Consider the following 54626-nt stretch of genomic DNA (forward strand, 5'->3'; position numbering starts at 1 on the left):
GAATTATGACCAGGTCAAACAGACTGAAGTCGGTTTCCCGGGGGGCGGAATCGAGCTGGACGCGGTCGCCAAGAAGAAACTCGACGTGATTCTCGCGTTCATGAAAGCCGACCCCACCGTCAACCATATCGAGTTGAACGGTCATTCGGACAACAGCGGCAACCGACTCACCAACCGCGACGTCTCGCGCCGTCGCGGCCTGGCGGTCATGGACTACTTCAAGGCCAACGGTATCCCGGAATCGCAGATCACCCTGCGTTTCCACGGCGAAAGCTACCCATTGGCGCCCAACACCAATGCGGCCAACCGGGCACGCAACCGCCGCGTGAATATTCAGCTAGAGCGCGTGGCTGCCCCCGAGAAACCGGCCCCCACGGCCACCGGCACAAGCAACCCCGCGCACACCTCCTAAGGTGCGACCATCGGTCGCCCGTTCGACATAATCTGTCGCTTTATCTTCATTTGCTGTCGCGCCCCTGTAAATTCGCGGTTTTGGTCGGTAGAATCGACGCCTTTCCGTACAACCCCGTGGAGTGATGGCATGGCCGACGTAAACAAGGTCGTTCTCGCGTATTCCGGCGGCCTGGACACTTCGGTGATCCTCAAGTGGCTGCAGGATACTTATAACTGTGAAGTGGTGACCTTCACCGCTGACCTGGGTCAGGGCGAAGAGGTCGAACCTGCACGTGCCAAGGCGCAAGCCATGGGCGTGAAAGAGATCTACATTGACGACCTGCGCGAAGAGTTCGTCCGCGATTTCGTTTTCCCGATGTTTCGCGCCAACACCGTCTACGAAGGCGAGTACCTGCTGGGTACCTCCATCGCACGTCCGCTGATCGCCAAACGCCTGATCGAAATCGCCAACGAAACCGGCGCCGACGCCATTTCCCATGGCGCTACCGGCAAGGGCAACGACCAGGTGCGTTTCGAACTGGGTGCCTACGCGCTCAAGCCTGGCGTGAAGGTGATTGCCCCTTGGCGTGAATGGGACCTGCTGTCCCGTGAAAAGCTGATGGATTACGCTGAGAAGCACGCAATCCCGATCGAGCGCCACGGCAAGAAGAAGTCCCCGTACTCGATGGACGCCAACCTGCTGCACATCTCCTATGAAGGCGGCGTGCTGGAAGACACCTGGACCGAGCACGAAGAAGACATGTGGAAGTGGACCGTCTCCCCGGAGAACGCTCCCGACAAGCCGCAATACCTGGAACTGACCTACCGCAACGGCGACATCGTCGCGCTGGACGGCGTCGAGATGACTCCGGCCACCGTACTGGCGACCTTGAACCGTATCGGTGGCGAACACGGTATCGGCCGTCTCGACATCGTCGAGAACCGTTACGTGGGCATGAAGTCCCGCGGCTGCTACGAAACCCCAGGCGGCACCATCATGCTGCGCGCCCACCGCGCCATCGAGTCCATCACCCTGGACCGTGAAGTGGCTCACCTCAAAGACGAGCTGATGCCCAAGTACGCCAGCCTGATCTACACCGGCTACTGGTGGAGCCCTGAGCGTCTGATGCTGCAACAGATGATCGACGCTTCCCAGGTTCACGTGAACGGCGTTGTGCGCCTGAAGCTGTACAAGGGCAACGTGATCGTTACCGGTCGCAAGTCCGATGAATCGCTGTTCGACGCCAACATCGCCACCTTTGAAGAGGACGGCGGCGCTTACAACCAGGCGGACGCGGCAGGCTTTATCAAGTTGAACGCATTGCGCATGCGCATTGCGGCCAACAAAGGTCGCTCGCTGTTCTAAGTCTCAACGTGTTGTAAAGAATGGCCCCTTGCTAAAGGGGCCATTTTTTTTGCCTGTGATTCTGTGAAGACTTTTATGTTTATAACGATTTAAACAGCCGTAGATGTTTTTCCTCAAAACCTTTATCAAAAATGGGGTTTGAATGAATTGTTGTTCAAATGTTGTAGGGGGAATGAATTTTTTACATCTATGTAGGAACTGGTCTTACAGATAATTCACTCATACAAGTGCGGAGAAGAGACAAAACACTGAATGGTCTGTAGGAATTAAGGATGTAAGTGAATATGTTAAATGGAACTAAAGCAGACGCCTCATTCTGGCCGTTTCCCCCTGCGGCGGGCGAGAGACAAGGGGCATTTCCTGAGAGTCATGTGCGGCACGTTTACCCAGCCCCCTATAAGCCACGGATATTTCACTCAAAGTATGTAGGCCCCCGGAAAGTTCTGAAAGGATCCATAAAACCTGATCCCTCCGAGAGGGCGTTTTTTTGTAGGGCAATTCCTTTATCGCTGTGGGGTGGGTCTCTGCTTGCTGTTGCTTGGGGGGTAACGCTATGCCAACTAGGAAACGACTAGGCTATTGTGCTTGCTCTAAATAATTCGAACAGCGAAATTGGACTTTCTCATGAATAAAGTGCTGATCGTGGATGATCATCCCGTCATTCGTCTTGCTGTGCGTATGCTAATGGAACGTCATGGTTATGAGGTCGTTGCCGAGACCGATAACGGTGTCGATGCGTTGCAACTTGCGCGGGAGCATATGCCGGACATAGTGATACTGGACATCGGTATTCCAAAACTTGACGGCCTGGAAGTTATTTGCCGGTTGTCTTCCACCAAGCAGGCTGTGCCATTCAAGGTGCTGGTCCTCACATCTCAGGCCCCTGGTCACTTTTCCATGCGTTGCATGCAGGCGGGAGCGGCAGGCTACGTTTGCAAGCAACAGGACCTGACCGAGTTGCTGAGTGCTATCAAGGCGGTCCTGTCGGGCTACAGCTATTTTCCGAACCAGGCGCTCAACTCGGTACGCTCCACCATGGGCAATGCCAGCGAGGCCGATATGGTCGAGCGCCTCTCCGGGCGAGAAATGATGGTATTGCAGCAGTTGGCGCGGGGCAGGACCAACAAGGAGATTGCCGACGGCATGTTTCTCAGCAACAAGACCGTCAGTACCTACAAGACGCGTTTGCTGCTTAAGCTCAATGCGCGTTCGCTGGTGGACCTGATCGAGCTGGCCCAGCGTAACGGCCTGGTATAGAGGAGGGCATAGCACAGCGTATTGCCCGGGGCACCGGCAGAAAAAAGCCTCCGCGAAGGAGGCTTCCGGTTGTCGATCGCTCGATCAGAGGTCGAAGTCGTAATCGGCCAGCTGTTTTTGCAAGCGTCGTTCTTCCAGAAGATTATCGATAGTGCGGCGTTTGCTTAAATTGGTCTTGGCCACCTCTGCCACAGGCGCCTCTGCCCCATCGTCGTCCGACTCAACGAGGTCGTCTTCCACTTCCAGTTGCTCTTTGCCAGTGCTCATAAGGTTCACTCCGGGCTAAGACTGCCGTTGGCGCTCCTTATAACGATAATCCATGATCCGGTAAAAAAGATTTTTTCAATCGATTGATCGAGAAAATCAATGATCTGTCAATCGTCGGACGTCTTGTCCTTGTATTCGCACAGGTCTTCGATGCGACAGCTGCCGCAGCGCGGCTTGCGGGCCTGACAAACGTAGCGGCCATGAAGGATCAGCCAGTGATGGGAATCCAGCAGATAGGGCTTGGGCACAAACTTCATCAGCTGCTTTTCCACCTCCACCACGTTCTTGCCACGGGCGATGCCGGTTCGATTGCTGACCCGGAAGATATGGGTGTCCACCGCCATGGTCAGTTGCCGGAACGCGGTGTTGAGCACCACGTTGGCGGTTTTTCGCCCGACGCCTGGCAGGGCTTCCAAAGCTTCGCGGGTTTGCGGCACTTCACTGCCGTGCAGTTCCACCAGCAGGCGGCAAGTCTCGATGACGTTCTTGGCCTTGCTGTTGTACAGGCCAATGGTCTTGATGTATTCCGACAGCCCATCCACACCCAATGCATGGATTGCTTCGGGAGTATTCGCCACAGGGTACAGCTTGGCTGTGGCCTTGTTCACGCCGACGTCCGTGGATTGCGCCGACAGGATCACCGCAATCAGCAACTCGAACGGCGTGGTGTAGGCCAGTTCGGTCTTGGGTTCTGGATTGTCTTCGTGGAGCCTGCGGAAAATTTCCAGGCGTTTTGCGGCGTTCATGGGGTGGGGTTTCCCTGGCAGTCGATCGGCGGGATTGTAGCAATACAGGTTTTGCGGGTCAGGTGTTGCCGTGGGCATCCACTTGGCGCTGCGCCTCGTCTAAGTTGTGTTGCGCCTCGGCCAGTTGTTGCGGGCTGGCGTTTAAGTCATGGGCTTTCTTCAATTCCACGCGGCGCATTGCCAGCTGGATTTTCGCGCGCTTCAGGTCGGCAGTATTCGAAGTCGTACCTACTGCCTTCGGTGCGGTGCCCAGTTCCAGCGCGGTCAGCGCTTGCTCTGCCGCTTCGAACTGCTGCTGCAGGACGATCAACTGCGACTGTTGATCAAAGGTTGGTGGGTGGCCGAAGGCCTTCAAGGATTTATGCAGTTGTGCGCGACTCATGGCGACCGTGATTTTGGCTTTCTTGATCGCTGCGTCCTGTGCTGTACCGACTGGCACAGGTAAATCCGGTACTGAGCGTTTGGCCCGAGCCAGGCGTTCAGCGAGCTTCTGCGCTTCTTCCCGTTGCAGTCGTGCGTTGCGTTGTTCATAACGGCGTCTTGCCCGGTCGCGCTTGAGAGCTCGTCCTTGCCGTTGCTGATCGTTGGTGGCCAGGCCACCCACAATCGGTAATACGGTGGCGGTCGGACGCATTTCAATGCAGTCAACGGGGCAGGGCGCGACGCAGAGGTCGCAACCGGTGCACTCATCGACGATGACCGTGTGCATCAGCTTGGCTGCGCCGACAATGGCATCCACCGGGCAGGCCTGGATGCACTTGGTGCAACCAATGCACTCGGCCTCGCGGATATAGGCGATCTGGGGCGGAGCTTCCCCTCGGCTGATATCCAGTTCCAGCACCGGCACGCGCAACAATTGCGCAAGACCCGCAATGGTTTCCTGTCCCCCGGGCGGGCACTTGTTGATCGCTTCGCCTTGAGCAATACCCTCAGCATAAGGTTTGCAGCCTGGATGCCCGCATTTGCCGCATTGGGTCTGCGGCAGCAGCGCGTCGATACGTTGAATGAGGTTCATGGGATGATCATGGACATGCCGGTTAAGCAAACTGGGCTGGGGTGGTTGCGCTTTCTTGTGGTGAGCGGGCTTGCCCCGCGCTGGGGCACGAAGCGGCCCCATCATTGCCACCACGGTTTTTACAGATAGAACCGGGTGCCTGGTTTTAGGGCCGCTTCGCAGCCCCGCGCGGGGCAAGCCCGCTCACCACAAACACAAACTTTGCAGGCTACTTGATCCGTTGGCCCGGCTTCGCACCACTGTCAGGACTGAGCAGGTAGATCTCTTCCCCACCCGGGCCGGCCGCCATCACCATGCCCTCGGACATGCCGAACTTCATTTTCCGAGGCTTGAGGTTGGCGATCATCATGGTCAGGCGACCATCCAGCTTGGATGGGTCCGGATAAGCGCTCTTGATGCCGGAGAACACGTTGCGTTGCTCGCCACCGAGGTCCAGGGTTAGGCGCAGTAGCTTGTCGGCACCCTCCACGGCTTCGGCCTTGACGATCAGCGCGACACGCAGGTCTACGGCAGCGAAAGCATCAAAGTCGATTTCCGCAGAAATCGGATCTTTGGCCAACTCACCATTGCCCGCGGGCGCAGCCGAACCGGTATCGGTCTGGCTGGCGACCAAGTCTTCTTTCGAAGCGTCGGTCATCGCCTGGACTTTGACCGGGTCGATACGGGTCATCAGCGGCTTGAACTCGTTCAACTGATGGTTGCTGAGCAGCGTGGTGTGATCGTTCCAGGTCAGCGGCGCCACGTTGAGGAACGCCTCGGCGTCGGCGGCCAACAACGGCAGCACCGGCTTGAGGAATATCACCAGTTGGCGGAACAGATTGACACCCGTGGCGCAGATCGCCTGTACTTCCGCCTGCTTGCCTTCCTGTTTGTTCAGCGACCACGGTGCCTTGTCGGCGATCCAGGCGTTGGCACGGTCGGCCAGGCCCATGATCTCGCGCATGGCACGGGCAAAGTCGCGGGCTTCATAGGCATCGGCGATGCTTGGCGCAGCGGCCAGGAAGGCGTCGGTCAGTTCCGGAGCGGCGTTCTCGGCCACCAGCAGGCCAGCGTTGCCCTTGTGGATAAACCCGGCACAACGGCTGGCAATGTTGACAACCTTGCCGACCAAGTCCGAGTTGACCTTCTGTACGAAGTCTTCCAGGTTCAGGTCCAGGTCATCGACGCCACGGCCCAGTTTGGAGGCGTAGTAGTAGCGCAGGTATTCCGGCGACAGGTGGTCCAGGTAGGTGCGCGCCTTGATAAAGGTGCCACGGGACTTGGACATCTTCTGGCCGTTGACCGTCAGGTAGCCGTGCACCGCGATGGCGGTCGGCTTGCGATAGCCCGAACCTTCAAGCATTGCCGGCCAGAACAGCGCGTGGAAGTTGACGATGTCCTTGCCGATGAAGTGGTACAGCTCAGCAGTGGAATCCTTGTTCCAGAACGCGTCGAAGTCCAGCCCCGGCGTGCGGTCGCACAGGTTCTTGAAGCTGGCCATGTAGCCGATCGGCGCGTCCAGCCACACGTAGAAGTACTTGCCCGGCTCGCCCGGGATTTCGAAGCCGAAGTACGGCGCATCGCGGGAGATGTCCCACTGCTGCAGGCCGCTGTCGAGCCATTCGGAGAGTTTGTTGGCCACGGCGTCCTGCAAGGTGCCGCTTCGGGTCCAGGTTTGCAGCATCTGCTGGAAATCCGGGAGCTTGAAGAAGAAATGCTGGGAGTCCTTGAGCACCGGGGTGGCGCCAGAGATTGCCGACTTAGGGTTCTTCAGCTCGGTGGGCGCGTAGGTCGCACCGCATTTCTCGCAGTTGTCGCCGTATTGGTCTTCAGTGCCGCATTTCGGGCAGGTGCCCTTGATGAAGCGGTCGGCCAGGAACATTTTCTTTTCCGGGTCGAAATACTGGGTCACCGAACGCTGGTCGATATGCCCGGCTTCCTTCAAGCGCAGGTAGATCTGGCTCGACAGCTCGCGGTTTTCTTCGGAGTGGGTCGAGTGGAAGTTGTCGAAATCCACCAGGAACTCGGCAAAGTCGGCGCTGTGTTCAGCCTGCACGTTGGCGATCAGTTGTTCCGGGGTGATCCCTTCCTTTTCGGCGCGCAACATGATGGCCGAACCGTGGGCGTCGTCCGCGCAGACATAAATGCATTGGTTGCCACGATGCTTCTGAAAGCGCACCCACATATCGGTCTGGATGTACTCAAGCATATGGCCAAGATGGATGGAACCATTGGCATAGGGCAGGGCGCTGGTGACGAGGATCTTGCGTGGCTCGGACATGGGGCTCGGCTACTTGATGAAACGGAGGTCGGCCACTATAAAGCGCCGGGAAATATATTTCACCCCGTGGCGCTGTTTCAGAATCTTCCGAACCTGCGAAAGCATGCCGTAACGCCGCTGGAACGGTTAGGATAGCCGCCTGTTTCAGTCAGTCTTTTTCGGGAGTAGCCCATGAGCGCCGTCAATCGCGCAGCGGTGGAAGCCGTGCTTCGCCAGTACACCGACCCTTATTTGAACCAGGACCCGGTCAGTGCCGGCTGTGTGCGTGCCATCGACGTCCAGGGCGACCAAGTGTCGGTCCAGTTGGAACTGGGTTATGCCGCCGGTCTGTTCAAGAGCGGTTGGGCGCAGATGCTGCAGATGGCCATCGAGGGCTTGGACGGCGTGCGTTCGGCCAAGGTCGACATCCAGTGTGTGATCGCCGCGCACAAGGCCCAGGCCCAAATCCCTGGGCTGGCCAACGTCAAGAACGTGGTGGCTGTGGCCTCCGGCAAGGGCGGCGTGGGCAAATCCACCACGGCGGCCAACCTGGCCCTGGCCCTGGCCCGCGAAGGCGCACGCGTGGGCATCCTTGATGCGGATATCTACGGCCCGAGCCAAGGCGTGATGTTTGGCATCGCCGAGGGTACACGGCCTAAGGTCAAGGATCAGAAGTGGTTCGTGCCGATCGAGTCCCTGGGCGTGGAAGTGATGTCGATGGCCTTCCTTACCGATGACAACACGCCGATGGTCTGGCGCGGGCCGATGGTCTCCGGCGCCTTGCTGCAACTGGTCACCCAGACCGCCTGGGGCGACCTGGACTACCTGGTGATCGACATGCCTCCAGGCACCGGTGATATCCAGCTGACCCTGGCGCAGAAAGTCCCGGTGGCTGGCTCGGTGATCGTCACCACGCCCCAGGACCTGGCATTGCTCGACGCGAGAAAAGGCGTGGAAATGTTCCGCAAGGTCAATATCCCGGTGCTGGGCGTGGTGGAGAACATGGCCGTGCACATCTGTTCCAACTGCGGCCACGCCGAGCATCTGTTCGGTGAAGGCGGTGGCGAGAAGCTGGCCACCCAGTACGGGGTGGAACTGCTGGCTTCGTTGCCACTGTCGATGGTGATTCGTGAACAGGCGGACGGTGGCAAGCCGACTGTTGCGGCGGACCCTGATGGCCAGATAGCCATGGTGTATCAGGAGCTGGCCCGCCATGTGGGCGCGCGTATCGTGCTGCAGGAAGCCGCTGCGCCGGCGATGCCGACCATCACCGTCAGCGACGACTGAGGGCATTGAAGGGAAAAAGCCTCGACGGTGTCGGGGCTTTTTCATGGCTGGACGGTGGTCAAGGCGGGTTTATTTCTCATTTACGCAATTGGTCGTGTAAGCATTTGCTTACTTTTTCGTAAGCGTTTGGTTTTTTTGCCTGCCAAGTACGTCCCAGATCGTCGATAGTTTTTTCTATCCTGTTGAAAAATAACAATTAATTATTCTCTGCTGAGCATGAAAGCCTGTCCGTCGCAGCAATGGATCCCGTTGAACTTCCTTTGGAACTCTCTAACATCAGCCCTGTGTCCACGGATTGACACAGCCATCAAGGAACGATGGTTTAGGGAACGTCGCAGGATGCGATTCATCAGGATGATGAAAAGGAATACAGGGACTAGGGAAAAAATGTGGGCGGGTCATACCGCCCCTTTTTTTTGCCTGTAGGAAAGTGAAACCTGCTTTCCAGAAACGCAAAAAGGCCCGCAAGGGGCCTTTTGGGAGGCGACGCTATCAGCGCTCGAGGTCTGCAATCTTACCTTTTTTGCCATCCCACTCCGCTGCATCCGGCATCGGGTCTTTGCGTTCAGTGATATTCGGCCAGATTTCCGCCAACTCGACGTTCAACTGAATGAATTCCTGCATCTCTGCCGGGACTTCGTCCTCGGAGAAAATAGCGACGGCCGGGCATTCAGGTTCACACAGGGCGCAATCAATGCACTCGTCCGGGTGGATGACCAGGAAGTTCGGGCCTTCGTAGAAGCAGTCCACCGGACATACTTCCACGCAGTCGGTGTACTTGCACTTGATGCAGTTGTCGGTAACGACGAAGGTCATTTCTAATTCTCTCCTCAGGCGGCGGCGGCGAAACCCTTTGTGGCAGGGCTCGCGAGGTTCGGGAGCGATAGTCTGCAGGCCAGGCTAATAGCCTGCAGCATCCCAAACCGCGCGAGAGTCTACCAGCTTGCTGGCCTTAGCGTTATATCCGAGTCTTCAGTGCATATAACATTTCGAGCGCTTTTCGCGGCGTCAAGTCATCCAGGTCAAGCTTTGCCAACTCATCCAGCACCGGGTGGGGCAGGCTAGCGAACATGTCGCTCTGATGTGGCGCAGCCGGTTTGCTGGAGGCTTTGGCAGGGCTGGCTACCACGGTTTCATGGGGCAGCGCCGTGGTTTCCAGGCGGCTGAGGTGTTCGCGGGCGCGGGTGATTACGTCATTCGGCACGCCCGCCAGTTGGGCCACGGCCAGGCCGTAACTCTGGCTGGCTGGCCCCGGCAGCACGTGGTGCAGGAACACGATGCGCTCGTTGTGCTCAGTAGCGTTCAGGTGCACGTTGGCCACCAGTGGTTCGCTTTCCGGCAGCACGGTCAGCTCGAAATAGTGCGTGGCAAACAGCGTGTAGGCACGCAGATGCGCCAGGCGTTCGGCTGCCGCCCAGGCCAGGGACAGGCCGTCGAAGGTGCTGGTGCCGCGGCCCACTTCGTCCATCAGCACCAGGCTGCGTTCGGTGGCGTTATGCAGGATGTTGGCGGTTTCGCTCATCTCCACCATAAAGGTCGAACGGCCACCGGCCAGGTCGTCGCTGGAGCCGATCCGGGTGAAAATGCGGTCCACCAGGGAAAGCTCGCAACTGGCCGCCGGCACAAAGCTGCCGATATGCGCCAACAGCACGATCAATGCCGTCTGGCGCATGTAGGTGGATTTACCGCCCATGTTCGGACCGGTGATCACCAGCATGCGGGTATCGTCGTCCAGCGACAGGTCGTTGGCGACGAACGGCGTGGTCAGCACCTGCTCTACGACCGGGTGGCGACCTTGCACGATGCGCATGCATGGCTCGCTGACAAAGCGCGGGCAGTTCAGATCAAGGTTCAGCGCGCGCTCGGCCAGGTTGCTCAGCACATCCAGCTCGGCCAGGGCGGCGGCGGTATCCTGCAGCGGTGCCAACTGGCTGATCAGGTCTTCCAGCAGGTTCTCATAGAGCATCTTTTCCCGCGCCAGGGCACGGCTCTTGGCCGACAGTGCCTTGTCTTCGAACTCTTTCAGCTCTGGGGTGATAAACCGCTCGGCGCCTTTCAGTGTCTGGCGACGTTGATAGTCGATCGGCGCCGACTCGGCCTGCTTGCTCGGCAGTTCGATGAAATAGCCGTGCACGCGGTTGTAGCCGACTTTCAGGTTGGCCAGGCCGGTACGGGCTTTTTCGCGGGCTTCCAGGTCAATCAGGAATTGGCCGGCGTTTTCGCTCAGGGCTTGCAGCTCGTCCAGCTCGCTGTCGTAACCGGTCTTCAGAACGCCGCCGTCACGGATGATTGCTGGCGGGTTGTCGATGATGGCTTTTTCCAGCAACGCCGCCAGTTCCGGGTAAGTACCGGCGGTGACCGCGAGCTGTTGCAGGTGCGGCGTGTCCAGTTCGGTCATCGCCGCTTGCAATTGTGGCAAGGCACCGAGGGCATCACGCAGGCGCGCCAAGTCACGCGGACGCGCGTTACGCAGGCCGATCCGTGCCAGGATGCGCTCGATATCGCCGATTTCCTTCAGCTGTGGCTGCAGCTTTTCAAAGCGATAGCCGTCCAGCAGGCACGTAATAGAAGTCTGACGCGCCTGCAGCACACTCAAGTCGCGTAGCGGACGATTCAACCAACGCGTCAGCAAGCGGCTGCCCATGGCGGTCTGGCAACGGTCGACCACTGATTGCAGAGTGTTGTCACGCCCGCCGGCCAGGTTGGTGTCCAGCTCCAGGTTGCGACGGCTCGCACCATCGAGTACCACGGTGTCGTCCAGACGCTCATGACGCAGGCTGCGCAAATGCGGCAGGGCGGTGCGCTGGGTTTCCTTGGCATAGCCCAGCAAGCAACCGGCGGCGCCGATGGCCAGGGTCAGGTTTTCGCAACCGAAGCCTTTAAGGTCTTGTACTGAGAACTGCTGGCACAGACTTTTCAGCGCCGAGTCACGCTCGAAATCCCACGGCGCACGGCGCTTGGCCCCACGGCGTTTTTCCGCCGGCAGATCCTTCGGCCAATCGTCCGGGATCAACAGCTCAACCGGGTTGATGCGCTCCAGCTCTGCCAGCAAGTTCTCCCAGCCCTTGATCTCCAGCACGCTGAAGTTGCCGCTGGTGATATCCAGCACCGACAGGCCAAACAGACGCTCATCACCCAACACCGCCGCAATCAGGTTATCGCGACGCTCATCCAGCAGCGCCTCATCACTCACCGTCCCCGGCGTAATAATGCGCACCACCTGACGTTCCACCGGCCCCTTGCTGGTGGCCGGGTCGCCGATCTGCTCACAGATCACCACCGACTCGCCCAGCTTCACCAGCTTGACCAAGTAACCTTCCAACGAATGGTAAGGAATCCCACACATCGGAATCGACTGCCCCGCCGACTGCCCACGCGCCGTCAGGGTGATATCCAGCAGCTTGGCGGCCTTCTTCGCGTCTTCGTAGAAGATCTCGTAGAAGTCGCCCATGCGGTAGAACATCAACTGATCAGGGTGCTGGTTCTTGAGGCGCCAGTACTGCTGCATCATTGGGGTGTGGGAGGACAGGTCTGAAGTGGTTTTACTCATTGGGTAGTAGGCAAATTCGTTGAAAGGAGTGGAGCAAAGGTGGGGCATTCCGCCCTGCGATTTTGCGATGGGCGCAAGGTTAACACGCGAGGTCTGCGGTTCGCAGTCCACATCACCACACTTAAAAGGGCCCAAGAAATGCATCGTTTATGCATAAATAATGCAAATTAGCATTTGCCAACCCCGAAATCTCCCGTCACTATCTGCGTTATGCAAAAACGCAACGTTTCTATCGTCTTACGCGAACTGCTGGACCGCGACCGGATCTCCCCCACGGAGCTTCACCGGCGTACCGGCGTGCCTCAATCCACGCTGTCCCGGATCCTCAGCGGCAAGATCGTTGATCCGTCGGACAAGCACATTTCCCGCATCGCCGAGTACTTCCGCGTGAGCACCGACCAACTGCGCGGGCGCGTGGCGGTGGGCGTTTCGCGGGAGGACGGGCGCGACCCGATGCATTCGGAACTCAAGGATATAAGCCTGTGGGACGATGACACCCCCGTTAATGATGACGAGGTGTCGATCCCCTTTCTGCGTGAGGTTGAATTGGCTGCTGGATCAGGAAGATTCGTCATCGAGGAAAGCGAGAAAGCCAGCCTGCGGTTCGGTAAGCGCAGCCTGCGGCATAACGGTGTGCAGTTCGACCAGGCCAAGTGCGTGACGGTACGCGGCAACAGCATGTTGCCGGTGCTGCGCGACGGCGCGACGGTCGGGGTGAATGCGGGCAAGAGTGGCATTGGTGACATCGTCGATGGTGACTTGTATGCCATCAACCACAACGGCCAGCTGCGGGTGAAACAGCTCTACCGCCTGCCTTCCGGGATTCGCCTGCGCAGTTTCAATCGCGATGAGCACCCGGATGAGGACTACAGCTTCCAGGATATCCAGGATGAGCAAATCAGTATCCTGGGTCATGTGTTCTGGTGGGGTATGTACGCCCGTTAACCTTCTTCTGTAAGACAAAGCCCGCCAACGAGCGGGCTTTTTTTCGCCTGGAAAAAACCACCAAACCCGCTGTCCACAAGGACGCAAATGCATTGGTGCATTTGCATGCTGAAAATAAATGCATTTGTGCATTGACTGTATATGCATACATGCATATTCTTCATCTCAAGCCAGCCAACAAGGTCTGGTGGAGGCGGCAAGGATGCTGCCAGTCAACACAAGGAAGTCACGCAGCACCGGCAAGGACGCCATCCGAGCGATGGCAAGGACGCCAGCAACACCGGCAAGGACGCCGACGCTCTTTAGTTTCACCGCTTAACAAACAGGCAGCGATGAACCGGCCTTAACGGTTCAGAGGGTTGGCAACTGACCCGGGTGTGCAGCGTAAAGCACCAGAAGCAGTTATCCGGCAGACAGGGATCGTGGTCGGAAAAACATCGAGGAAAGATCCGTACCGCGCCAGTCGCGCCGAAAGATCGAGTTTGGACCGCATTACTGAAAAGCCTGGGCAACCGGGCTTTTTGGAATGCCTACCTACACATGGATTTACCCAAGAGCCGGCCCCGTGCCGGTAGTGCTCAGCCAGGAGGCGTGACATGACAAACGAGCAGCAAGCGTTAGCGGAAATGCCTATCTGGCTGGTAATCGTACTGGCGCTGATCGGCGGTGTATCCGGCGAAATGTGGCGCGCCGATAAGGAGGGCGCCCGTGGTTGGTCGCTGATCCGGCGCCTGGCCCTGCGGTCCGGGGCGTGCATGGTCTGCGGGGTATCGGCATTGATGCTGTGCTACGCCGCCGGCATGTCGATCTGGACCGCTGGCGCCATTGGTTGCCTGACCGCCATGGCCGGTGCGGACGTGGCCATCGGCCTTTATGAACGCTGGGCGGCCAAGCGCATCGGGGTCAACGAGGCCCCTACCTCTCGCCCGGATCAGCAGTAATCGCTGCAAGGATGCAAGCAGATGACACTTCTCGAAAAACCTTCCCAGCTACCTGCGGCGATTGGGGACGCGCTAAAGAGCGCTTTCCCACAGCTGCACGTAGGCAATCACCAAGACTTTCCCGGAACAGGTGATAAAGCCGGCATTTTGATCAGCGTGGAGCGCAACGGTCCGGGCGTGCGCTCCCTTGCAGGGCGCAAGGCGCATGCCTTGTCGGTTTCACTCAAGGCCATGGTTGCTATCGGGTCGGCACCTTTTGATGCCTGCGACTTGGCCAGCCAATTGATGGATCTGACCCTGGATAACCGCTGGGGCCTCCCGCCTGATCAGTGCGACCTGCCTGCCGCCATTGTCGCAGCCCCTTCCGCGCCCACCAGTGCAGAAACGGACTACGACACCTGGACGGTTTCCTTCACCCAAAACCTCTACCTCGGACCATTACTGCTCGAAGATCCTACAGGCAAGCCTTTATTTGCCCGCACCTGGGAAGTCTCCGATATCAACGATCCGGATCAATATCGCCCCTTGCAGGAGTAATCCATGTTCGATGCATTGCTACGTATGCAACTGGGGCCGATTGTCGAGCGCCTGGCAGAAATGGAGGCTCAGTTGGAGGACCTGTATCGGCGCGCCGAAAGCTTCTGTCGGATTGGTGTATGCCAGGAAGTCGACGCCGCGAGTAACACCTGCAAGGTCAGTCACGGCGACTTGCTCAGCCCGGCGATCCGGTTTTTCAACCCGAGCGCTGGGGCACAAACGGAAACACGCATTCCCTCTGTCGGCGAACACTGTCTGCTGCTCAATTATGGCGGCGGGGAAGGGGGGACACAGTCCGTAGCCTTATTCGGCCTCAACAGTAGTCTCTTTCCGCCTGTTTCTAGTGTTGCATCGCTGACACGGCGTCGCCATCAGGACGGCACCCAAAGCGACTACGACGACGCCAGCCACACCTTCAACTGGGTCAACGGTCCCACCACGTTCAGCGGCTCCCGCGAGCAGGTCGACCTCAAAGTCGGTGCCGCCAGCCTGACCCTGAACGCCAAGAGCATCACCCTGCAACTCGGCGCCACCGGCGTGTTGCTGGATGCCGCCGGCGTGCATTTGAGCGGCCCGGTGGTGGATCACCAGGGTCGCGTGATCAGCAGCGCATAAGGATTTGCCATGATCGGAATCGATAGGAACACCGGGGCAGCCGTCGATGACTGGCTGCAATTCGTGCAGCGCGCCACCCGAGCGCTGACCACCCCCGTCGGCACTCGGCAGAAACGCCCGTTGTACGGTTCGTTGATCCCACAACTGCTCGGCCAGAACCTGGGCGATGACCTGTTGATCCTCGCCCAAAGCCATGCCGCCCAGGCGTTTTACAACACGCAAAACGGCATCGCCGACTTCCAACCCCAGGTCATCGTCGCCACCCGGCAGGGCGCCGGGTTGTTGCTGCGTTTTGCCGGCACCTGGAAAAACCGCCAACAAACCTTCGAGGTCGTGACATGAGCATGTTGATCCCAGGCCAGAACCAACTGGCGGAACCGGCCATCATCACGGTCGATGAGTTTGAGCCTCTGCTGGCTGAGTTCAAGGCCTTCGTCGTCGATTACGTCGCCACCCGCGCGCCGCAAAGCGCCGCCAAACTCAAGGTCAGCCTCGACAATGAGAGCGAACTGCTGACCCTGGCCCTGGAAGCGTTTTGCGTGCGTCTGCAAACCCATGAGCGCAAGTACAACGCCCGCATCAAGCAGATGCTGGCGTGGTGGGCCGCCGGCAGCAACCTGGACGCACGCCTGGCCGACATGGGTCTGGAGCGTCAAGTGCTCGATCCCGGCGACCCGGCGGCGTTCCCCCCCGTGCCGCCGATTCTAGAAAGCGACGACGACGCGCGTCTGCGTTATTACCTGGCCCCCCACGCCCCGGCAGCGGGTTCGCGCATGCAGTATCGCCGTGAGGTGTTCACCCTCGGCGAGCGGCCATCGGTCAATGTGCAAAGCGCCACCCCCGGTGTGGTGACCGTCAGCTACACCTTTGACCCGGACGGCTACGCAGCCCAGGTCAAGGACGGCAACGGCCGGCGTACCGCCCCAGGCGAGGTGATGGTCACCGTGCTTTCCAGGGAGGGCGATGGCACGGCCTCCGCCGATTTGCTTGACGGCGTGCGGCGACATTTCGCACGGCCGGATGTACGACCGGAGACTGATCTGGTCAGCGTCCAAAGCGCGCAGATTCAGCGCTACAAGATTCGCGTGGTAGCCAAGATCAACTCGGGTCCAGATTCAGGACTGACCCAAGTCGCAGCGCAAAAACTGCTGCAAACCTACGCCGACTCCTGCCATCGCCTGGAAGGCCGTGTCGACCCCAGCTGGATCGACTACGCCATCCACAGCGCCGGCGCTGCGCAACTGCAGATCCTCGAACCGCTGGAGCCGATCATCAGCACGGCCTTCCAGGCTCCGTATTGCGCGGGTGTCGAGGTGGAGGTGCGTACGTTATGAGTGCGCCTAAAGCGAGCCTGTTGCCGGCTAACAGCTCACCGCTGGAAAAAGCTCTGGACCTCGGGTTTGGCAAGCTGCTGGACCGAGTAAGTCCGCCGTTTTCGGCCTTAATGAATCCGCTGCAAACGCCCACCGCGTTTCTTCCATATCTGGCCGCCGACCGTGGCGTCAGTGAATGGGATGCTGACGCCAGTGAGGCAGAAAAACGCCTGACCGTGGCGTTGTCCTGGCAGATACAGCGCCAGGCCGGGACACCGAAGGCGCTGAGTCATGCGGTGGAGTCATTGGGTTTCACCCCCAACATTAGCGCCTGGTATCAGCAACGGCCCTTGGGCGTGCCTTACACCTTTGACGTGCAGGCGATCATCGGGCGCAGTTGGTCCAGCGGTGACCACAACCGGCTGATCCGCCGCATCAATGCCGCGCAAAGTGAACGGGACCTGGCAACGATTACCATCGTTCTCGAGACCCAAGGGCACCTTGCATTCACTCAAGTCGCACATGCTTCGTTGAGTGATGCTGAGTTGTCTCTAACCAGCGCACTACCAGAGTTGGCGTTGGCTACTCGGCTTAACAGTGTCGGGACTACCTGTCACTACACCATTAACGACTACGACCTCAGGGCGCAGCCATGACAGATGACATTACGCGCCTGGTGCGCTTCACCTCCAAGGGTTTGGATGAAGTGCTGCAGGCGAAGAACCAAGGCTTGAAAGGCGAAATCACCCACATCGGCGCCGGTACCGGCCGCTACCACCCTGACGGCTCGGAAATAGCCTTGCGCGATGAGCGCCAACGGGTCGCCATTGTGGATTACGAGGACCTGGGCAATCGTCAGCTCAGGATGGCTGCGCTGTTCGATGGCGAGGGTGAGTATGAAATTGGCGAGTTCGGTTTTTATCTCGCCAGTGGGACCTTGCTGGCAGTGTATTCCGTGGCTGGCAAGTTGCTGACGTATAAAGCGGCGGCGGCGCGGGTGCTGCAAAAGTTCACGCTGGATATTGCGCCGTTGCCGGCGGACAGCGTGACGATTGTGGTGGGTGACGAGAATTTGAATATCCTTATCGCTGAAGAATTGGCCGCAGTGGCGACTGCCAATATAGATAATATGGCTCGTCATCTCGGTGTTTTATTTCGCGTCATAACACTTGAGTTCAAATAGTTTTACAGGCTTGTTTAGTGATGGAGTGACGTGGTCGTGGTTCTCTGTATTGATTGAATAGTCTAAAAACGAGTTTAAGGAGTAAGTGCTTTGAGTACGGAAACGCAAATCGCTAGTTTGGTTCAGGCCTCTAACAACCTGACCAACACTGTAAATGGAAAAATCGGCGCAATCGATGCGCGCATGGATCAGGCGCGCGCAGAGTTTGATCAGTTTCGAGCGCTCAAGGATGTAGTTGGTGAGGCAGGCCAGCCTGGAACATTGCTGATGAGCGTCTTTCAGGGACTTATCTGGGGAACCGGAGCACCTTACAACGTAGGGGCAACGGGTGGGATGGTTGCTACTGACCTGGGTTCGTCGATGAATGTATACGCTCACTTCAAATTGCCTTTTTCTATTAATACGGATGATCAGATGTTTTGGCTGAATATTCGTGGCTATAGCTATGGCAGCTCTTTGGTGATGGACGAGACGTTCGCCGGCTATGTCTATGCACCGCAGCGAGCCGTCATTAATCAATCGTGCTTTGGTAAGTTCGATCCAAGCATTTATGCAGATTCGGCGGGTAATGCTGTTTGCCGGATCAAGATTCCCAATGTGTATGTGACGTCGCTGAGGATTGATACGATGCAGATTGGTCGCTATCGGTCGATTAAGCTTGGGGACATTCAATCAAAACTTTCTCTTTCGCCAACGGTGGTTTTTTAAATGAGTGAGATGTCTATGGACGTTGTTCCGTCCCTTGTTCTTAATAAGGAAGGTTTGGAGTTTTTGCAGTGGTCGTCTATTCGTGTTCGCCGCGATCAGCTGTTGCGTGAGTCCGATCATACTCAAGTTCAGGACAGCCCATTGAATGAGGGGCAGCGTGCTCAAGCTGCGGCATACCGCAAATTGTTGCGAGATGTCCCGCAAGATGTTGGAGACCCTTTCACCGTTGTATGGCCAGAAAAGCCGGGGTTCCTCAAATAATCGATATGCCGCGAAAGCGGTTTTTTTTCGCCTTCCCAAAGCCCCTCCCGCAGGGGCTTTGGCGTTTTCCACCCGGAGATTTCCCCTCATGCAAAACCGCCAAACCTACACCGTCCTAATCCCATTCCCCACCGGGGGCGGCCATTGGTCCACCGTCGGCGAGGAACTAAATCTGCTGGACGTCGAAGCATCCGCCCTGCGCACCGCCGGCCGCCTGGAACTGACCAGCGTCCTCAACTCCACCCCAAAGAAGGCTGACTAACCATGGCTGAGGTTTTGAACTTCGAGCACAACGGCATCACCGTGAATGCCACCGAATCGCCCGAGGCCATGGGTGGCCTGGGCGACAACGTGATCGGCCTGGTCGGCACAGCGCCGAACGCCCATGTGTCGATCCCGAAGAATGCGCCGTTTCGCATCAACAGTTTCACCACCCAGGCGCTGCTGGACCCGACCGGCACTGAGTCGGGCACGTTGTTCCATGCCGTGTACCAGATCCTCAAAGTGGTGAAGGTGCCGGTCTATGTGGTGATCGTGGAGGAGGGTGCCACCCCGGCGGACACGCTCAATAACGTGATCGGCGGCGACGAGCCGGTGACCGGTCGCAAGCTGGGCCTGGCCGCACTGGCCAGCGTACCGGAAGACCTGACCATCATTGGCGCCCCCGGCTTCACCGGCACCAAGGCCGTGGCCGGTGAGTTCGCCTCGTTCGGCAAACGCATCAAAGCCCGCGTGGTGTTGGATGGCAAAGACGTAAGCGTCGCTGACCAAGTGACCTACAGCGGTGAACTGGGCGGTGCCGACCTCGGCTTCGACCGTTGCCTGCTGGTGCACAACATGCCGTCGGTGTACTCCAAGGCGGCGAAGAAAAACGTATTCCTCGCGCCGTCGTCCCTGGCCATCGCGGCACTGGCCAAGGTCAAGCAATGGGAGAGTCCAGGCAACCAGGTGACGTTCGCCGAGGACGTTTCCCGCGTCGTCGAGTACAACATCCTCGACACCTCCACCGAAGGCGACCTGCTCAACCGCTACGGCGTGAGCTACTACGCCCGCACCATTCTCGGCGGCTTCTCGCTGCTGGGTAACCGTTCCATCACCGGCAAGTTCATCAGCTACGTCGGCCTCGAAGACGCGATCAGCCGCAAGCTGGTCAAGGCCGGCCAGAAAGCCATGGCCAAGAACCTCACCAAGTCCTTCATGGACCAGGAGGTCAAGCGCATCAACGACTGGCTGCAAACCCTGGTCGCCGACGAAACCATCCCCGGCGGCAGCGTGTACCTGCACCCGGAATTGAACAGTGTCGAGAAGTACAAGAACGGCACTTGGTTCATCGTCATCGACTACGGCCGCTACGCGCCGAACGAACACATGATTTATCAACTCAATGCCCGCGATGAAATCATCGAGCAGTTCCTGGAGGACGTTCTCTAATGTTTACCAACCGAGTCAGACAGGCCATTGCGGCCACCCTTCAAGGTTTGCCGTTGTCCGCGACGGTTGAGGAATTCACCCCGCCAAAGATCGAATTCGACATGGAACCCATGACAGGCGGGCGTTTCATTGCCGAGGAAATGGCCAAGAGCGGCAAGGTACTCGGCGCCAAGTTGATCCTGCAAGGTGCGGGCCCGGAAATCATGCTGGCGTTGGGCGTGCGCCTGGGTGACGACATTCTGCTCAACGTGCGCGAGGCTGGTCAGGACCAGGACGGCAAGACCTACTTCACCTACCACACCGTGGGCGGCAAGCTCAAATCCCTGGAAGAAGCGAAGCTGAAAATGGGCGATAAACCCACCACCACCCTGGAACTCTCCTGCCGCACCTACAACCGCCTGGAAAACGGCATTCCGGTGATCGACATCGACGTGCGCACCCAGAAATTCGTGCTCAACGGCGTCGACATCCTCGGCGACGCCCGCCGCGCCGTGCTGATGCCTTAAAGCCCACACGCGCCCTGTAGGAGCTGGCTTGCCAGCGATCGCATCACCTCGGTTCACCCGACAAACCCAGTCGCCTGCATCGCCGGCAGCCGGCTCCTACACGTCTCCCTTTCATTTCAAGGAATTGCCCCATGGCCTGGATGCCACCGCTGCACCGCCTGCTCTCGCCGATCACCGCCGATACCGGCGCGACGATTGAGCAGGTTCAACTCAAGCCGCTGTACTACGCCGCGCAAAAAGATGCGCTGGCCCGGGCCGGTGAGGACGAGGACGACCAGTTCTTCGAACTGGCGAAACTCGCCACCGGTCTGTCGGAAAAAGAGCTCGACCAACTCAAGCGCCCGGACTACGTGACCATCGCCCAATATGTACATGAGATGTCGACACGTCCTGCGTCGTTCTTCCTCGATAAACAAGCGGAATCGACTCACGAACAGCCCATCCAACTGCTGCAGCCTCTCGACGCTGCCGGCCGTATCTTCGCCGAGTTGTCCCTGGAAATGCCCGCCCTGCGCGCCACCAAGGTGATGAAAAAGCTCGCCACCAACAAAGAGCGCGCCGAGTTCATCACCGCTCATTGCAGCGGCTTGATGATCCCCGATCTTGCCCATCTCACCGTACCTGACTGGACCGAACTGCAGGAGCGCATCGACGATTTTTTAAATCAACCGGCGGACTTCTTTCGCAACGCGACATCGACGTGATCCTCGATGTGGTGCCGCTGGTTTACTCGGTCAATGAGGCGGAGATCCTGGATTGGGATGCCGCAAAAGCATTGCGCCGCTACGACATTGCGATCACTCGCCTTGGCGTTAAACAGGAGTAAGCGGGATGCAAAAGACTAAATATGGGATCCGGCTTGCCCAGGAGGATTTCCGCTGGATGATCGGCGACGCGGACCTTGGCAATGTGCTGGCACCGTTTTCCGCAAGCGCCGGGGCACCCGTAAGCCTGGAGGCTGCCTCGCAGCCACAGTGGGCCTTGAACGCTACGTTGGCCACACTCAGTGTGGATATCAACGCCTTGACCCAGGAACAAGTACGACTGCGCGAGACGTTGGAGACGCTCAACACTACGTTGTTCATCACCAGCGACGCTCTGGTGCCCAAGGCAGCTGATGTTGCCGCGAGCGCGCCGAAGGATGAACCCAAGGAGCCTACTGATGGTGCGGTGATAAGCACGATCAAGGCGGCTGGAAGCGAATTGTTGGACGCGCTGAAAAGCAAGATCGCAGAAAAAGCGATTGATTTGGTCATCGACACGGCTGCAAAGAAATACAAAGGCCGCAAAAAAATCGGCGGGCGCAGTGCCGGAATAAGCGGCCTGGTCGAACGAGGCCGGCAGTTATTGGGCGGCTCGTCAGCGAGCTTTCAGGTAGGGGCGACTTCGCAAGGCTTTCAGTCCTTTACCGCGGCGAGCACCGCAACGCCAGCGGCCACTCGGCCAGACATTCCGGCGGGTGCCTTGACCGATGCTTTCGCCAAACTCGAATCCGTCGGCATTCGGCGGCTCGCACCCTTGAGAACCGCTGAAGCCACCTTGGGTGTGATCCAGGGTGTACGCGACGGTGACGTCAAGGCCGTCGGCACCGGCCTCAGCACGGCAGGTGGTGCCTGGGCCGGAGCCTCTGCCGGAGCAGCCATAGGCACGCTGATTTTCCCCGGTGTCGGTACGGCTGTCGGCGGCGCGATCGGTGGCTTGCTGGGCAGTGAAGCGGGTGCTTGGCTCGGTGAGAAGTTGTTCGGGCCAAGCGACCGCCTCGCCGCGCCCGCCGATGTCAGCAAGCAATTGAGCAACGCCCAGGCTGACAACCGTCAACTTACATTCGCCCCGCAAATCACCATCAATGCACCCGAGCAGGCCAGCTATCAGCAACTGGCGGCGCTAGTGGTGCAACAGATTGAAGCCCAATTCACGCCGTTGCCGATGGACAGCCTGCTGGCGACGCGACGCGATTCGGCGCTGACCGATACAGGAGTGGCGTGATGCGACAGCAGATGGCATTGGGCACGTTTATTTTTGGGCTATCTCGTGGCTTTGCCTACGACACCCTTGACCGTGCGAGCAGTGGTGGCTGGGTCAGCCTGGAGATCATTGCCGGCAAACCCAAATCCAGCCAGGTCGGCCAGGCGCTCGAAACCCTCACCTTTGGTGGTAAGGCCGCACGGGCGCAGGGCATGGCGCGGCTGGAGGAATTGCGTGCGCTGCAAACCCTTCGTGTGCCGTTGCCTCTGGTCGACGGCGTTGGCCTTAGTTGGGGGCTGTGGACCATCAAATCGGTGGACGAAAAACAGTCCAGCGTCATCGATGACGGCACGGCGATGGTGATCAATTGGGTCGTGGTGCTGGAGGAGTTCGTCAATGCGTAGGGTGAGAAGTATTGCGGGGGATTCGGTGAACCTGTTGCTCTACCGCGAGCTGGGTCGCTGTGACGATGCGGCCGAGGAAGTGCTATGGCGCTTGAACCCGCAGTTAGCCGAGCAGGGCGCAGTATTGCCGGCCGGCGTCAGCATCATTGTGCCCGAGCTAACGGTACAACCGATTGCCAAGCAGCCGGTTTCGGCCTGGGACTAAGGAGTCACCATGACACTTGGATTTACACCGGTGGTGGAAATTTACGGCGCCAATGCCGCGTTGCTCAATGAGCGGTTATTGGAATGGGAGCACACCGATTTGGCGGGGTTTGCGTCCGATCAGTTGAAGCTGACCCTCGACATCGAAGGCCTTGAAGGGTTACCCAGCCTGGGCGGTCAGATCGGCCTGCGCGTCGGCTACCTGGAATCCGGCCTGGTGGATAAAGGGCGGTTCAAGATCACTCAGCGTACGCCATCGCTGTTTCCGCTGCGCGTGGTGCTGGTGGCAACAGCCGCACCTTTTGACGAGCCTGAGTTCAAGAAGCGACGAACCGCCAGCCACGGGCCGATCAGCCTGGGGGCGCTGTTTCGTCAATTGACCACGCGCTACGGCTTCTCGCCCCGTGTGGCGCACGATTTGGAAGATGAGCAGATCCAGCATATCGACCAGACCAATGAAAGTGACATGGCGTTTTTGACGCGGTTGGCCAAGCGATTCGACGCGGTGGCCAAACCCGTCGACGAGCTGTATGTGCTGGGCCGTAAAGGGCAGATCAAATCGCTGTCGGGCAAGGTTTTGCCGGATGTGCAGTTGTCGATCACCCGCGACAACCGTCCGGGGGATCGTGCGTTTATTTCCGCCAGCTTCACTGAATCCAGCCGAGCGACCTACTCCGGCGCGCAAGCGAGCTGGTGGGACGCAGCCGCCGGCAAACAGCACGTGATGGAAGTGGGTATCGCGCCGTTCAAGGTGATGACGCAGCGCTACCAGAGCGAGGCGGAAGCCAGGACTGCCGCTGAGGGCGAGATGCGCCGAGTGGGGCGTGAAGGGTTGCAGGTCAATGTGATTTGCCCCGGAAACCCGTTGTTCGGCGCCGAAGGGTTGCTGCTGTTGGACGAGTCTTGGCCTGGCTTTATGCGGGGGCGTTGGTCGATCAAGAGTGTGATTGCCAGTGGCAAGCGCAAAGAGAGCTACCGATGTGCAATCAAGGCCAGTGGTTTGTCCCCGGCCGAGTGAGGAACCATGTTGATAACACTGTCTCAACTGCTTCAAATCCTGCCGGGAGCCCGCCTTGGCGCGGGCGTTTTTTTGCCTGCGCTGAACACGGCCATGGCCAGGTTTGAGATCGGTCAACCCAAACGCATCGCTGCGTTTCTAGCTCAAGTCGGTCATGAGTCCGGCGAGTTGCGCTACGTGCGTGAACTGGGCAGTGATGCCTATTTGAGCAAGTACGACACCGGCGCATTGGCCGTGCGCCTGGGTAACACGCCCGAAGCGGACGGCGACGGCCAGAAGTATCGGGGCAGGGGGCTGATCCAGATTACCGGTCGCCGCAACTACCTGGCCTGTAGCCAGGCACTGTTTGGCGATGAGCGTTTGTTGCGGGAACCGACATTGCTGGAGCAGCCGCAATGGGCGGCCGAGTCGGCGGCCTGGTTCTGGCAAAGCAATGGCCTGAATGAACTGGCCGACAAGGATCAGTTCACCACCATCACCCGGCGTATCAACGGCGGGCTCAATGGGCTGGAGGATCGCTTGCAGCTGTGGGCGCGGGCGAAGGCGGCGTTTTGCGTTTCTTAAACGTGTGAGAACTGTACAGACGTGCCTTCGCCCGTTTGCGTCTTGAGACAGTCCGTCACTTGCGCGTGCGATTGGCTCCTGTAGGGTAGGCAAACCCCCGCCCACGTCTGGAGACGACCGTGAAGGAAATCACTCAACTGGCTGCTGAACTAGGGCGCCGTTTGCAGGTGCTCAATGCCCACGTCACCACTGCCGAGTCCTGCACCGGCGGCGGAATCGCGGAAGCCATCACGCGGATCCCGGGAAGTTCGGCCTGGTTTGAGGCGGGGTATGTCACCTATTCCAACCGCCAGAAGTCCCGGCAGTTGAATGTGCCGGAAACGTTGTTTCCAAAAGTGGGGGCGGTCAGCCAGGAAGTGGTGGAGGCAATGGTCCGTGGCGCCCAGGAAAAAAGCCTGGCGCGGTTTGCTGTCGCCGTCAGTGGTGTGGCAGGGCCGGACGGTGGTTCGCCAGACAAACCGGTCGGCACCGTATGGCTGGCGTTTGGCGTGGGCGAAGAGATAACGGCCGAGCTTGAGCACTTCACCGGCAACCGCGATGAGGTCCGCCGACAAACGGTAAAGGCCGCGCTAGAGGGCTTGTTGCGACGAGCTGCAGCAGAAATAGAAAATCAGGGGTAGGCGATCTCTGATCTTTGTGGAACAATACTGTCTACTTATACAGGTGTTGGCCGACCAGGCCTTATTGATTACGTGAGGACTTTAATGGACGACAACAAGAAGAAAGCCTTGGCTGCGGCCCTGGGTCAGATCGAACGTCAATTCGGCAAGGGTGCCGTAATGCGTATGGGCGATCACGACCGTCAGGCGATCCCGGCTATTTCCACGGGCTCTCTGGGTCTGGACATCGCGCTCGGCATTGGCGGCCTGCCAAAAGGCCGTATCGTTGAAATCTACGGTCCTGAATCTTCCGGTAAAACCACCCTGACCCTGTCGGTGATTGCCCAGGCGCAGAAAATGGGTGCCACCTGTGCGTTCGTCGACGCCGAGCACGCCCTGGACCCTGAGTACGCCGGCAAATTGGGCGTCAACGTTGACGACCTGCTGGTTTCCCAGCCGGACACCGGTGAGCAAGCCCTGGAAATCACCGACATGCTGGTGCGCTCCAACGCCATCGACGTGATCGTGGTCGACTCCGTGGCCGCCCTGGTGCCCAAGGCTGAAATCGAAGGCGAAATGGGTGACATGCACGTGGGCCTGCAAGCCCGTCTGATGTCCCAGGCGCTGCGTAAAATCACCGGTAACATCAAGAACGCCAACTGCCTGGTGATCTTCATCAACCAGATCCGTATGAAGATCGGCGTGATGTTCGGCAGCCCGGAAACCACCACCGGTGGTAACGCGCTGAAGTTCTACGCTTCGGTCCGTTTGGACATCCGCCGTACCGGCGCGGTGAAAGAAGGTGACGAGGTTGTAGGTAGTGAAACCCGCGTTAAAGTCGTGAAGAACAAAGTGGCCCCGCCTTTCCGCCAGGCCGAGTTCCAGATTCTCTACGGCAAGGGCATCTACCTGAACGGCGAGATGATCGACCTGGGTGTGCTGCACGGTTTCGTCGAGAAATCCGGTGCATGGTATGCCTACAACGGCAGCAAAATTGGCCAAGGCAAGGCCAACTCGGCCAAGTTCCTGGCAGACAACCCGGATATCGCTGCCACGCTTGAAAAGCAGATCCGCGACAAGCTGCTGACTGCCGCTCCAGACGTGAAAGCTGCCGCCAATCGCGAGCCGGTTGAAGAAGTGGAAGAAGCTGACACCGACATCTGAAGCACACAATGACAGTTGTACTGGATACACTCGTCGCCGTTCGGCGCACTGCAATGGACCTGCTCGCTCGCCGCGAGCATGGTCGAGTCGAGCTGACGCGTAAATTGCGTCAGCGCGGCGCAGAGCCCGAGATGATCGAAACCGCCCTCGACCGCCTGACGGAAGAGGGGCTGCTTTCCGAAGCCAGATACCTCGAAAGTTTTATCTCCTACCGAGCCCGCTCCGGCTACGGCCCGGCGCGTATTCGCGAAGAGCTGAGCCAGCGTGGCCTGCAACGCGCTGATGTCGATCTTGCCCTGCGCGAGTGCGGGATCAGTTGGCAGGCGCAGTTGGAGGACACCTGGCGGCGCAAGTTCTCTGGTCATCTTCCGATTGATGCCAGGGAACGAGCGAAGCAGGGACGATTCCTCAGCTATCGCGGGTTTTCGATGGAGATGATCAGCCGCTTGTTGAGCGGCCGGGACATCGATGATTGAGCTTCTGAACAAACAAAAGACCCACTATGAAAATAGTGGGTCTTTTTTTTTGCCCTCAAAAAATCACGCCGGCTCCGGCGCCACCCGCTGCTGCGCCTTGCCCTGGGCCTGTGCCCAGTTCTCCGGCAAGTTGATGTAATCCACCAACTCCCGCAACCGGCCCTGGTCGCGCCCGTTGAAATTGAACACCAGCCGCGTCAAATGACTGAACCTCGGCTCATCATGTTCCTCGCCGGTATACGCGAGCTGTCGGAACTCTCCACTCAGTCGCAGGCTGGCGAACTCGCCTTGCAAATGGGCCAATGCCTGTTCACTGAGCGGGTGATTCATGCGCACCACAAACTCGCGTTTCAGCCAGCGGGTGGAGTGGAAGTTGGCATAAAACTGGTTGATCTCTTCCACCGCCTCTTCGGCGCTGTACACCAGGCGTATCAGCTTGAGGTCGGTGGGCAGAATGTAGCGGTTGGCTTCCAACTGGCTGCGGATGAAGTCCAGGGCACCCTGCCAGAACCCGCCACCTGGCGCATCCAGCAGCACTACCGGGACCAGCGGGCTCTTACCGGTCTGAATCAGCGTCAGCACTTCCAGCGCTTCATCCAGGGTGCCGAAACCGCCTGGGCACAACACCAGGGCATCGGCTTCCTTGACGAAGAACAACTTGCGGGTAAAGAAGAAGTGGAAGGACAGCAGATTCTCAGTCCCATCGATGGTTGGGTTGGCATGCTGTTCAAACGGCAGGGTGATGTTGAACCCCAGGCTGTGTTCCAGGCCCGCGCCTTCGTGGGCGGCGGCCATGATGCCGCCACCGCCGCCGGTGATCACCATCAGGTCCGAACGCGCCAGTGCCGCGCCGACTTCACGGGCCAGTGCATACAGGGGGCTTTCCACCGGGGTGCGTGCCGAGCCGAACACCGTCACCTTGCGGCGACCCTTGAACTGTTCGAGCACGCGGAAGGCATTGTCCAGCTCGCGGATGGCTTGCAGGGTGATCTTGGCGTTCCAGCGGTTGCGGTCGTCCTGGGCCATGCGCAGCACGGTGAGGATCATGTCGCGATACAGGGGGATATTCGGGCTGTTGGGGGCGATCAGCTGGAGTTGTGCGTCGACCTGCTGGGTGAGGTCGGTGCCGTGTTCTTCGAAATGTCGGAGCAGGCGGTCATTCGGTTCGTAAGGCATTCAACTTCTCCTTCTTGCAGGGCACCTTCGCCGGAGGCTACGACACTGCTTGTGTCGCTGTTTGCCGCGGGGGCAACCTTCTTTTGCCCTGAAAATGTTACAGAACAGCATGAAAAACGCTGTGTATGAATGGGCGGGATGATTTGATCATGGGCCGGAAAACCCTTGGCTGGCAACCACTTATTGGTCGCTCAGTACGGAGTCTAGCTGCCTGGGAGGCGTTGAAGCGGGGGAGTACGCGCCACCGGACGGCAGCGCGCGAAGGTCAAACCGTTACTTTTTCTTTTTTGTCGGTGCCGGGCAATCCGCTTCCACGAACTTCACCGAGGCCACAGGGCGGTTGGTCTTGTTCTCGGTGATTTCGTAACGCATCACCGCGCCTTTGGCCATCAGCTCACGGTAACCCTTGTTCAGGCATACGCTCTGGCCGAGTTGGAAATACACCGCCTTGGGATTGGCGCGCATCTGTTCGGCGCGGTCGGGCAAGACGCTCAGGTGATCGATCAGTTGCATGCCTTCAACGGTGTAGGCCACTTCCAGGGTCTTTTCGTCGATTTCCCGGGGTAGATCTTTGTTGCTCTCAGCCGCGACGCTTTGCAGCTTCCGGTTCATTTGGGCCTCCAGCAGCGAGGCCGCCTGGGCGCACACGGGCAATACCAGCGCGAGGGCGACGGATGGGGCGACAAGGCGCAGCATGGAACGCAGCATGAAACTCTCCTGATTCGGTTACTGGTGCATAGACCAGCCACTGCGCTGTGCGTTCAGTGGCGCGCAATTATAGGTGAGCCCTTGCCACTACAGCCAGGCGTATCGCTGGTAAACTGCCGCCACCTCAGCCGTCCACGAGTTTTCACCGTGTCGATTTACCCGTCCCACCGGCGCATCCGATGAGCCACGCCGTGTCCCGCCTGCGCACCCAGCGCCTGGCCCGTGCCGTCCGTCCGTTCCTCAATCGTGGCTCGCGTGCCGAGCGTTGTCCCGGCTGCCGTGTCATTCCTGAGTACTGCTTGTGTGCCTGGCGACCAAAAGTCGCCGCCACCTCAGCGATGTGCCTGCTGATGCATGACGTGGAACCCATGAAACCCAGCAATACCGGCTGGCTGATCGCCGATGTGATTGATGACACCACGGCGTTCGCCTGGTCGCGCACCGAAGTCGATCCTGAACTGCTGACCTTGCTGGCCGACCCGCAGTGGCAACCCTACATTGTGTTCCCCGGCGAATTCGTCGCGCCGCAGCGTGTTGTCAGCGAAGTGAAGGTGGAGAAGGGCAAGCGCCCACTGTTCATCCTGCTGGATGGCACCTGGAGTGAAGCGCGCAAGATGTTCCGCAAAAGCCCCTACCTGGAGCATTTGCCGGTGCTCAGCCTGGCGCCCGAGCAGCTATCGCGCTACAAACTGCGTCGTTCCAAACGCGATGATCATTTTTGCACCGCCGAGGTCGCCGCGCTGTGTCTGGAACTGGCCGATGATCGGATGGCCAGTGAAGTCCTGGATGCCTACCTGGATGTCTTCAGTACTCATTACCTGGCCGCCAAGTTCCAGATGCCTCTGGATCCGGCGGACACAGTTCATGCGCGTCTTGCTCCCTATATTCCGAAGGTGTAACCAGACGACGTTTGCATGATGGCACCACGAACCCGCAACCCGCTAAAATGCCCACGGGCGTAGCGCTTGACCCTCCAGGCTACGCTGGGCATGCTGGGCGCCGATCAGGGCACCCCTAAAAAACAGGATCATTTAATCAATGGCCACATACGAAATCCTGATAGCCGATGACCACCCGTTGTTTCGCAGTGCGCTGCACCAAGCCGTGACCTTGGGCCTTGGGCCGGACGTCCGCCTGGTCGAAGTGGCCAGTATTGCCGAGCTGGAAGCCCGCCTCACCGAAAAATCCGACTGGGACCTGGTGCTGCTCGACCTGAACATGCCCGGTGCCTACGGTTTCTCAGGTTTGGTGTTGTTGCGCGGTCAATACCCGCAGATTCCCGTGGTGATGGTCTCGGCCCAGGAAGAAGCCGACGTGGTGGTGCGCTCCAAGGAGTTTGGCGCCAGCGGTTTCATTCCCAAGTCCAGTGCGATGGAAGATATCCAGAAGGCTGTACGCACCGTGCTGGATGGTGATGTGTCCTGGCCGCCGCAAGCGTTTGAAGAAATCAACGTGTCCGACGAAGCCAAGGCCGCCCGTGATGGTCTTGCCAGCCTGACACCGCAGCAGTTCCGGGTGCTGACCATGGTCTGCGAAGGCTTGTTGAACAAACAGATTGCCTACGAGCTGAGCGTGTCGGAAGCGACGATCAAGGCCCACGTTACAGCGATCTTCCGCAAGCTGGGCGTGCGTACGCGCACCCAGGCGGCGCTGCTCTTGCAACAACTTGAGTCAATTTCGCAGCATTAAGCGGCTACCGATTCACGCTTTTTTGACTTTGCGTGATCTAGTTTCCCCACTCCTTTAGTTCAGTTGCCAACGTCTATGTCGCCTTTCAAGGGTCAAACCGGTATCAAACGTATCTTCAATGCTGGGGGTTATTCGCTGGATGGCCTGCGCGCGGCGTTCACTGGCGAGGCAGCGTTCCGCCAGTTGGTGTTGCTTAACGTGATCCTGATCCCGTTGAGCTTTTTCCTGAATGTCAGCCGGGTCGAGCGTGCCTTGCTCATTGCTGTCTGCCTGCTGGCGTTGATCGTCGAATTGCTTAACTCGGCAGTGGAAGCGGCGATCGACCGCATTTCCCTGGACCGCCACCCGCTGTCGAAAAACGCCAAGGACATGGGCAGCGCCGCGCAGTTCGTCGCACTGACCATGATCACCCTGGTCTGGGCCGTGATTCTGATCTAACCCTTAGGCAATGCTCGGCAGCACGATCTCGTCGCTGCGCTGAACCCCGGCGGTGAAGGCGCGGCATAGTTCCAGGAACTCGCGCATTGCCGAGGTCTGGTACTTCTGTTTATGCCAGATGAAGTAGAACTGCCGGGCCAGGTCCAGGTCCGGGGTTTCCACCGGCACCAGGCTGCCACGCCGGAATGCGTCGCGTAGCGCCAGCCGCGAAATGCAGCCAATCCCCAATCCTGACTCCACCGCGCGTTTGATCGCCTCAGTGTGCTCCAGCTCAAGGCGGATATTCAGCGCGCTACGGTGATGGCGCATGGCTTGGTCAAAGGTCAGACGAGTACCTGAGCCCTGTTCCCGCAGGATCCACGCCTCTTGGGTCAACTCATCCATGGTTGCCATGCCACGTTTGGCCAGGTGATGCTGCGGCGCGCAAAACACCACCAGTTCATCCTCCACCCAGGTTTGCACCTCGATATCCGGGTGGCTGCAGTCGCCTTCGATTAGACCCAGGTCAATTTCGTAGTGCGCCACCTGGTGCACGATATGCGCAGTGTTCTGCACATGCAGCTTCACCTGGCTCTCGGGGTGTTGCTGCATGAAACTGCCGATCAACAGGGTCGCCAGGTAATTACCAATGGTGAGGGTGGCGCCCACCGCCAGGGAACCGAAGCCGGACTTGCCGTTGAGCAGGTCCTCGATCTCCTTGGCCTGGTCGAGCAGCGCAACCGCCTGGGGCAATAGCTGATGACCGAGGGCGTTGAGGCTCAGGCGTTTGCCCGCGCGGTCGAATAATTGGCAGCTGGATTGGCGCTCCAGCTCGGTGATCGAGGTGCTGGCGGCGGATTGAGATAAGGCCAGAAGGCCAGCAGCGCGCGAGACGCTTTCCTGCTGGGCGACGGCGACGAAGACTTGCAGTTGACGGAGAGTAAATCGCATATCGATATAACCGATAACCCTTATCTTAATAATCCAGTTAACAGATATTGTCGCCGCCATTAGAATGCTGTGCAATTGCGCATCCCATCTTTGGCGCAGACCCATTTCCAGGAGTCCCCCGTACATGAGCAACATGAACCACGAGCGTGTCCTCAGTGTTCATCACTGGAACGACACTCTGTTCAGCTTCAAGTGCACCCGCGATCCGGGCCTGCGCTTCGAGAACGGTCAGTTCGTGATGATCGGCCTGCAACAGCCCAACGGCCGCCCGCTCATGCGCGCTTACTCCATTGCCAGCCCGAACTGGGAAGAGCATCTGGAGTTTTTCAGTATCAAGGTCCCGGATGGCCCGCTGACTTCCCAATTGCAGCACTTGAAGGAAGGCGACGAGATCATCATCAGCAAAAAACCGACAGGCACCTTGGTGCTTGACGATTTGAAGCCGGGCAAACACCTGTACCTGCTCAGCACCGGTACTGGCCTGGCTCCGTTCATGAGCGTAATCCAGGACCCGGAAACCTACGAGCGCTTTGAAAAAGTGATCCTGTGCCACGGCGTGCGTTACGTCAACGAAGTCGCCTACCGCGAATTCATCACCGAGCACCTGCCGCAGAACGAATTCTTCGGCGAGGCCTTGCGTGACAAGTTGATCTACTACCCGACCGTGACCCGTGAGCCTTTCGAAAACGAAGGTCGCCTGACCGACCTGATGCGCAGCGGCAAGCTGTTCAGCGACATCGGCCTGCCGCCGATCAACCCCGAGGATGACCGCGCCATGCTGTGCGGCAGCCCAAGCATGCTGGACGAAACCAGCGAAGTGTTGAACAGCTTCGGCCTGAAAGTTTCCCCACGGATGCGTGAGCCGGGTGATTACTTGATCGAGCGCGCATTCGTCGAGAAGTAATGCTGGGTCAGTAACAACACAGATCTAAAAAATGTGGGAGCGGGCTTGCTCGCGAAAGCGGAGTGTCAGTCGACAGAGTTATTGACTGATACACCGCTTTCGCGAGCAAGCCCGCTCCCACATTTTGTTTCCGGTTTCTTCAGTGGGCTGGGAGTACTTCCAGTACACAAATCACCCCAGGCTCGGGATAGTGCCAACGCACATCCACATCCCAGAACTGCGCGCCATATTCCCGCTCCGGCCCCGGCGTCTGATACGCCGGCCGTGGATCTTGTGCCAGGCACTGATCAATCAGTTCCACCAGTGGCTCGCCCAGGCGCTGAGCGTGGCCTTGTGCCTGCTGCAGCGCTGTCTTGAGCCATTGCACCGGAATCAGCTGTGGCGCGGCGCTGGCGATGTCGTTGGTCGCCGTGTCGACCACGTCGGCATACGGCACATACGGCTTGATATCCAGCACCGGCGTGCCATCGAGCAGATCAATCCCGGAAATCCACAGCCGTCCTGGCTCCACTTTTTCCAGCTTGACCACTGACTGGCCGATGCCGTTGGGTCGGTGGGTGGCGCGGGTGGCAAACACGCCCATGGACGTGTTGCCACCCAGGCGCGGCGGGCGCACTTTCAGGCGTGGCTTGTCTTCCAGCGCCTGGTGGAACAGGAACAGCAACCACACGTGGCTGACCTGCTCCAGGCCTTGTACGGCTTCGCCACCGTCGAACGGCGCCACCAGTTCCAGCACGCCACGGGCGGCAGGTGCCAACTGAGGTTGGCGTGGGATGGCGAACTTCTCCTTGAAACAGGAGCGCACGAAGCCGACGGGCGAGACGTTGTAACTCATGGCTTACGCACGAACTCGCAGCGTCAGGCCCTTGAGGAAGTTGCGCAGCAACTGGTCGCCGCACGGGCGATAGTTGGTGTGGCCGAACTTGCGGAACAGCGCGCTCAGCTCAGGCTTGGACACCGGGAACTCGGCGGCCTTGAGGATGGCGTGCATGTCATCTTCCTTCAGTTCGAAGGCCACGCGCAGCTTCTTGAGGATGATGTTGTTGGTCACCGGGGTCTCGATCGGCTGCGGCGGACGGCTTTCGTCCTTACCGCGCTTGAAGATCACCAAGCCGTCGAGGAAGTGCGCCATGACGTCATCCGGGCAGAACACGAAGCCTTCTTCCTCATCTTTCTTGAGGTAGGTCAGCAGGTCGTCCTTGGTTACGTCCATGCCGCCGAGCTTGATGATCTCGACCATCTTGTTGTCGCTGATGTCGAGCATGTAGCGCACGCTGCGCAGTACGTCATTGTGAATCATGGTGGGCAATCCTGGTATTCAACTGAGGACACCGCGCAAAAGAGGCGGTGTCGGGAAAAGGGCGGCGGCTTAGAACTTTTCTTTGCCGGACAGGTAACGCCATTGGCCAACCGGCACCTTGCCGATGGACACGCCGCCGATGCGGATACGACGAATGGCAATGACTTTGAGGCCAACCGCTTCACAGAACAGCGCGATCACGCCTGGCTGCGGGTTTTTCATCGCAAAACGCAGGCGGTTTTCGTTCTGCCAGCTGGCTTTGACCGCCGGCAGCTCTTTGCCTTTGTAGGTCAGGCCGTGGTTCAGGCGATTGAGGCCGTGGGCAACCATGTCGCCTTCGACTTCCACCACGTATTCCTGCTCGATCTTGGCGGCATCGGCGGTCAACTTGCGCAGAATCTTCCAGTCCTGGGTAAACACCAGCAGGCCGCTGGCCTTGGCTTGCAGGTCGGCGCTGGCGGTCAGGCGCAGGAAGTGGCCCTTGAGCGGGCGTTTGCCGAAGCGGTGTTCTTCCGAGAGGGTATCGGCGCTGATCGACGCCATGGCCGCCTCGGCATCCACGCCGGCCGGGACGTGCAGCAGGATGGTCACCGGCTCGGGCGCGGTGGCCTTGGCGTCCGGGTCGAGTTCGACCTTCTGGGTGGTGACCTTGAACTGCGGTTCGTCGATCACTTCACCGTCCACCGAGACCCAGCCGCCTTCGATGAACAGCTCAGCCTCCCGACGGGAGCAACCGACCAGTTCGATTAGGCGTTTGGAGAGGCGTATGGGGTCAGTCATGACAAGGGCCGTAGCAAAAGGGGGCGGCTATTGTACCTGTGTGGGCGCGGTTAATCCCGGCCCCATTTCAGTGCTGTGGCTTTTTGTGGGATCCGACAAGCCAGCTCCCCCAGAAGAGCGCAAACGCATGTGCAGCAACGGATACGGTTGGCCCAGCCCATCGTGCTCCGTGCGTCCGATCACCTCGAAGCCTTGCTTGAGGTAAAAGCCGAGTGCCTGGGGATTTTGCTCGTTCACTTCCAGCTCGTCGGCGTTCAAATGCTCGACCGCATAACGCAGCAGTTGCCGGCCAAGGCCCTGGCCCCGGTGCTGCGGGTCGATAAACAGCATCTCGACCTTGCCAGCGGCGACACCGGCAAACCCGGTGATGCGTTGGTGCGGGTCTTTGGTGCAAATCAGCATCACCGTGTCCAGGTAATGAGTCAGCACCAGGTTGCGCAGGCGTTCGATATAGCTGTCCGGCAAAAAATCGTGGGTGGCCCGCACCGAGGACTCCCAGATTTCAGTCAGTTTTTGATAATCGCTGGTTTTAGGTGTGTGGATAACCGAATGCCGACGCATGCCCGCTGCCCCTGCCGATGATTGGCGATGAGCAAACGATAGACCTAAAAAAGCCCCACATCTTGATCAAATGCAGGGCTTTTTGGTGTGTTGCCGATCAGTCGCGCTTTTCAGCCCACAGGTCGTATTCGTCGGCATCGGTCACGGTGCACCAGACCTTGTCGCCTGGCTTCAAACCGCTGGCATCGTCGATAAACACGTTACCGTCGATTTCCGGCGCATCGAAGAAGCAACGGCCGACCGCGCCTTGTTCGTCGACTTCGTCGATCAGCACTTCGATTTCCTTGCCGATGCGCAGTTGCAGGCGCGCCGAGCTGATGGCCTGCTGGTGCGCCATGAAACGCTCCCAGCGGTCTTGCTTGACGTCGTCCGGCACCACGGCCAGGTCCAGCAGGTTGGCTGGGGCACCTTCCACCGGCGAATACTGGAAGCAGCCGACGCGGTCCAGTTGGGCTTCGGTCAGCCAGTCCAGCAGGTACTGGAAGTCTTCTTCGGTTTCGCCGGGGAAGCCGACGATGAAGGTCGAACGGATGATCAGCTCCGGGCAGATTTCACGCCAGTTCTTGATACGCGCCAGGGTCTTGTCTTCGAAGGCCGGGCGTTTCATGGCCTTGAGCACTTTCGGGCTGGCATGCTGGAACGGGATGTCCAAGTACGGCAGGATCTTGCCGGCGGCCATCAGCGGGATCAACTCGTCCACGTGCGGGTACGGGTAGACGTAGTGCAGGCGTACCCACACACCCAGGCTGCTCAAGGCTTCGCAGAGTTCGGTCATGCGGGTTTTCACCGGCGCGCCGTTCCAGAAACCCGTGCGGTATTTCACGTCGACGCCGTAGGCGCTGGTGTCCTGGGAGATCACCAGCAACTCTTTGACGCCGGACTTGACCAGGCGCTGGGCCTCGTCGAGTACGTCACCGACCGGACGGCTGACCAGCTTGCCGCGCATCGACGGGATGATGCAAAAGCTGCAGCTGTGGTTGCAGCCTTCGGAAATCTTCAGGTACGCGTAGTGGCGCGGGGTCAGCTTGATGCCTTGCGGTGGCACCAGGTCGATCAGCGGGTTGTGGTCCTGGCGCGGCGGTACCACTTCGTGCACGGCGTTGACCACCTGCTCGTATTGCTGCGGACCGGTCACCGCCAGCACGCTCGGGTGCACATTGCGGATATTGCCTTCTTCCACGCCCATGCAGCCGGTCACGATGACCTTGCCGTTTTCCTTGATCGCTTCGCCGATCACTTCCAGGGATTCCGCCTTGGCCGAGTCGATGAAGCCGCAGGTGTTGACCACCACCACGTCGGCGTCCTGGTACGTGGACACAACGTCATAGCCTTCCATACGCAGTTGCGTGAGGATGCGCTCGGAGTCGACCAGAGCCTTCGGGCAACCTAGCGATACAAACCCTACACGTGGATTATTACTCATATACTCACAGCCTGCAGGGTCTACCCTGGTCAAAATTCGTGGCGCGCGATTCTAATCGCTGATCAAAAAATGCGCAAAAACAATTATCATTAACGAGTATCGTTCTCAAATTCAGAAGGGAGTCCTGAGAATGTCGGCCAATGAAACACTTGAAGAAAATCGAGATAGTGAAGAAGTTGAGGCTCGTAAGAAAGATCTCGTACAAGTAAAGAAGAGGACAACCAAGTCGCAAAAGGTATACATGACAGTCGTTGTGTTCATGTCGCTTGTCATGGCTACATTGCTGATTGACGTGCTCCCTTTTACAAGTTCCATGAAGCGCGATCTGTTTTATAGCTGGCAGGTTGTGGTGCTTGTCGTTACGGGAGCTTCATTGCTGCTTTATCGGATTTGGACCGATACATTATCATCAGATTCTGTTTCGTTTGTTGAGCTGGATGAGCGTAACAGAATTGAAAAGTCAAGGTACTCATATTGGTCGCCAATTCATTCTGGGGAAAATGTCAGGGTCGTTGTGGAAGATGCTTCCGAACTGGATAATATAAAAGAGGTAGTTGAGAAGTCTCGTAAAGCGGCTTCGGGATATGAGTTCTCAGTGCATATGCGGACCATCATTGAGTCGCTTGATCACCAAATAGACTATGCAGAAGAAAAAGCATCTAGATTGCTTGAGGTCGGTCGTAGCTTTGTCAGGGGCGGTATTTGGTTATATATCTTTAGTATCATTGTATGGCAGGGTTACCTCTACTACATAAATTTTCAGCTGAGTGCTGGTGTCATAGTTGGTATGGTTTCGACGACGGCCGTATTTCTAATTATGGAGTTTTTAGGTTCATGGTATTTGAAACAGTACCGGCACTATGGTGATTCTGCATTTTCTTATATGAAAGTTAGGTCGTCCTATAATAAATATATGCTCGCATATTGCGTAGTGGTTGAGTTTTCTGAGAATGATCCTGCTAAATCTCAAGAGGATATATTGCGTGTTTTGGGTGAGTCTGAGAAATGGCCTGAACTTAAGGAAATTAACGCTAACGATTTTAACTATATGCTTCAATCTGTTGAGACCCTGGGGAAAGCGTTCGAAAAGCTGAAAGGTGTTTTTGGGCGTGGTAATGATACTGGCGCAGCACCTTGATCATGAGTGGACAGGTTTACAGCTATTTGAGGTTTTCTGATCCTCGTCAAGCGACAGGAAGTAGTGCAGACCGTCAGCTTGCATATGCTGCAGTATGGGTGGCAAAAAGAGGTATGCCGCTGGATGCGACACTCACATTGAAAGATGAAGGGCTTTCTGCTTATCACCAGCGTCATGTTAAACAGGGAGCATTGGGTGTATTTCTCCGTGCGATTGAGGATGGCCGTATCGGTAATGGCTCTGTTTTGGTTGTTGAAGGTCTAGACCGCCTAAGTCGAGCTGAGCCTATCCAGGCACAAGCTCAGTTGGCGCAGATCATCAACGCTGGCATTACTGTAGTAACCGCAAGTGATGGGCGTGAATACAATAGGGCAGGCTTGAAGGCTCAGCCCATGGACTTGGTCTATTCGCTTCTGGTGATGATTCGCGCTCATGAAGAATCCGACACAAAGAGCAAGCGCGTTAAAGCCGCCATCCGCCGTCAGTGTGAAGGCTGGATGTCTGGAACCTATCGCGGACTCGTACGCAATGGAAAAGACCCTCAGTGGCTGCAACTGACCAGCGAAGCCCTTTATCACGCAGATTCTGCCGCACGGCTTGAGCCTGCCCCGGGTGCCGAAGGGCGACCAGGTGTGGCAGCACAGCGAAGCATGCCAACAGCGCGTCGATGCCGATGGCAACTGGCTGCGCCAAACGGACGGCAAGATCCAGGACAAGGCGATCGAACGAGAAGTGGAGGCGATGCAGAACACGGAGAGCTTCCAGAGCCACACCAGGACGGTGGACAACCATTCAACCGAGTCGGTGGGTGGGATCAAGAAAATCGAGGCGCTGGGCGCGCTCAAGCTGCTGTCGGGTGGATCTGCGAGTCTGGCGGCCGTCGACGACCTGCACCAAGCCACTGGCCGCGACCTGAACCTAGTGGTGGGGCAGAAGCACAACGCCATGGTGGGCGGCGATATGGAGGAAAGGATCCAGGGGTTGCGTAAGAGCGTGGCGGCAGTCAGCCAACGGCTCGTGGCGCCAAAGACCTGGTTGGGATCAGAAGGGGTGAACGTGCTGCAGGTGCTGTGCGATTTGCTCGACCTGGTCCAGCAGATGAATTCTCAACTGGCGGGCCACACCCACGGGCCGACGCCAGTACCAGGTAACGCTGCAGCCTTCACTATCAATTCTGTTGACGCTCAGAAAATGCTATCAAAAGTTCAAAACGTCACGCTGTAGGTAAGCTGACCATTCATGTTTGATAGCGATTACTTGTATTGCCTGTAGTTTAAAAATCACATACAGAGCGGCCGGGCGTAATAACTAACGGCCGGCCGATTACCGTTCGTCGGATTGGTGATAGGTCTTTAAGTCCTATTAATAGTAGACATAAAAAAAAGGTAAAAAAAATGTTTACACGTCTAGCCCGCGAAAACACTAGGCCGGCGAGTTGGCCGGCCGTAATTTCGTGGTGGCCGGCGGCCAAAGACGACAGAGCCCGCACGGGGCGGGCTCTGTGAAGATACGTTGGAGTGGATTCCCTAAGGAAAAAACCGTGGTAGCATCTCAATCACCACCTGCAGCTGTATATCTTTGTATCTGGCGACTCAAAGGTTATGGCTCTGCGACTGGCACGTCAAGCTCGAATACTTTACGAACATAATTAGTTATGATCCTTACTTAGTATCGGTATCATCGTAACTTACGAATTTTTGTAAGTGTCATCATTCGGAAACTAGCGTGGCGAGTTAACAGGCAAGGTGGGAAAGTCCGAAACCGTTTTACTAGGTGGCGGGTGCTACTAAGCTCTGGAGCTAAATTAATATGATGATATTGATAACGCGTAATGTCCTTGACAGCATTATTCAAGGACTTCGGTTGGCCTTCTGGTTAGCCAAATTGGTAACTCTGTTTCTTGAGTAGCTTGTCAAGCTACTAGACAGGGGCTTTGGCCCCTGTCTTCCTAACTCCGTGCTACTCCAGCCGACACCACCAGGACTGTGCGTAAGCACATCCATCGACGTATTCAATGCCACTTAGAACAAAACCTGTCGGAGCCATTCCGGATAGGTTCGCATCGAGTAACCGAGGCAACGGATCAGGTTCCAAGGGCATCCCCTTCGATACCCTCGCTACGTTCGAGCTTCTCCCCAGTTCGTTGCTCGTTGCGGGAGCAACCAATACGTCACCCCTTAACGCTGGATAACGCCTCCGTTCCTGTAGGTCCAGGGCCACGCCCTTGCAGCGCATCGGGGTTACTAGCATGTGCACGATAAGTAACCCCCCCCCTAGTGGTCGCTTGGCTCATCCAGGAGCGCCTCTACGGCGTACTCCAGTGCCCCATCCGCTTGTTCAAGTCGATCGGCCAGATCATCACGACCAATCAGCTCAGCTCGATGCAGAGCGTGAGCCTCATCAAGTAGCTTTCTATGGTGAGACCCAGGGTGGCGCAGCAATGCCGCCTCATCTCGCAGCAGCTTTAGCCAAGAGGCGGTCACCCTGCTCTGTGTGAAGTCACTTGCGCTCGTCATTGCGTCGGTCCTACTCGCTCATCAATATACTGTATATGCAGACAGTATATTGGCGTGTGTGTCTGGCTGGGTGCTGATCCGACGAAGTGCCGACTGGGCGTTAAGCTCAAAGTCCGTGTGAGCAAGAAAAAACTGAAAGAAAAAGCACTTATCCCCCTCCCGCCGACGGGGTTTGCGTCCTCTTTTTGTGCAAGTTCCAAATTGGTGAAAGCGGGCCTCAAGCCAAGGCTGGCCGGCGGGCTCAGCTAGCGACCGGCAATTTCACTGATTGCAAAGTCTGGAAGAGAAAGGCAACCATTTTGCACAGCAGCGCATAGGGCAGTCACGAACGGGGCTCTACTTGAAGCCCCGTGTTAGCTGATCAAAAGATCAAAAAATGCTTCAGCAGCGACTTTTTAGTTTTTAGTACGTATTCAACTCACCTGTCGAATCAAATCGGGAGGCACAGACAGGGTAAGCTAGGAAGCGGGAAAATCGTGGCTAGCAGGACATATTGACCTACATGCACATAGCACGTCTTAACATTCTAGCTGTTTGACGCACGGCGCTCAGTTTGGAGCTTGCACCAAGCGTTTTTAGTCAATTTGAAGGCCCCTATTACAGCTAATGTTACTATCCCAGTTATCACGCCTAACGCTAAATGAAGCTTTCCTGCCACCGCTGCTGCGACTATGGATATCACATTCTTTATGCTTGTTCCTGCCTCAGTTCTTTCAGTCCTGTATGCGACCGATTTAGTGCAAAGAAAGTCATAGACCTCATCTTTAACTACAACCCATAAACTGTCTTGCCGATCAACCCTAGAAGTTTTGACGATCATGCTGCTGGAATTGATCTCGCCGGTTAAGATCATCCCGGCTCTGTCGAAGTCAAAGTCTGGTGTTTCTAAAGCATTCTTTAAATATTGATGCATGTGTTTCGGTGCTAGTTCAGAGATGGCATCGAGAATTTCATCGTTGTTAATGTCATTCATAGATATCCTCTGCTTTCAACAAGTCAACTGCATAGCTGATGCCTGATGCGAAAGATATATTGCTGTCCTGGCCAATTGGTTGTCCCCCAATCCATGCGACGGCCTGAGTACCACCAGGCGCAAATCGCCCGGAAACGATGCCAATGACCTTATTTGTACTGATATCTACCACTTGGCCTCCGCTGTTATTATTGTTGACACTACTATCAAGCATAAGATTTCTTGCCCCATGCTCATTAGAGGTTTTCGCGCTGATAATCGATTGAGAGACCTTGGGTATATTGAAGGAAAAAGGGAAACCGAAGTAGCATACTGTAGTGCCGATATCAACGCTGCGCTCATCTCCCAATAAACTGCTGGGAGGAGGGCAGGCAGTTATAGCTTCCCCTTTCAGCTTTAGCAGTGCTACGTCGTTTAATGGGTCATATTGAGCTACAGATACTTCAGAGAAGTTGAATTTGTTACCGTGAATTGTAGGGAAACTTTCTGATTCAGGCGGTATTGCGATATAGATCGGCTTTGTTATATCCAGTATATGAGCGCAGGTTAAAAAGTATCCCTTGTTGCTGCAGATAAATCCCGATCCTAGAAGTGTGAAATTAGGTTCTCCATAAGAGGCAATCATGACGCATCCCCCAAGATGGCTTTTTACTATATTCCTTAGCATTACGATTCCTTTTGCTGGACTAATTGTCAATATAGTAGATATAGCCCGCATTTATCTAATCTGCAAGCGCTGTTTTTTACGAGGGTGAGGCGCTTGAATAGAAACTCGACATGCCAACAGCAGTACTGCTTATGGTCCATCTAGTAATCCTCAGTAACTTCAAGAACTGAAGGGGCACAATCCCTGCCCATGGATAGAGAGAAAGGTAGAGAGAATAAAAATTGTAGATTGAGTATCGTTAGGGCAACCCAGGGAAACAAAGCCAACCTTGGGGTTGGCTTTTGCGATGGTGGTGGACATGTCTAACCTCGGTATTGAATGACGCCGCCAGTCGGGCACGACAACGCTGCGGACGGGCGCTTGGTGCGCCTCTGATCAAAAAGTGCGCAATTCTAGCGACGGGCAGCGCACTTGACCAGCTTTATGCAGGGAAATGCGACGAGTGCTGCATGGACGCATTCCCACAACCGCTGCTCCACTCTTAAGCCCGAACGTCTTGCTCCGTGCGGTGCGATACAACTTTAGACATGCCTACACCTAATGCCTGAAGCACTTTCAGAAGGGTGGAGAGCTTAGGGTCGCCGCCAACGGCGATGGATCTGTAGAGATTTGCTCGATTGAGCCCCGTATTCTGCGACAAGCTGAGCATGCCGCCGCGCGCCTCCGCCACTCGACGGACAGCGACCAGGAATGCATCCTCCCCCCCTGCCTCATCGATTTCTTCAAGTGCGACAGAAAGGTATTCGAGTGCAAAGGCTTCGTCGTTTCGAAGCATTTCAAGGACGCTGTCTTCATGAGAACGAGTGCGAATAGTCATTTTTGCTGCACCTTGTAAGATTTCCAGAGGGCCTTGGCCTGATCGATGTCGTTCTGCTGTCTGGCCTTTGAGCCACCGCCCAACAGGAAAACAATTTTTCGATCCTGGATTGCGTAATACACGCGAAACCCGGGACCGAAGTCGAGCTTCATCTCAAACACCCCATCACCCACCGGCTCGGTAATGCCAAAGTGTCCAAGCGCCGCTCGGTCCACTCTCGTGGTGATTCTTGCTTTTGAACGCGTGTCTTGCACGGTATCTAGCCAAGCTTGGTAGATATCCACGCCATTGACGGAGAGTACGTGTTTCACTTCGTACATGAGGACTGTACCTTAAAAGAGACAAGTCGATGATTGAGTTTCTATATCGACTGGGCGGGCCATGCAGGAGCATGGTTTATTGATCGGATAAGCCTGCGGGGACTGCCTACATGCGCCGCTAAGGCAGCAACATTGAGCCGGGCGAAAATATACGGCCAGCCGTGATGTGATCAATGCAGGCAAATAGGCGCCAAAATGCCCTGATCTCTTTTAATGGCATCAGAAAAACCCACCCAAATCACTTGAACAGCGAAATGCGACGAGTGCTGCGCTATGCTTCGCGCCGTTGCGCGAAGGTAAAGTCCTAAGGTCAACAAAACGTCTGTTACGAGAAGTAAAACAGCGCATGCTAGGGTCAGCTTAGACGCGTTGTTAATAAAAGACCGCAGGTCAAAAGGGCAGGAGTGGTTGATGGGTCACGCGAGTAGTCAGGCAGCAGGTGCCGAGCATTCAAACGCCAAGCCGATTGGCATGCTGGTGGCAGCGGTCGGGGTGGTTTACGGCGATATCGGGACCAGCCCGCTCTACACCCTTAAAGAGGTGTTCAACGGCGGTTATGGGGTTCAGGTCAATCATGACGGCGTGCTGGGGATCCTGGCGCTGATCTTCTGGTCGCTGATCTGGGTGGTGTCGATCAAGTACATGTTGTTCGTGCTGCGTGCCGACAACCAGGGTGAGGGCGGCATCATGGCGCTCACGGCACTGGCACGACGGGCGGCGGGGGAGCGCAAGAAGTTGCGTAGCTTCCTGGTGGTGTGTGGCCTGTGCGGCGCGGCGCTGTTCTACGGCGACAGCATGATCACCCCGGCGATTTCCGTATTGTCCGCGGTCGAGGGCCTGGAACTGGCCTTCGACGGCCTGGAAAAATGGGTCGTGCCCATCGCCTTGGTGGTGCTGGTGGCGCTGTTCCTGATCCAGAAACACGGCACCGACCACATCGGCAAGCTTTTCGGGCCGGTGATGGTCACCTGGTTCCTGGTACTGGGCGGCCTGGGTGTGTATGGCATCACCCTGCACCCTGAAGTGCTCAGTGCGATGAACCCGATGTGGGCGGTGCGCTTCTTTGAGGCGCATCCCGGCATTGGCGTGGCCATTCTCGGCGCGGTGGTGCTGGCACTGACCGGCGCCGAAGCACTGTATGCCGACATGGGTCACTTCGGCCGCAAACCCATCGCCCGCGCCTGGTTCATGCTGGTGCTGCCGGCGCTGGTGCTCAATTATTTCGGCCAGGGCGCCATGCTGCTCGGTGACCCGGAAGCCGCGCGCAACCCGTTTTACCTGCTGGCGCCGAGCTGGGCGCTGATCCCGCTTGTGGTGTTGTCTACCCTGGCCACGGTGATTGCCTCCCAGGCAGTGATTTCCGGTGCGTTCTCGTTGACACGCCAGGCGATCCAGCTGGGTTACATCCCGCGCATGCACATTCAGCACACTTCAAGCGCCGAGCAGGGCCAGATTTACATCGGCGCGGTGAACTGGTCGCTGATGGTTGGCGTAATCCTGCTGGTGCTGGGCTTTGAGTCGTCCAACGCACTGGCATCGGCCTACGGCGTGGCGGTGACGGGCACCATGTTGATGACCACCATCCTGGTGTCGGCGGTGATGCTACTGCTGTGGAAATGGCCGCCGATTCTGGCTGTTCCTGTCCTGGTTTGCTGCCTGTTGGTGGACGGTCTTTACTTCGCCGCCAACGTGCCGAAGATCATCCAGGGCGGTGCCTTCCCGGTACTGGCGGGGATCGTGCTGTTCGTGCTGATGACCACGTGGAAGCGCGGCAAGCAATTGCTGGTGGAACGTCTCGACGAAGGTGGCCTGCCGTTGCCGATCTTCATCAGCAGTATCCGCGTTCAGCCGCCTCATCGCGTGCAGGGCACCGCCGTGTTCCTCACCGCGCGCCCGGACGCCGTGCCCCACGCGCTGTTGCACAACCTGCTACACAACCAGGTATTGCATGAGCAAGTGGTGTTGCTGACGGTGGTCTACGAGGACATTCCCCGCGTACCGGCTGCACGGCGGTTCGAGGTGGATGCCTACGGCGAAGGCTTCTTCCGAGTGATCCTGCACTTCGGTTTCACCGATGAGCCAGATGTGCCGGAGGCGCTGAAGTTGTGCCATCTGGATGACCTGGACTTCAGCCCGATGCGCACCACCTACTTCCTCAGTCGCGAAACGGTCATCGCCTCGCGGATCAAGGGCATGGCCCGTTGGCGCGAAGCTTTGTTCGCCTTTATGTTGAAGAACGCCAACGGCAACCTGCGCTTCTTCAAACTCCCGGTAAACCGGGTGATCGAGCTGGGCACCCAGGTCGAAATGTAAGCTTTTGCAATACGGGGGCCGGCAATCGGTCCCCGCTTTTCCTTCTGAACCCTGTGCAATCCAGCGTTGTCGACTAGGCTCTAAGCACTGTTTGAATAGTGCCCACAGAACCAGAAGAGGTGCGCCATGAGTCAACTGCTCGAACCCTATACCCTCCGTCAATTGACCCTGCTCAACCGCATCGCCGTGTCGCCCATGTGCCAATACTCAAGCGACGACGGCTTGGCCAATGACTGGCACCTGGTGCACCTTGGCAGCCGCGCCGTCGGTGGCGCCGGGCTGATTTTCACCGAAGCCACCGCCGTGACTGCCGATGGCCGCATCACCGCCCAGGACCTGGGCCTGTGGAACGACGCACAAATCGAACCGCTGCAACGTATTACTCGTTTTATCGCGGCCCAAGGCGCGGTGGCCGGCATTCAACTGGCCCACGCCGGGCGCAAGGCCAGCACTCACCGGCCTTGGATCGGCAAGCACGGCAGCGTCAAACCGGAGGATGGCGGCTGGACGCCGGTAGGGCCATCGCCGATTGCCTTCGACCCTCAGCACACCCAGCCCAAGCCGCTGGACGAAGGGCAGATCCAGCAAGTGATCGCCGATTTTGTTGCCGCCGCAAAGCGCGCGTTGACCGCAGGCTTCGAAGTGGTGGAAATACACGCGGCCCATGGTTACCTGTTGCATCAATTTCTCTCACCGATCAGCAATCAGCGTCAGGATCAGTACGGCGGCTCGTTCGAAAACCGCATCCGTCTGGTGCTGCAAGTGACCCAGGCCGTGCGTGATGTCTGGCCCCAGGAATTACCGCTGTTTGTGCGGGTGTCGGCCACCGATTGGGTGGAAGACGGCTGGAACCCCGATGAAACCGTGGAGCTGGCGCGTCGCCTGAAGGACCTGGGGGTGGACCTGATCGACGTCTCCTCCGGTGGCACCGCCGCCAACGCCGAGATCCCTACCGGCCCCGGTTACCAGACGCGCTTCGCCGAGCGCGTGCGCAAAGAGTCGGGCATGGCCACCGGCACCGTTGGCATGATCACCGAGCCGGCCCAGGCTGAGCACATCTTGCGCACCTGCCAGGCCGATATCATCTTCCTGGCCCGTGAGCTGTTGCGTGATCCGTACTGGCCGTTGCATGCCGACGATGACCTGGGCGGACGCAAGGCCATCTGGCCAGCTCAGTATCAGCGCGCCACGCACCGGGACCAGCCGATTCATGAGTCGGACCTGCGTGACTGAGCCTGGCTGAGCGGTCGATGAAACCCACCCTGACCCGGTGGGTTTTTTCTTGCTCGCATTTGACGCAAGCCTGATCCTGGGTCGCCTAAAAGGAGGAGGCCATCATGCTGTTGGAACGTGCGTTAACTGACAATCGCCCCCTCCATAACCAAACGTTGCGTATGCGCCAACTGAAGTTCCTGCACGTCAGCCATGCGTCGCGCGGCTTGGGGCTGGGAGGGCGTTTGTTCGCGCTGGCCTGTGAGCACGGCCGCCAAACCGGAGCGGATGCGTTGTACATCTCGGCCACGGAATCGCGCAATACCGTGGACTTTTACCTACGCCAAGGCTGCCGGTTGCTGCAGCAACCTGATCCAGAACTGTTTGCACAAGAGCCCCATGACATTCATCTCTACCGACCGTTAGGTGAGAAAGGACTGTAGGTCTTGGTTACCGGAGCAAATATTTAAGTGATTACTCTAAAAAAGTCCCACGCTGAGCAATAAGGTTTCTACGCTTAGGGTAAGCCTGATTTCTGGCCCAGGAAGTCAGTCGGTTTGCCCAGTGAGGCATTGCGCTTCGTGGGAGGCGGTTAGGGGCAACGGGAGTATTTGATGGATATCAGGAGAAGCAGTCCATGGCCAAGTCCTATGGTGTAGCGGGGGTGGTGGTGTCGTTTCTGGCCCGCAGGGTGTTTTTGCGTGGCCGAAGGCTGAGTTCGGATGAACTGGAATTACTGGCGCAGTACCGCGCCCTGACCGAGAACGATCAGGTGGCGATGCGCTATTTGATTGGGGCGATGAAAAGTGTGTCGCGGTTCTGAGCACCTGTAGGCGCTGGCAAGCCAGCGCCTACAGGGGGCGATCAGGTTTACTTGCGCTGGTCCGGAGCCGGCGGGAAGTACTGGTACAACCAGGTTTCACTCAAGGTGCGGTCCTGGCTGCGGATGAACAGGCGCAGCTCCACCGGCTCCACGCTGTCGCTGGTCGGGTACCAGTCAAACAGGATGCGGTAGCCCTTGATGTTATCCAGTACCAGCACGCTGAAATCCTTGACCTGGCCATGGGAGCAAGTCACTACCGGCTCGATCCCGGTGCCCTGTGGAAGGCGATCCAGGCCGCCGCCCTTGAAGTCCACGGCAAAACGGCGCGCCCACACGGGTGGGTAGTGCTCGCCCGGAGCCCAGCCCTCGGTAAAGCCACCCATGCCTGAACGGGTCGCGTCGACTTGGGCTAGCGGTGTGCTCACCGGTGGCAGGGCGCTCCAGTACAGCTTGTAGCCGTAGTTGAGCGAGTCGCCGGCCGCCACGGGTTTTTTCGGGGTCCAGAAGGCCACGATGTTATCCAGGGTCTCACCGGTTGTAGGAATTTCCAGCAAATCGATAGAGCCCTCGCCCCACGCAGTGGTTGGTTCCACCCACAGGCTCGGGCGCTTGCTGTACCAGTCCACGGTGTCCTGGTAGCTGGCGAACTCATGGTCGGTCTGCACCAAGCCGAAGCCTTTCGGGTCTTTATCGGCGAACGCGTTGAATTGCAGCTTGGCCGGGTTGTTCAGCGGGCGGCAGATCCACTCGCCGTTGCCGCGCCACATGGCCAGGCGGTCCGAATCGTGGATCTGCGGGTGGATGGTGTCGCACATACGGCGTTCGTGAGTGCCGCAGCTGAACATGCTGGTCATCGGCGCGATGCCCAGTTGTTCGATAGTGGTACGCGCGTTGATGTGTGCGTCGATCGCCATCACCACCTGGTTGGCCTGGCAGTCGATATCGAAGCGGTAGGCACCGGTGGCGCTCGGGGAGTCGAGCAGGGCGTAGACCACGAAGCGGGTGGCGTTCTTGTCCGGGGTTTCAAACCAGAACTGCGTGAAGTCGGGGAACTCCTCGCGCTTTTTCGCGTAGGTGTCGATGGCCAGGCCACGGGCCGAGAGGCCGTACTGCCCGGTGCTGTCCACTGCGCGGAAGTAGCTGGCGCCGAGGAATGACAGTACGTCATGGCGGTCCAGCTCCGGCGCCTTGAACAGCTTGAAGCCGGAAAAACCCAGGTCACCGGTCAATTGCTTGGTATCGACCGTGGTCTTTGCATAGTTGAACAGCGATGGGCGGAAATGCACTTCGCGCGCTTCGCGGGTCTTGGGGTCGACACTGTGCATGCGCACCGGCGTCTTGAAGCCCATGCCGACGTGGAAGAACTGCACGTCCAATTGACCGTTCAATTCCTTCCACAGCGAATGGTTGCCGTCGTAGCCGATGGCGTTGAAATTCTGCGGGGTCATGGTCGCCAGTGTCGGCGGCAGCACCTGTTTGGTGTCCTTGTAAGCGGTCCCGGCGAGTTGTTTGGCCTGGGCCTTGAGCGAGTCGAAATCGAACGCCACGGCCTTGCCATCAGCGGCACGGTTCCCGGCCCAGGCCTGGGCGGCGAGCAGGCCGCTGGCCGACAAACCGGTGTAAGCCGCAATGGCCATGGACGCTTTGAGCAAATTCCTGCGGTGCATAGAGACAACCTGTCGTGAGCAAATCCCGCGCCGTTCCTGGCACGTAGCGGATCAGAAATTACGGTTCGGACATGCCTTCGGCCAAACACAACGGACATTAAACAGACGCCGGATAGCTTAAGCGGTTCGATGACGTAGGAAAATTGATTGATAGCGGGATGATGGCGTTGCAAATGCGACAAGACATTTCAAGGTCCGCCAGCCTGTAGTGAGCGGGCTTGCCCCGCGCTGGGCTGCGAAGCAGCCCCAAACCCAGGCGCCGCGAAATACCTGAAGGAATGCGGTGATCCGGTTAGGGCCGCTTCGCTGCCCAGCGCGGGGCAAGCCCGCTCACTACAAGTCCTCAGGTCAGCTCACTTCAGCGACTGCGCGGTATGCCTCATCAATCGCCGCATGCGCATACGCACTCCACGCCGCGTCCGAGTTGGCGATGCTCACATGCCCCACCGGCTTTTTCGCCAGGTTCATCCACGCCTCGCTCTGGTCCGCATCGTCGAACAAGCTGTTGGAGAAGCTCGCATAACCGTGTGACCAGCGGTTGACAGTGATCGCCAGAATGTCGGTCTCATGGTTAAAACCACCCGGCCCGAGCATGCGTTGTAACTGGTCACGCAACTGCGCTTCCAGTTGCTCGAACGTCTGCCCATAGAGCTTGCCCCGCCCGGCGCGGGCCTGGTCGCGGGCGTTCATGCCGCTGTTGGGGCTGGTGGGTACATAGACCATGTGCAAGCCGATTGGCTGCGCCGGGTCGCGCGGGTGGTCGTAGCCGCCCATGCTTACCGGATAGTCCAGTTTGATGCGGCTGTAAGGTTGGGTCGCCGCGTAGATTTCATGCACGCCCAACTTCTGGAACGACTGCCAATTGCGGATCACCACCTTGGTGTACACCAGCGGGTACTTCACGTTCTGGCTGAGCGCTTGGGCCTGGGGCGCCGGCAAATCCTTCAACAGGTAGGGGATCATCATGTTGTAGCAGGCCAGGATGCAGCGTTTGCCGCGCACCTGTGCGAGTTGTCCGCCACGGCTATAGCCGATATGCACGCTGTTGCCAACGTTACGCACGCTGACGGCCGTGCTGTTCAAGCGCAGCCGTACGGCTGCCTTGGGCTGGTCGAGCTTGGCGTAGTCGAACGCCGCCAGCACGATATCGTCCATGGTGTGCCCTGGTGCCACGCCCGGGATCAAGCTGCGCACCAGCAACCGCGCGACCGAGGCATTGCCATCCGGGAAGTGGTAGATGTAGGGCTCTTCCATTTCCGCTGCCGCTTCTTCGCTGATCGGCGCCAGGTTCATCCCGGCAAAGCCTGGGAAACCCACGCTATAAGCGTCAGCAGCAGCTACGGCATCGATGCTCAACGCCATGAAGTCATTGGTGCGGCTCTGGAAGTACTTCACCGCACCTTCCGATAATCCTACGTTCTTGAGCAGGAAATCGCGGTAGCTGGTAGCCGCCAGGTAGTCGGCCTTTTCTTCGGCCGTCTTGCCCGGCAGGTAATCCTTGGGCGCGGTGTGCAGTTCGATCAGGGCCAGGCGGTCTGCCGCTGGCAACGGGAAGTCATTGATGAAGTCGCGGATGGCGCGGGCATTCAACTGGTCCGGTGCAATATCGTCGGCCACCATCGGCGTCGGGTCACCGGTCACCAGTTTGTCTTCGCCGAAGTTTTCCTTGTCGAAGAACACCCCGCGCGACAGCCCAAGGCCTGGGTAAAATTGGCGGTCGAAGGCGGTTTCGAAGCGCTTGATGTTCACCCCGAGCTTTTTCAACAGCCCGTTCACTTCCTTGCTGTACAGGTGATTGGGCGACTGGAATGCTTCGCTACCGCCGTAGCCGATGATCATGCGGCCACCGGCCTGGAATTCATTGCGCTTGGCGTGGCCGCCAAAGTCGTCGTGGTTTTCCAGGATCAGGATCTTCGCCTTGGGGTGCTTCTCGCGGTAGAACCACGCCGCCGACAAACCACTCAAGCCGCCGCCCACGACCACCAGGTCGTAGTCCTCAGTGATTGGCAGTGTGTCGGTGTCGAAGACCTTCTTTTCCCAGCCCATCTGGTGCGCCACTTCGAACGAGCCGGCATGGCTGCCGCGCAGGCCGGTGAGGGCGGGTGGGTAGTAACGGCCATCGGGGGCTGCTTGCAGGATTTGCAGTGGGGTCATGCCGGCGGCGATGGTGACAGCGACGCCGTTGAGGAAGTCGCGGCGGGTGATATCCATGGGGAGGAACCTAAATTTTATTGTTATAAGACCCCTGTAGGAGCCGGCAAGCCGGCTCCTACAGAGGTGGCGCTGGGGTTAGTGCTTGAACATCACATGGCGCACGGTGGTGTAGTCCTCCAGCCCGTACATGGACATATCCTTGCCATAGCCGGACAATTTCTGACCGCCGTGGGGCATTTCGCTGACGAGCATGAAGTGGGTGTTCACCCAGGTGCAGCCGTATTGCAGGCGTGCGGCCAAGCGGTGGGCGCGTCCTACATCGGCGGTCCACACGGATGACGCCAGGCCGTAGTCCGAATCATTGGCCCAGCCCAGCACCTGCGCTTCATCGGTGAATTGGGTCACTGACACCACCGGCCCGAACACTTCGCGGCGCACGATTTCGTCGTCCTGCTGCGCGTCAGCCAGCACGGTCGGTTCAAAGAAGAAACCATTGCCTTCCACTGCCTTGCCACCGGTGACCAGGCGAATGTGCGGCTGCGCCACGGCGCGTTCAACGAAGCCCGCGACGCGGTCGCGATGCTGCGCGGTAATCAATGGGCCCAGCTCGGTGGCCGGGTCATCCTGCAAGCCATACTTGATACTGGCGACCGCCGCGCCGAGTTTCTCGACAAACGCATCGTAGATATCCGCCTGGGCATAAATCCGGCAGGCCGCCGTGCAATCCTGACCGGCGTTGTAGAAACCAAAGGTACGAATGCCTTCCACGGCGGCGTCGATGTCTGCATCGTTGAAGATGATCACCGGTGCCTTGCCGCCCAACTCCATGTGCATACGCTTCACGCTGTCGGCGGTGCTGGAGATGATGTTTGCGCCCGTGGCGATGGAACCGGTCAACGACACCATGCGCACTTTCGGGTGGTTCACCAGCGGGCTGCCGACGGTTGGCCCACGGCCGAACACCAGGTTGAGCACACCGGCCGGGAAGATTTCAGCGGCCAGTTCGACCATGCGTAGCGCGGTCAACGGGGTTTGCTCCGACGGCTTGAGCACCACGGTATTACCGGCGGCGAGGGCCGGGGCGATTTTCCAGGCGACCATCATCAGCGGATAGTTCCACGGTGCGATGGAAGCAATCACACCCACCGGATCGCGGCGGATCATCGAGGTATGGCCGGGCAGGTATTCGCCGCCGGCCGAGCCGCTCATGCAACGGCTGGCGCCGGCAAAGAAGCGGAATACGTCGGCAATCGCCGGGATCTCATCGTTCAGCGCGGCGCTGTAGGGCTTGCCGCAATTGTCCGATTCCAGCTTGGCCAGCTCTTCGCCGTGGGCTTCGATCACGTCCGCCAGTTTCAACAGCAGCAGCGAGCGGTCCTTGGGCGCGGTTTGCGACCAGCTTTCGAAGGCCGCATCGGCTGCGCGAACGGCGGCGTCGACCTGGGCTTCGCTGGCTTCGTTGATTTCCACCAGCACGCGGCCGAGCGCCGGGTTGAATACCGCCTGGGCCGGGCCTTCGCCTTCTACCAGGTGGCCGTTGATCAAGAGTTTGGTTTGCATGGTTCAGCTCTCCTCAAAACGAGTGTTAATTCCCTGAAGAAACCGGCTCTTAATGTGGGAGCGGGCTTGCTCGCGAATACGGTGTGTCAGTCGACACATGTGTATCTGATGTACCGCTTTCGCGAGCAAGCCCGCTCCCACATTTGAACTGAGCTCCTCCAGCTGCAACGTTATTTACCGCCACTCCCGGCCACGCTTTCACCGCCGCGCGTCAGGTAGTAGGCACCGAGAATCGGGAACATCGTTACCAGCATCACCAGCATCGCGACCACGTTGGTCACCGGCACATCCCGGGGGCGGCTCAGTTGGTTGAGCAACCACAACGGCAAGGTGCGTTCGTGGCCGGCGGTGAAGGTGGTGACGATGATTTCGTCGAACGACAGCGCAAAGGCGAGCATGCCGCCGGCCAGCAGCGCCGAGCCCAGGTTGGGCATGATGATGTAGCGGAAGGTCTGCCAGCCGTCGGCGCCCAGGTCCATCGAGGCTTCGATCAAACTGTGGGAGGTACGGCGCAGGCGGGCGATGACGTTGTTGTAGACGATCACCACGCAGAAGGTCGCGTGGCCGACGATGATGGTGAACATCCCCGGCTCGATCCCGAGCGTCTTGAAGGTCGCCAGCAATGCGATACCGGTGATGATCCCCGGCAGCGCAATCGGCAGGATCAGCATCAACGACACGCCTTGCTTGCCAAAGAACTCACGGCGATACAGCGCCGCCGAGGCCAGCGTGCCGAGCACCATGGCGATCAGCGTGGCGATGGCCGCGATCTGCAATGACAGCTTGATCGCTTCCAACACATCCGGCCGGGCGAAGGCCACGCTGAACCACTTCAACGTGAAGCCCTGGGGCGGAAAGCTGAACGCGGCTTCTTCGGTGTTGAAGGCGTAGAGGAAGATGATCAGGATCGGGAAATGGAGAAAAACCAGTCCACCCCAAGCGGCGATCTTCAGGCCCATAGAAGATTTTTCAGAGTGCATCGAAGGCCCCCAGGCGTTTGACGATGGACAGGTAAACCGCGATCAGCACGATCGGCACCAAGGTGAACGCCGCCGCCATGGGCATGTTGCCGATGGCGCCTTGCTGGGCGTAGACCATGCCGCCGACGAAGTAACCCGGTGGCCCTACAAGTTGCGGCACGATGAAGTCGCCCAGCGTCAGCGAGAAGGTGAAGATGGAGCCGGCGGCAATCCCCGGAATCGACAGTGGCAATATCACCTGCATGAACGTCTGGCGCGGCTTGGCGCCAAGATCCGCCGAGGCTTGCAGCAACGACGGCGGCAAACGTTCCAGGGACGCCTGGATCGGCAGGATCATGAACGGCAGCCAGATGTAGACGAACACCATGAAGCGCCCCAGGTGCGAAGTGCTCAAGGTGCTGCCGCCCACCCCGGGAATGCCCAGCACGAACTGCAACACCGGCTCCAAACCCAGGTGCTGCACGAACCACTGCGCCACGCCGCCTTTGGCCAGCAGCAAGGTCCAGGCGTAGGCCTTGACGATGTAGCTGGCCCACATCGGCATCATCACCGCGATGTAGAAGAACGCCTTGGTCTTGCCCGTGGTGTAGCGCGCCATGTAGTAGGCAATCGGGAAGGCGACG

General features: G+C 58.2%; 59 protein-coding genes and 3 pseudogenes (2 of these 62 only partly in view). 38 read left to right on the forward strand and 24 right to left on the reverse strand.

Going from position 1 to position 54626, the window contains the following annotated elements:
* The 3 genes from ACP7C6_RS24385 to ACP7C6_RS24395 all read left to right on the forward strand — a co-directional run.
* Nucleotides 1-412 carry the 3' portion of a flagellar protein MotY gene (locus tag ACP7C6_RS24385; protein WP_426109329.1) on the forward strand. 497 nt of this gene lie to the left of the window's left edge, so the window shows 412 of its 909 coding nt (coding positions 498-909); its start codon lies off the left edge, out of view; the stop codon is at nucleotides 410-412.
* A gap of 129 nt (nucleotides 413-541) precedes the next feature.
* Complete coding sequence (locus ACP7C6_RS24390; protein ID WP_010212738.1) at nucleotides 542-1759, forward strand: argininosuccinate synthase; 1218 nt, start codon at nucleotides 542-544, stop codon at nucleotides 1757-1759.
* 624 nt (nucleotides 1760-2383) lie between these two features.
* Nucleotides 2384-3016, forward strand: a complete 633-nt coding sequence (locus tag ACP7C6_RS24395; protein WP_028619065.1) for a response regulator transcription factor — start codon at nucleotides 2384-2386, stop codon at nucleotides 3014-3016.
* A gap of 84 nt (nucleotides 3017-3100) precedes the next feature.
* On the opposite strand, the gene ACP7C6_RS24400 is transcribed toward ACP7C6_RS24395, so the two are convergent.
* The 4 genes from ACP7C6_RS24400 to metG all read right to left on the reverse strand — a co-directional run bounded on the left by ACP7C6_RS24400 (nucleotide 3101) and on the right by metG (nucleotide 7304).
* Nucleotides 3101-3283 (reverse strand): PA3496 family putative envelope integrity protein, encoded by a 183-nt coding sequence (locus ACP7C6_RS24400; protein ID WP_028619066.1) that lies wholly within the window; start codon nucleotides 3281-3283, stop codon nucleotides 3101-3103.
* A gap of 107 nt (nucleotides 3284-3390) precedes the next feature.
* Nucleotides 3391-4029, reverse strand: coding sequence for an endonuclease III (nth, locus tag ACP7C6_RS24405; RefSeq protein ID WP_028619067.1), 639 nt, complete (start codon nucleotides 4027-4029; stop codon nucleotides 3391-3393).
* 58 nt (nucleotides 4030-4087) lie between these two features.
* Entirely contained in the window at nucleotides 4088-5044 is a 957-nt protein-coding gene (gene rsxB / locus ACP7C6_RS24410) for an electron transport complex subunit RsxB (RefSeq protein ID WP_028619068.1), read from the reverse strand.
* Between the two features lie 208 nt (nucleotides 5045-5252).
* Nucleotides 5253-7304, reverse strand: a complete 2052-nt coding sequence (gene metG / locus ACP7C6_RS24415; protein ID WP_028619069.1) for a methionine--tRNA ligase — start codon at nucleotides 7302-7304, stop codon at nucleotides 5253-5255.
* A gap of 171 nt (nucleotides 7305-7475) precedes the next feature.
* Between metG and apbC the strand changes: the two genes are divergently transcribed.
* The gene (gene apbC / locus ACP7C6_RS24420) at nucleotides 7476-8570 is read left to right on the forward strand and encodes an iron-sulfur cluster carrier protein ApbC (RefSeq protein ID WP_028619070.1); all 1095 of its coding nucleotides are present in this window, start codon (nucleotides 7476-7478) and stop codon (nucleotides 8568-8570) included.
* A gap of 492 nt (nucleotides 8571-9062) precedes the next feature.
* Here the strand turns inward: apbC and fdxA are convergent, their stop codons facing one another.
* Together fdxA and mutS are read right to left on the reverse strand one after the other, a co-directional pair.
* Complete coding sequence (gene fdxA, locus ACP7C6_RS24425) at nucleotides 9063-9386, reverse strand: ferredoxin FdxA (RefSeq protein ID WP_003208688.1); 324 nt, start codon at nucleotides 9384-9386, stop codon at nucleotides 9063-9065.
* Nucleotides 9387-9528: 142 nt separating this feature from the next.
* Nucleotides 9529-12120 (reverse strand): DNA mismatch repair protein MutS, encoded by a 2592-nt coding sequence (mutS, locus tag ACP7C6_RS24430; protein ID WP_028619071.1) that lies wholly within the window; start codon nucleotides 12118-12120, stop codon nucleotides 9529-9531.
* A 210-nt stretch (nucleotides 12121-12330) separates the two neighbouring features.
* On the opposite strand from mutS, the gene ACP7C6_RS24435 reads away from it, so the two are divergent.
* The 23 genes from ACP7C6_RS24435 to recX all read left to right on the forward strand — a co-directional run bounded on the left by ACP7C6_RS24435 (nucleotide 12331) and on the right by recX (nucleotide 26954).
* Complete coding sequence (locus ACP7C6_RS24435) at nucleotides 12331-13065, forward strand: LexA family transcriptional regulator (RefSeq protein ID WP_016977944.1); 735 nt, start codon at nucleotides 12331-12333, stop codon at nucleotides 13063-13065.
* Between the two features lie 596 nt (nucleotides 13066-13661).
* The gene (locus ACP7C6_RS24440; RefSeq protein ID WP_028619072.1) at nucleotides 13662-14006 is read left to right on the forward strand and encodes a phage holin family protein; all 345 of its coding nucleotides are present in this window, start codon (nucleotides 13662-13664) and stop codon (nucleotides 14004-14006) included.
* Nucleotides 14007-14027: 21 nt separating this feature from the next.
* Nucleotides 14028-14543, forward strand: coding sequence for a hypothetical protein (locus ACP7C6_RS24445; protein ID WP_028619073.1), 516 nt, complete (start codon nucleotides 14028-14030; stop codon nucleotides 14541-14543).
* A 3-nt stretch (nucleotides 14544-14546) separates the two neighbouring features.
* Nucleotides 14547-15158: a phage baseplate assembly protein V gene (locus ACP7C6_RS24450; protein WP_028619074.1), complete on the forward strand. Its 612-nt coding sequence runs from the start codon at nucleotides 14547-14549 to the stop codon at nucleotides 15156-15158.
* Between the two features lie 9 nt (nucleotides 15159-15167).
* Complete coding sequence (locus ACP7C6_RS24455; protein WP_028619075.1) at nucleotides 15168-15500, forward strand: phage baseplate protein; 333 nt, start codon at nucleotides 15168-15170, stop codon at nucleotides 15498-15500.
* Nucleotides 15497-16492, forward strand: a complete 996-nt coding sequence (locus ACP7C6_RS24460) for a baseplate J/gp47 family protein (RefSeq protein ID WP_305383800.1) — start codon at nucleotides 15497-15499, stop codon at nucleotides 16490-16492. Before ACP7C6_RS24455 ends, ACP7C6_RS24460 begins: the two co-directional genes overlap by 4 nt.
* Nucleotides 16489-17127, forward strand: a complete 639-nt coding sequence (locus ACP7C6_RS24465; RefSeq protein ID WP_323989259.1) for a phage tail protein I — start codon at nucleotides 16489-16491, stop codon at nucleotides 17125-17127. The genes ACP7C6_RS24460 and ACP7C6_RS24465 overlap by 4 nt, the downstream gene beginning before the upstream one ends.
* Nucleotides 17124-17654 carry a hypothetical protein gene (locus ACP7C6_RS24470; protein WP_028619078.1) on the forward strand — a complete coding sequence of 177 codons (531 nt, stop codon included), beginning with the start codon at nucleotides 17124-17126 and terminating at the stop codon, nucleotides 17652-17654. The genes ACP7C6_RS24465 and ACP7C6_RS24470 overlap by 4 nt, the downstream gene beginning before the upstream one ends.
* 90 nt (nucleotides 17655-17744) lie before the next feature.
* Nucleotides 17745-18362 (forward strand): hypothetical protein, encoded by a 618-nt coding sequence (locus ACP7C6_RS24475; protein WP_028619079.1) that lies wholly within the window; start codon nucleotides 17745-17747, stop codon nucleotides 18360-18362.
* Nucleotides 18363-18623 (forward strand): tail fiber assembly protein, encoded by a 261-nt coding sequence (locus ACP7C6_RS24480; protein WP_084651070.1) that lies wholly within the window; start codon nucleotides 18363-18365, stop codon nucleotides 18621-18623.
* Nucleotides 18624-18711: 88 nt separating this feature from the next.
* Nucleotides 18712-18885 (forward strand): hypothetical protein, encoded by a 174-nt coding sequence (locus tag ACP7C6_RS24485; protein WP_311894811.1) that lies wholly within the window; start codon nucleotides 18712-18714, stop codon nucleotides 18883-18885.
* 2 nt (nucleotides 18886-18887) lie between these two features.
* The gene (locus ACP7C6_RS24490; protein WP_028619081.1) at nucleotides 18888-20054 is read left to right on the forward strand and encodes a tail protein; all 1167 of its coding nucleotides are present in this window, start codon (nucleotides 18888-18890) and stop codon (nucleotides 20052-20054) included.
* Nucleotides 20054-20560, forward strand: coding sequence for a phage major tail tube protein (locus ACP7C6_RS24495; protein ID WP_028619082.1), 507 nt, complete (start codon nucleotides 20054-20056; stop codon nucleotides 20558-20560). Before ACP7C6_RS24490 ends, ACP7C6_RS24495 begins: the two co-directional genes overlap by 1 nt.
* Before the next feature lie 131 nt (nucleotides 20561-20691).
* On the forward strand, nucleotides 20692-21264 hold the full coding sequence (locus tag ACP7C6_RS24500) for a phage tail assembly protein (RefSeq protein ID WP_028619083.1): 573 nt from the start codon (nucleotides 20692-20694) through the stop codon (nucleotides 21262-21264).
* On the forward strand, nucleotides 21261-21386 hold the full coding sequence (locus ACP7C6_RS24505; protein WP_010212704.1) for a hypothetical protein: 126 nt from the start codon (nucleotides 21261-21263) through the stop codon (nucleotides 21384-21386). Before ACP7C6_RS24500 ends, ACP7C6_RS24505 begins: the two co-directional genes overlap by 4 nt.
* 5 nt (nucleotides 21387-21391) lie before the next feature.
* Nucleotides 21392-22546 (forward strand): hypothetical protein, encoded by a 1155-nt coding sequence (locus ACP7C6_RS24510; RefSeq protein ID WP_426109330.1) that lies wholly within the window; start codon nucleotides 21392-21394, stop codon nucleotides 22544-22546.
* Entirely contained in the window at nucleotides 22546-22929 is a 384-nt protein-coding gene (locus ACP7C6_RS24515) for a phage tail protein (RefSeq protein ID WP_028619085.1), read from the forward strand. The genes ACP7C6_RS24510 and ACP7C6_RS24515 overlap by 1 nt, the downstream gene beginning before the upstream one ends.
* Nucleotides 22922-23134 carry a tail protein X gene (locus tag ACP7C6_RS24520; RefSeq protein WP_028619086.1) on the forward strand — a complete coding sequence of 71 codons (213 nt, stop codon included), beginning with the start codon at nucleotides 22922-22924 and terminating at the stop codon, nucleotides 23132-23134. The genes ACP7C6_RS24515 and ACP7C6_RS24520 overlap by 8 nt, the downstream gene beginning before the upstream one ends.
* Nucleotides 23135-23143: 9 nt before the next feature.
* Nucleotides 23144-24151 carry a phage late control D family protein gene (locus ACP7C6_RS24525; RefSeq protein WP_426109331.1) on the forward strand — a complete coding sequence of 336 codons (1008 nt, stop codon included), beginning with the start codon at nucleotides 23144-23146 and terminating at the stop codon, nucleotides 24149-24151.
* 6 nt (nucleotides 24152-24157) lie between these two features.
* On the forward strand, nucleotides 24158-24715 hold the full coding sequence (locus ACP7C6_RS24530) for a glycoside hydrolase family 19 protein (RefSeq protein WP_028619088.1): 558 nt from the start codon (nucleotides 24158-24160) through the stop codon (nucleotides 24713-24715).
* A gap of 119 nt (nucleotides 24716-24834) precedes the next feature.
* The gene (locus tag ACP7C6_RS24535; protein WP_426109332.1) at nucleotides 24835-25335 is read left to right on the forward strand and encodes a CinA family protein; all 501 of its coding nucleotides are present in this window, start codon (nucleotides 24835-24837) and stop codon (nucleotides 25333-25335) included.
* Nucleotides 25336-25419: 84 nt separating this feature from the next.
* Nucleotides 25420-26478 carry a recombinase RecA gene (gene recA / locus ACP7C6_RS24540; RefSeq protein ID WP_003189042.1) on the forward strand — a complete coding sequence of 353 codons (1059 nt, stop codon included), beginning with the start codon at nucleotides 25420-25422 and terminating at the stop codon, nucleotides 26476-26478.
* Between the two features lie 8 nt (nucleotides 26479-26486).
* Nucleotides 26487-26954, forward strand: coding sequence for a recombination regulator RecX (gene recX / locus ACP7C6_RS24545; RefSeq protein WP_308908413.1), 468 nt, complete (start codon nucleotides 26487-26489; stop codon nucleotides 26952-26954).
* 63 nt (nucleotides 26955-27017) lie between these two features.
* Here the strand turns inward: recX and ACP7C6_RS24550 are convergent, their stop codons facing one another.
* Together ACP7C6_RS24550 and ACP7C6_RS24555 are read right to left on the reverse strand one after the other, a co-directional pair.
* Nucleotides 27018-28130, reverse strand: a complete 1113-nt coding sequence (locus tag ACP7C6_RS24550; RefSeq protein ID WP_068936978.1) for a TIGR00730 family Rossman fold protein — start codon at nucleotides 28128-28130, stop codon at nucleotides 27018-27020.
* 273 nt (nucleotides 28131-28403) lie between these two features.
* Nucleotides 28404-28838 (reverse strand): PA3611 family quorum-sensing-regulated virulence factor, encoded by a 435-nt coding sequence (locus tag ACP7C6_RS24555; RefSeq protein ID WP_028619092.1) that lies wholly within the window; start codon nucleotides 28836-28838, stop codon nucleotides 28404-28406.
* 179 nt (nucleotides 28839-29017) lie between these two features.
* On the opposite strand from ACP7C6_RS24555, the gene ACP7C6_RS24560 reads away from it, so the two are divergent.
* The 3 genes from ACP7C6_RS24560 to ACP7C6_RS24570 all read left to right on the forward strand — a co-directional run bounded on the left by ACP7C6_RS24560 (nucleotide 29018) and on the right by ACP7C6_RS24570 (nucleotide 30965).
* The gene (locus ACP7C6_RS24560; RefSeq protein WP_236318723.1) at nucleotides 29018-29737 is read left to right on the forward strand and encodes a tRNA-uridine aminocarboxypropyltransferase; all 720 of its coding nucleotides are present in this window, start codon (nucleotides 29018-29020) and stop codon (nucleotides 29735-29737) included.
* A gap of 139 nt (nucleotides 29738-29876) precedes the next feature.
* Nucleotides 29877-30527, forward strand: a complete 651-nt coding sequence (gene erdR, locus ACP7C6_RS24565) for a response regulator transcription factor ErdR (protein ID WP_003189050.1) — start codon at nucleotides 29877-29879, stop codon at nucleotides 30525-30527.
* A gap of 75 nt (nucleotides 30528-30602) precedes the next feature.
* Nucleotides 30603-30965 (forward strand): diacylglycerol kinase, encoded by a 363-nt coding sequence (locus ACP7C6_RS24570; RefSeq protein ID WP_003172176.1) that lies wholly within the window; start codon nucleotides 30603-30605, stop codon nucleotides 30963-30965.
* 3 nt (nucleotides 30966-30968) lie between these two features.
* On the opposite strand, the gene ACP7C6_RS24575 is transcribed toward ACP7C6_RS24570, so the two are convergent.
* Nucleotides 30969-31895, reverse strand: a complete 927-nt coding sequence (locus tag ACP7C6_RS24575) for a LysR family transcriptional regulator (RefSeq protein ID WP_028619094.1) — start codon at nucleotides 31893-31895, stop codon at nucleotides 30969-30971.
* 124 nt (nucleotides 31896-32019) lie between these two features.
* Here ACP7C6_RS24575 and fpr point away from each other — a divergent pair, with 124 nt between their 5' ends.
* Nucleotides 32020-32799 (forward strand): ferredoxin-NADP reductase, encoded by a 780-nt coding sequence (fpr, locus tag ACP7C6_RS24580; RefSeq protein ID WP_003189055.1) that lies wholly within the window; start codon nucleotides 32020-32022, stop codon nucleotides 32797-32799.
* Between the two features lie 139 nt (nucleotides 32800-32938).
* Here fpr and tsaA read toward each other — a convergent pair whose 3' ends face one another.
* The 5 genes from tsaA to rimO all read right to left on the reverse strand — a co-directional run bounded on the left by tsaA (nucleotide 32939) and on the right by rimO (nucleotide 36863).
* Nucleotides 32939-33634 (reverse strand): tRNA (N6-threonylcarbamoyladenosine(37)-N6)-methyltransferase TrmO, encoded by a 696-nt coding sequence (gene tsaA, locus ACP7C6_RS24585; protein ID WP_105696333.1) that lies wholly within the window; start codon nucleotides 33632-33634, stop codon nucleotides 32939-32941.
* 3 nt (nucleotides 33635-33637) lie between these two features.
* Nucleotides 33638-34099 carry a DUF1456 family protein gene (locus ACP7C6_RS24590; protein WP_016977930.1) on the reverse strand — a complete coding sequence of 154 codons (462 nt, stop codon included), beginning with the start codon at nucleotides 34097-34099 and terminating at the stop codon, nucleotides 33638-33640.
* Nucleotides 34100-34168: 69 nt separating this feature from the next.
* Nucleotides 34169-34879, reverse strand: coding sequence for an rRNA pseudouridine synthase (locus tag ACP7C6_RS24595; protein ID WP_426109333.1), 711 nt, complete (start codon nucleotides 34877-34879; stop codon nucleotides 34169-34171).
* Between the two features lie 27 nt (nucleotides 34880-34906).
* Nucleotides 34907-35440, reverse strand: a complete 534-nt coding sequence (locus tag ACP7C6_RS24600; protein ID WP_240040369.1) for a GNAT family N-acetyltransferase — start codon at nucleotides 35438-35440, stop codon at nucleotides 34907-34909.
* Between the two features lie 97 nt (nucleotides 35441-35537).
* Entirely contained in the window at nucleotides 35538-36863 is a 1326-nt protein-coding gene (rimO, locus tag ACP7C6_RS24605; RefSeq protein WP_122487768.1) for a 30S ribosomal protein S12 methylthiotransferase RimO, read from the reverse strand.
* A 130-nt stretch (nucleotides 36864-36993) separates the two neighbouring features.
* Here rimO and ACP7C6_RS24610 point away from each other — a divergent pair, with 130 nt between their 5' ends.
* From ACP7C6_RS24610 to ACP7C6_RS24620, 3 genes and pseudogenes are all read left to right on the forward strand, one after another.
* Complete coding sequence (locus tag ACP7C6_RS24610) at nucleotides 36994-38001, forward strand: hypothetical protein (protein WP_426109334.1); 1008 nt, start codon at nucleotides 36994-36996, stop codon at nucleotides 37999-38001.
* A 2-nt stretch (nucleotides 38002-38003) separates the two neighbouring features.
* Nucleotides 38004-38558 (forward strand): annotated as a pseudogene (locus tag ACP7C6_RS24615) (recombinase family protein); the annotation flags it as partial.
* Nucleotide 38559: 1 nt separating this feature from the next.
* Nucleotides 38560-39225, forward strand: a pseudogene (locus tag ACP7C6_RS24620) (hypothetical protein); the annotation flags it as partial.
* Between the two features lie 735 nt (nucleotides 39226-39960).
* Here the strand turns inward: ACP7C6_RS24620 and ACP7C6_RS24625 are convergent.
* From ACP7C6_RS24625 to ACP7C6_RS24645, 5 genes are all read right to left on the reverse strand, one after another.
* Complete coding sequence (locus ACP7C6_RS24625; protein WP_426109335.1) at nucleotides 39961-40257, reverse strand: hypothetical protein; 297 nt, start codon at nucleotides 40255-40257, stop codon at nucleotides 39961-39963.
* A 786-nt stretch (nucleotides 40258-41043) separates the two neighbouring features.
* The gene (locus tag ACP7C6_RS24630; RefSeq protein WP_426109336.1) at nucleotides 41044-41490 is read right to left on the reverse strand and encodes a hypothetical protein; all 447 of its coding nucleotides are present in this window, start codon (nucleotides 41488-41490) and stop codon (nucleotides 41044-41046) included.
* Entirely contained in the window at nucleotides 41483-42115 is a 633-nt protein-coding gene (locus ACP7C6_RS24635; protein WP_426109337.1) for a S1 family peptidase, read from the reverse strand. The genes ACP7C6_RS24630 and ACP7C6_RS24635 overlap by 8 nt, the downstream gene beginning before the upstream one ends.
* Nucleotides 42116-42638: 523 nt before the next feature.
* Nucleotides 42639-42974, reverse strand: coding sequence for an addiction module antidote protein (locus tag ACP7C6_RS24640; protein ID WP_133074474.1), 336 nt, complete (start codon nucleotides 42972-42974; stop codon nucleotides 42639-42641).
* Nucleotides 42971-43294, reverse strand: coding sequence for a type II toxin-antitoxin system RelE/ParE family toxin (locus ACP7C6_RS24645; protein ID WP_426109338.1), 324 nt, complete (start codon nucleotides 43292-43294; stop codon nucleotides 42971-42973). The genes ACP7C6_RS24640 and ACP7C6_RS24645 overlap by 4 nt, the downstream gene beginning before the upstream one ends.
* A gap of 411 nt (nucleotides 43295-43705) precedes the next feature.
* Here ACP7C6_RS24645 and ACP7C6_RS24650 point away from each other — a divergent pair, with 411 nt between their 5' ends.
* The 4 genes and pseudogenes from ACP7C6_RS24650 to ACP7C6_RS24665 all read left to right on the forward strand — a co-directional run bounded on the left by ACP7C6_RS24650 (nucleotide 43706) and on the right by ACP7C6_RS24665 (nucleotide 47642).
* Complete coding sequence (locus tag ACP7C6_RS24650; protein WP_028619099.1) at nucleotides 43706-45607, forward strand: potassium transporter Kup; 1902 nt, start codon at nucleotides 43706-43708, stop codon at nucleotides 45605-45607.
* Between the two features lie 126 nt (nucleotides 45608-45733).
* Nucleotides 45734-46840: an NADH:flavin oxidoreductase/NADH oxidase gene (locus tag ACP7C6_RS24655; protein WP_028619100.1), complete on the forward strand. Its 1107-nt coding sequence runs from the start codon at nucleotides 45734-45736 to the stop codon at nucleotides 46838-46840.
* 125 nt (nucleotides 46841-46965) lie between these two features.
* A pseudogene (locus ACP7C6_RS24660) lies at nucleotides 46966-47262 on the forward strand (GNAT family N-acetyltransferase); the annotation flags it as partial.
* 194 nt (nucleotides 47263-47456) lie between these two features.
* Nucleotides 47457-47642: a hypothetical protein gene (locus ACP7C6_RS24665; protein ID WP_028619101.1), complete on the forward strand. Its 186-nt coding sequence runs from the start codon at nucleotides 47457-47459 to the stop codon at nucleotides 47640-47642.
* Nucleotides 47643-47689: 47 nt separating this feature from the next.
* Here the strand turns inward: ACP7C6_RS24665 and ACP7C6_RS24670 are convergent, their stop codons facing one another.
* The 5 genes from ACP7C6_RS24670 to ACP7C6_RS24690 form a co-directional block, all read right to left on the reverse strand.
* Nucleotides 47690-49309, reverse strand: a complete 1620-nt coding sequence (locus ACP7C6_RS24670) for a glucan biosynthesis protein D (protein ID WP_426109339.1) — start codon at nucleotides 49307-49309, stop codon at nucleotides 47690-47692.
* Nucleotides 49310-49657: 348 nt separating this feature from the next.
* Nucleotides 49658-51520: an NAD(P)-binding protein gene (locus tag ACP7C6_RS24675; protein WP_126569927.1), complete on the reverse strand. Its 1863-nt coding sequence runs from the start codon at nucleotides 51518-51520 to the stop codon at nucleotides 49658-49660.
* Between the two features lie 78 nt (nucleotides 51521-51598).
* On the reverse strand, nucleotides 51599-53023 hold the full coding sequence (locus ACP7C6_RS24680) for a gamma-aminobutyraldehyde dehydrogenase (protein WP_236320453.1): 1425 nt from the start codon (nucleotides 53021-53023) through the stop codon (nucleotides 51599-51601).
* Nucleotides 53024-53193: 170 nt separating this feature from the next.
* Nucleotides 53194-54003 (reverse strand): ABC transporter permease, encoded by an 810-nt coding sequence (locus ACP7C6_RS24685; RefSeq protein WP_012722540.1) that lies wholly within the window; start codon nucleotides 54001-54003, stop codon nucleotides 53194-53196.
* Nucleotides 53993-54626, reverse strand: partial view of an ABC transporter permease gene (locus ACP7C6_RS24690; RefSeq protein ID WP_028619105.1) — the 3' portion only. Its footprint extends 296 nt past the window's final position; only the last 634 of its 930 coding nucleotides appear in the window; its start codon lies beyond the right edge, outside the window — the gene reads right to left on this strand; the stop codon is at nucleotides 53993-53995. Before ACP7C6_RS24690 ends, ACP7C6_RS24685 begins: the two co-directional genes overlap by 11 nt.

Source organism: Pseudomonas sp. TWR1-1-4 (assembly GCF_049897165.1).
GTDB classification, from domain to species: domain Bacteria; phylum Pseudomonadota; class Gammaproteobacteria; order Pseudomonadales; family Pseudomonadaceae; genus Aquipseudomonas; species Aquipseudomonas canadensis.

Excerpts from the sequence above, each read along its gene's own strand:
- ACP7C6_RS24440 (WP_028619072.1), top strand. The coding sequence starts at position 13,662 with ATGACAAACGAGCAGCAAGCGTTAGCGGAAATGCCTATCTGGCTGGTA.
- rsxB (WP_028619068.1), bottom strand. The coding sequence starts at position 5,044 with ATGAACCTCATTCAACGTATCGACGCGCTGCTGCCGCAGACCCAATGC.
- ACP7C6_RS24555 (WP_028619092.1), bottom strand. The coding sequence starts at position 28,838 with ATGCTGCGTTCCATGCTGCGCCTTGTCGCCCCATCCGTCGCCCTCGCG.
- ACP7C6_RS24450 (WP_028619074.1), top strand. The coding sequence starts at position 14,547 with ATGTTCGATGCATTGCTACGTATGCAACTGGGGCCGATTGTCGAGCGC.
- recA (WP_003189042.1), top strand. The coding sequence starts at position 25,420 with ATGGACGACAACAAGAAGAAAGCCTTGGCTGCGGCCCTGGGTCAGATC.
- ACP7C6_RS24395 (WP_028619065.1), top strand. The coding sequence starts at position 2,384 with ATGAATAAAGTGCTGATCGTGGATGATCATCCCGTCATTCGTCTTGCT.
- rimO (WP_122487768.1), bottom strand. The coding sequence starts at position 36,863 with ATGAGTAATAATCCACGTGTAGGGTTTGTATCGCTAGGTTGCCCGAAG.
- ACP7C6_RS24650 (WP_028619099.1), top strand. The coding sequence starts at position 43,706 with ATGGGTCACGCGAGTAGTCAGGCAGCAGGTGCCGAGCATTCAAACGCC.
- ACP7C6_RS24515 (WP_028619085.1), top strand. The coding sequence starts at position 22,546 with ATGCGACAGCAGATGGCATTGGGCACGTTTATTTTTGGGCTATCTCGT.
- mutS (WP_028619071.1), bottom strand. The coding sequence starts at position 12,120 with ATGAGTAAAACCACTTCAGACCTGTCCTCCCACACCCCAATGATGCAG.
- ACP7C6_RS24635 (WP_426109337.1), bottom strand. The coding sequence starts at position 42,115 with ATGATTGCCTCTTATGGAGAACCTAATTTCACACTTCTAGGATCGGGA.
- ACP7C6_RS24510 (WP_426109330.1), top strand. The coding sequence starts at position 21,392 with ATGCAAAAGACTAAATATGGGATCCGGCTTGCCCAGGAGGATTTCCGC.
- ACP7C6_RS24645 (WP_426109338.1), bottom strand. The coding sequence starts at position 43,294 with ATGTACGAAGTGAAACACGTACTCTCCGTCAATGGCGTGGATATCTAC.
- ACP7C6_RS24495 (WP_028619082.1), top strand. The coding sequence starts at position 20,054 with ATGTTTACCAACCGAGTCAGACAGGCCATTGCGGCCACCCTTCAAGGT.
- ACP7C6_RS24610 (WP_426109334.1), top strand. The coding sequence starts at position 36,994 with ATGTCGGCCAATGAAACACTTGAAGAAAATCGAGATAGTGAAGAAGTT.
- ACP7C6_RS24665 (WP_028619101.1), top strand. The coding sequence starts at position 47,457 with ATGGCCAAGTCCTATGGTGTAGCGGGGGTGGTGGTGTCGTTTCTGGCC.
- ACP7C6_RS24455 (WP_028619075.1), top strand. The coding sequence starts at position 15,168 with ATGATCGGAATCGATAGGAACACCGGGGCAGCCGTCGATGACTGGCTG.
- erdR (WP_003189050.1), top strand. The coding sequence starts at position 29,877 with ATGGCCACATACGAAATCCTGATAGCCGATGACCACCCGTTGTTTCGC.
- ACP7C6_RS24640 (WP_133074474.1), bottom strand. The coding sequence starts at position 42,974 with ATGACTATTCGCACTCGTTCTCATGAAGACAGCGTCCTTGAAATGCTT.
- ACP7C6_RS24655 (WP_028619100.1), top strand. The coding sequence starts at position 45,734 with ATGAGTCAACTGCTCGAACCCTATACCCTCCGTCAATTGACCCTGCTC.
- ACP7C6_RS24680 (WP_236320453.1), bottom strand. The coding sequence starts at position 53,023 with ATGCAAACCAAACTCTTGATCAACGGCCACCTGGTAGAAGGCGAAGGC.
- ACP7C6_RS24445 (WP_028619073.1), top strand. The coding sequence starts at position 14,028 with ATGACACTTCTCGAAAAACCTTCCCAGCTACCTGCGGCGATTGGGGAC.
- ACP7C6_RS24670 (WP_426109339.1), bottom strand. The coding sequence starts at position 49,309 with ATGCACCGCAGGAATTTGCTCAAAGCGTCCATGGCCATTGCGGCTTAC.
- ACP7C6_RS24490 (WP_028619081.1), top strand. The coding sequence starts at position 18,888 with ATGGCTGAGGTTTTGAACTTCGAGCACAACGGCATCACCGTGAATGCC.
- apbC (WP_028619070.1), top strand. The coding sequence starts at position 7,476 with ATGAGCGCCGTCAATCGCGCAGCGGTGGAAGCCGTGCTTCGCCAGTAC.
- ACP7C6_RS24560 (WP_236318723.1), top strand. The coding sequence starts at position 29,018 with ATGAGCCACGCCGTGTCCCGCCTGCGCACCCAGCGCCTGGCCCGTGCC.
- ACP7C6_RS24470 (WP_028619078.1), top strand. The coding sequence starts at position 17,124 with ATGACAGATGACATTACGCGCCTGGTGCGCTTCACCTCCAAGGGTTTG.
- fdxA (WP_003208688.1), bottom strand. The coding sequence starts at position 9,386 with ATGACCTTCGTCGTTACCGACAACTGCATCAAGTGCAAGTACACCGAC.
- tsaA (WP_105696333.1), bottom strand. The coding sequence starts at position 33,634 with ATGAGTTACAACGTCTCGCCCGTCGGCTTCGTGCGCTCCTGTTTCAAG.
- recX (WP_308908413.1), top strand. The coding sequence starts at position 26,487 with ATGACAGTTGTACTGGATACACTCGTCGCCGTTCGGCGCACTGCAATG.
- ACP7C6_RS24575 (WP_028619094.1), bottom strand. The coding sequence starts at position 31,895 with ATGCGATTTACTCTCCGTCAACTGCAAGTCTTCGTCGCCGTCGCCCAG.
- ACP7C6_RS24550 (WP_068936978.1), bottom strand. The coding sequence starts at position 28,130 with ATGCCTTACGAACCGAATGACCGCCTGCTCCGACATTTCGAAGAACAC.
- fpr (WP_003189055.1), top strand. The coding sequence starts at position 32,020 with ATGAGCAACATGAACCACGAGCGTGTCCTCAGTGTTCATCACTGGAAC.
- ACP7C6_RS24520 (WP_028619086.1), top strand. The coding sequence starts at position 22,922 with ATGCGTAGGGTGAGAAGTATTGCGGGGGATTCGGTGAACCTGTTGCTC.
- ACP7C6_RS24480 (WP_084651070.1), top strand. The coding sequence starts at position 18,363 with ATGAGTGAGATGTCTATGGACGTTGTTCCGTCCCTTGTTCTTAATAAG.
- ACP7C6_RS24500 (WP_028619083.1), top strand. The coding sequence starts at position 20,692 with ATGGCCTGGATGCCACCGCTGCACCGCCTGCTCTCGCCGATCACCGCC.
- ACP7C6_RS24590 (WP_016977930.1), bottom strand. The coding sequence starts at position 34,099 with ATGATTCACAATGACGTACTGCGCAGCGTGCGCTACATGCTCGACATC.
- ACP7C6_RS24600 (WP_240040369.1), bottom strand. The coding sequence starts at position 35,440 with ATGCGTCGGCATTCGGTTATCCACACACCTAAAACCAGCGATTATCAA.
- metG (WP_028619069.1), bottom strand. The coding sequence starts at position 7,304 with ATGTCCGAGCCACGCAAGATCCTCGTCACCAGCGCCCTGCCCTATGCC.
- ACP7C6_RS24465 (WP_323989259.1), top strand. The coding sequence starts at position 16,489 with ATGAGTGCGCCTAAAGCGAGCCTGTTGCCGGCTAACAGCTCACCGCTG.
- ACP7C6_RS24525 (WP_426109331.1), top strand. The coding sequence starts at position 23,144 with ATGACACTTGGATTTACACCGGTGGTGGAAATTTACGGCGCCAATGCC.
- ACP7C6_RS24675 (WP_126569927.1), bottom strand. The coding sequence starts at position 51,520 with ATGGATATCACCCGCCGCGACTTCCTCAACGGCGTCGCTGTCACCATC.
- ACP7C6_RS24435 (WP_016977944.1), top strand. The coding sequence starts at position 12,331 with ATGCAAAAACGCAACGTTTCTATCGTCTTACGCGAACTGCTGGACCGC.
- ACP7C6_RS24460 (WP_305383800.1), top strand. The coding sequence starts at position 15,497 with ATGAGCATGTTGATCCCAGGCCAGAACCAACTGGCGGAACCGGCCATC.
- ACP7C6_RS24390 (WP_010212738.1), top strand. The coding sequence starts at position 542 with ATGGCCGACGTAAACAAGGTCGTTCTCGCGTATTCCGGCGGCCTGGAC.
- ACP7C6_RS24685 (WP_012722540.1), bottom strand. The coding sequence starts at position 54,003 with ATGCACTCTGAAAAATCTTCTATGGGCCTGAAGATCGCCGCTTGGGGT.
- ACP7C6_RS24530 (WP_028619088.1), top strand. The coding sequence starts at position 24,158 with ATGTTGATAACACTGTCTCAACTGCTTCAAATCCTGCCGGGAGCCCGC.
- ACP7C6_RS24485 (WP_311894811.1), top strand. The coding sequence starts at position 18,712 with ATGCAAAACCGCCAAACCTACACCGTCCTAATCCCATTCCCCACCGGG.
- ACP7C6_RS24570 (WP_003172176.1), top strand. The coding sequence starts at position 30,603 with ATGTCGCCTTTCAAGGGTCAAACCGGTATCAAACGTATCTTCAATGCT.
- ACP7C6_RS24595 (WP_426109333.1), bottom strand. The coding sequence starts at position 34,879 with ATGACTGACCCCATACGCCTCTCCAAACGCCTAATCGAACTGGTCGGT.
- ACP7C6_RS24400 (WP_028619066.1), bottom strand. The coding sequence starts at position 3,283 with ATGAGCACTGGCAAAGAGCAACTGGAAGTGGAAGACGACCTCGTTGAG.
- ACP7C6_RS24630 (WP_426109336.1), bottom strand. The coding sequence starts at position 41,490 with ATGAATGACATTAACAACGATGAAATTCTCGATGCCATCTCTGAACTA.
- nth (WP_028619067.1), bottom strand. The coding sequence starts at position 4,029 with ATGAACGCCGCAAAACGCCTGGAAATTTTCCGCAGGCTCCACGAAGAC.